The sequence below is a fragment of the Haloferax sp. AS1 genome (genome assembly GCF_014530665.1).
Classification (GTDB): domain Archaea; phylum Halobacteriota; class Halobacteria; order Halobacteriales; family Haloferacaceae; genus Haloferax; species Haloferax volcanii.
In genome coordinates, this window is record NZ_SPSA01000002.1 from 225015 (window position 1) to 282685 (window position 57671).

Here is a 57671-nt window from a genome sequence, read left to right on the forward strand (position 1 = left end):
GCCGCCCGTACACCCGGCGAGTGCCGCCGCGCCGGTCGTCGCCGCCGCCCCGAGGAAAGTGCGGCGGTCGAACCGACTGCGACGCGTGCCGTCGCCGGTGCTGTCGGAGGAGTCGCTCCCCTTGCCATTCTCTTGCATACAGACCCTCAAATCCGCTACTGTGTGATAAAAATTGTGGTTGTGTGAGTACAATCATCATATCGAGACGAGAGAGGTGTAACACCAGATACCATTTCGAGCGCCGGACGAGAGGGAACTGTGGAATGACCAATTCCACCCGGTCACGTCCGTGATTACTCCCAGAACGTCAACCCACCACCCCACAGGCGACGGTCCAAATCGACGACCCGACGACGGCCCGCAGGTCGGTCGCGAGCGACCGAGCCGTGCCGACGGACGTCTTCGAGCGACATGGTAGGGGCAGAGTCCGAGAACCCACATCCAGCGTACCGTGCCTGCTGATTTCGGAGAGTGCGCGACTGGCCGGTACTGTCATGCATGTGACCGAATTCCAAACAATAAAATAGGGTGAGTCCCGAATCCGGGAACCATGCGAGTCAATCAGCAGCGACTCCGCAGCGACATCGAGTCGAACGCGGAGTTCGGGGCCGTCCCGACGGACGAGGGTCGGGGGCGGACGGTCCTGACCGGCAGCGAGGCGGACCGGCGGGCGAGAGAGTTCTTCTGCGAGCGCCTCCGGGACGCCGGTCTCTCCATCACCATCGACGAGGTCGGCAACATCGTCGGCCGATGGGAACCCGAGAGCGCGGACCCCGACGCGGCCCCCGTCGCCACGGGGAGCCACCTCGATTCGGTCCCCGAGGGCGGCATCTTCGACGGCCCGCTCGGCGTCTACGCGGGGCTGGAGAGCGTCCGCGCGATGCAGGACGCCGGCGTCGAGCCGGTCCGCCCCGTCGAGGTCGTCAACTTCACCGAGGAGGAGGGCCAGCGGTTCGGCGGCGGCCTCATCGGGTCGGCGGTCGCCGTCGGGGAACTGGGCGTCGCGGAGGCGCTCGATATCGAGGACGACGACGGGATTCCGCTCGGTGACGCCCTCGCGGACATCGGCTACCGGGGCGACGGGCGCGTCGACGCCGCCGACTGGGACGCGTGGATAGAGCTCCACATCGAGCAGTCAGAGCGCCTCGAAGACGCGGCGGTCCCGGCCGGCGTCGTCACGAGCATCGTCGGCCTCTCGCGCTGTGCCGTCGAAATCACGGGTGAGGCCGACCACGCGGGGTCGACGCTCATGGGCGACCGCTCGGACGCGCTCGCCGCCGCCAGCGAGTTCGTCCTCGACGTGGAGCGCGCGACGAACGAGCGCGGCGAGGTCTCGGAGACCGCGGTCGGAACCGTCGGCAAACTCGAAGTCTCGCCGAACGCGCCCAACGTCATCGCCGGGCAGGTCGACCTGACCGTCGACATCCGCGACGTGGCGTACGACTCCATCGAGTACGTCATCGACGAGGCGGAAGCGAGCCTCGACCGCATCGAGGCCGAGCGCCCGGTCGAAACCGCGCTCTCGCACCCGTGGGACCGCAAGCCCGTCGAGATGAGCGAGCGCTGCCGCGCCGCGCTCCACGACGCCGGGGCCGACGCCGACCTCGACACCCTCGACCTCCACTCCGGGGCGGGCCACGACACCATGCACGTCGCGGCCGTCACCGACGCCGCGCTGCTCTTTGCCCCCTCCCGCGACGGCATCTCGCACAACCCCCGCGAGTGGACCGACTGGGAGGACTGCGCCGACGCGACCCGCGTACTCGCCGGCGCGCTCGCCGACCTCGCGACCGAGTGACGAGACCGCCCGCTCGACGACTATCGTGTTCGTTTCCGTGCTCCGATGAACCACCGCGACTGGTGAGTCCGAGTCGGCTGACTCCCGCATCTCCGCGACGGCCGCGTCGTCGAAACCGCTCGCTCGGGCGAAACACGAATCATCAAGTAGAGCCGCTGAAGACCCGCTATTCTCACAGTTCGAGGCGAATCGAGTCACGTAACACACCGCATCGTTTGTGGAATGAGAACAGAACGAATTAGCGGTCGGATTCGCTGTTTCAGCCCGTTAGAAGACCGAATTCAGTTTCGTTGGCCCCGAAATAGCGCTACGTTGCGGTAATCCGTGCGTTTTATCGGTTCTCTCGAAAGTGAACGTTCGTCAAATACAAACATCTATGGCTCGGGAGCTTCGAACTGGACTATGGCAGACGAACACACGACCGGTTCGCCGCGGACCCTGAAGACGGTGTCTCGTGCGTTCGATGTCGTTCGTGCGCTCGAAGAGCTAGACGGCGCGCGAGTGACCGAGTTGGCAAACCATCTGGACCTCTCGAAGAGCGTCGTCTACAACTACTTGAGCACGCTGCGGGCCGAGAAGTTCGTCGTGAAGGAGGAAGACACCTACCGGCTGTCGCTGCAGTTCCTGCTCGTGGGCGAGTACGTCCGCTACCAGAACATCCTCTACCGAATCGGCAAGCCCGAAATCGAGGAGCTCGCGGAGAAGACCGGCGAGTACGCCCACTTAGCGACCGAACAGCACGGGCTGGGCGTCAACCTCTACAAGGTGAGCGGCGAGAAGGCCGTCGGGAGCGACTATCAGGTGAACAAGCTCCAGCGCGCCGACTACCTCCACTTCTCGGCGACCGGAAAGGCGATTCTCGCCCACCTTCCCAAAGAGCGCGTCGAGTGGATTATCGACCAGTACGGCCTGCCGGGGAAGACCGAGGCGACCATCACGACCCGCGAGGAACTCTTCGAGGAGTTGGAGACGATTCGCGACCGGGGCTACTCGCTCAACGACGAGGAGGAAATCAAGGGCCTGCAAGCCATCGGCGCGCCGGTAACGAACCGCCACGGACGCGTCCTCGGCTCCATCAGCGTCTCCGGGCCCGTCCGCCGGATGAAACAGCCCGAGTACCACGAACAACTCATCGAGAGCGTCGTCAACACCGCCAACGTCATCGAGGTCAACGTCAACATGGAGGAGTCCGACGACGACTTCCCGACGTTCAGTTAGTCGGTCGCGTCCTCGCCGGACATCACGCCGGAGTCGTCTTCACGTCGACACCTCCCGTCCGGTTCACAAACGGAGAACCGGCGGTCTCGACCGCGTCGCGGTCGAGTCGGGGACCCCGAAACGGGACGAGCGGTGGGCCGAGGACTCCCCCCGCTCTCAAATCTCGGCGCCGCGGTGTCGAAGCAGCACTCGGACCGTCGACGCCGTCCGTCAGCCGAGAGTGACGTTTTCGACCATCGGACGGTCAACACGCCCCCAAAAGTTGCGAGAGCGGAACATCGAGGAGTCCAAAGACAACAACTGATAGCCCGCAGTATTGACTATATAAGAACGCGAATAGATAATCAGTCGACGAATATTCGACGAGGCACGAGATTCCAGCTAGTCTCCGAAATCGTCACCGCAACCGAGACGCCTCACCGAAGGGCGGACGACGACTATCACCCCGACGGACGAGCCGAATTCTATTACGAGGCTATGTGTGTAATGCAAGTGCGGTCAAGCGACACAGTTCCGAACGTCGAAGTTCGAATGTCGTCCGCGCACGACCGGGCCGACCGAGTTCGTCGTCGATAGACGAACACTTCGTACCGACCGGACGAGTCGAGACGCGGAAGAGCAGTCGAACACGGTCTTCTGGTCGCGATGATATTGAATACTATAAACAACAGTGCGGTGCCAGATAGGGTTTATCCGTCGCCTGAATGTCCAACTGTCTCGAACGGTAACGGCGATACGAGCGGACCGGCCCAGTGACATATACTAAATATACTAAATAGAATTTCTATAAATTGTAAAATTTTTGAAATGTTCGAAATTTCCAATTTGTTCTCATCAATCAACCCTCTCCAGTGGATATGTTTTGTTGTCGCAATACTATAACGAGAGCGTCAGAGAGAGACGAGGTGTCCCCTCACGCCGGGTCGGCGTTGTCGACGGGGTCGCCGGGGGCGTCAAACTCGTCGGGCTCGTCGGGCTCGTCGGATTCGGTGTCGAGCGGTCGCCGGACCACGAGCACCGGACCGACCGTCTGTTCGGCGACGCGGTCGGACGTTTCACCGAACAGCCGGCCGCGGAGCGTGGGTTTCTCCTCACCCATCACGACCACGTCGTGGTCGTCAGCGGCTTCGATGAGCGCCTGAAGCGGGTTCTGGGCGACGACGACGACGCGCGAGATGTGTTCGCGGCAGACCCCGAGGGCGGCCAGTTCGCCCGCGACCTCGCTGAGCAGGTCTTCGCCGTCCGAGACCGCGGCGTCCTCTTCGGCGGCGTGGAACAGCGTGAGTTCGATATCCTCGTGTCTCCCGACGGCCGCGGCGACCTTGGTAATCGTTTCGAGGTTGATGTCCTCTTTTATCGGGACGATAACGCGGTCGATAATCGGGGCGGGGTTCGAGAGCAACACCGCGTCGCAGTCCGCCTCCGTGGCGATGCGCTCCATCGTCTGGTCGGCGTCGTGAGTGAACACGAGCCGCGTCTCGACGGTCGCACCGGCGGCTTCGAACACCGAGACGAGCTCGCCGAGCTCCTCGCGAGCCTTCGGTTCGAACTGCTCTCTGGCCTGTTCGGGGGCCGTCTGCTCGGGAATCTCGTGATACGCGAGGATGACGACCGTCGTCCCCGAGAGCAGGCGGGTCAGTTGGTCAGGAATCACCTGTCCTTCGAGCACCGCGACGGGGACGAGCACGCGAACGTCGTCGGAATTACGCATCTGAGCTCACCCCCTTGAGGCGCACGTCTCTGGCGTAGACGAAGTACCACGCCAGCGCCGCGAGCGCGACGACGACGCCGACCGCCTGCGAGAGCGGTTGCATGAACGCGACGAGGCTGAAGCTCGCGAGCGCCCCGAGCACCGGAACGACCGGGTAGCCGGGGACGCGAAACGACGGGTCGTACCACGCGGGGTTCGACCGACGGAGCGCGATGAGCGCCACGCAGATGAGCCCGTAGGTGACGAGGTGCAGGAACGACGCGACCTCTGCGAGCACCTCCGTCCGGCCGACGGCGACGAGGACGACCGTCGGCCCGCCGACGAGCGCGAGCGCGACGTGGGGCGTCCCGTACCGGAGGTTGATTCGCGCGAGTTGCGGCGGGACCAGCGCGTCGCGGCTGAGCGCGTAGAGCGCGCGCGACGAACTGAGAATCGAGGCGTTCGCGCTCGACACCGTCGCGAAGAGCCCGGCGATGAGGATGGCGACCGCGCCGGGGAAGCCGAGGTACGAGCGGGCGACCTCGACGATGGCCGTCTCGCCGAAGGTGGCGAGTCGAGCGCTCCCGAACGCGCCGGTCGAGACGAGAATCGTCACGACGTACAGCACCCCGACGACGACCACGGACCCGACCATCGCCAGCGGGAGGTTCCGGCCGGGTTTCGTTATCTCGCCCGCGACCGTCGCCACCTGCGCGAACCCGAGGTAGGAAGTGAACACGAGCGCCGCCGTGGTGAAGATGCTGAGCGTCCCGTAGGGCATGAACTCCTCGGGGACGGTCTGCCGGCCGAACAGCCCGAGCGTGTCGAGCGAGCCGTAGACGAGGAACACGAGGAGGATGCCGAGAAGCAGGCTCACGATGCCGTTCTGGAGCTTCGTCGCGTTCTCGGTCCCGAACATGCTGAGCGCCGTCAGGACGATGCCGAAGCCGACGCCGAGCGTCGCCACGAGCGGCAGGTCCGAGACCATCGACGCCGCGCCCAACTCCGCCAAGACGGCGATGGCGTACTGCGCGAAGCCGACGAGGTAGAACGCCGAGGCGAACACCAGCCCCAACCAGAGACCGATGCCGACGACCGCGCCGAACGCCGACCCCATCCCGCGGGAGATGAAGTAGTACGCGCCGCCGCTTTTCGGCATCGCCGTCGCCAACTCGGAGGTCGGAAGCGCGACCAACAGCGCGATGACCGCCCCGAGCGCGAACGAGAGCGCGGCCGCGGGGCCCGCCTGCCCGGCGGCGAGACCGGGGAAGACGAAGATACCCGCGCCGACCATGGTCCCGATACCGATTGCCAACCCGCCGCGGAGGCCGATTGTTCGCTCCAACTCGGTCCCGCTTTCGAGGACCGTCACCTCGTCGGCCGCGGCCCCGACATCGACCGCGGGGTCCGCGTCACCGACCGGTTCCCCGCCGTCGGGCGGGTCCGCCCCGAGCACCGAACCGCCGTCGTTTCCATCGGACATTGTAACGTCCTGTTATCACGGCTCCCCAATATATCTACTACCCATCATATTGAGGGCAGTCGGTCGGCCGGTGGGTGCGACACCGCCGGCGGTGCGTCGTCGCCCCCGACGAGAGAAAGGGTTAATCCGTCCGCGGCACGCCCTGCATACAGAACGATGGCGCACGGAACGCAACGCGGCGGACGGGTCGGGCGGGGTGAGCCGCGGTGAACTGGTCGCGGAAGTCGCTCGACGAGCTCGAAGCGTTCTACTGGGAGACGATAGCGCCGGCGATGGACCGCGACGGGATGGACCCGACGCGGGACGTGCCGACCTACGCGTGGCTGACCGAACGCGGCTGGTCGGGCATCGCCTACGCGCTCCGCGAGAAACACGACCTCACCCCGCGGGAGTTCTTCGTCGAGGTCGTCGGTCTCGGCGACGATGAGGCCGACGAGGGCTACGACTGGGGCGTCGACGACGACCGCACCGTCGAGGCGTTCGAGTCCTACCTCGGCATGCTCGAATCGCGGCGCGGCCTCGCGGACTCGACGCTGCCGACCCGCCGCACCCACCTCGCGCGGTTCGCCCGAATCTACCGCGACCGGTACGGGTCGGCGGACCTGCTTTCCCGGCTCGACGACCGCGACGCCGAGCCCGACGAGATAGACCGCTGTCTCGCGGTCCTCGACGAGTTCGACGCCGAGCTCGCCACCGACGGAACGAAGCTCAAATACCTCCAGACGGTCCGGTCGTTCTACGAGTACCTCGTGGACTTCCGGCGCGCGCGGTACAACCCCGTCGAGAACGCCGCAAAGCAGTTCCGCTGGGAGCAGGGCCAACCCGACAACCGCACGATGACGGCCGACCAAGTGAGCGACGTGTACGCCGCCGCCGACGACCTCGAAGACCGGCTTCTCGTCCTCGGACTCGCCGGGTGGGGGCTGCGACCGAACGAACTCGCGTCGCTCCGCGCCTCCCAGTTCGTCCTCTCCGGCGACGACCCCCACATCGCGTTCGACGAGCGCAAAAACGGGCCGGGAACCGTCGCGCTCCTCTACGGCGTCGACGCCGTCGCCGCGCGCATCGACGCGCTCGCCGCGGACGACGACTGGAACGGCGCGCTGTTTCCCTCCTCGCGGGCCGCCTCGGGACACATCGCCCGCGAGACGGTCAACCGCCGGTTCAAGCGCCTCGCCGACGAGGCCGGCGTGACCGTCGACGGCGAGGTTCCGACCGCGAAACTCTGTCGGCGCTTCTGGTACACGGCATATCAGGAAGCGGTCGACGAGATGCTCGCCCAGTTGGAGGGCGTCGCCGCCGACCAAGGGTCGAAAAGCGCCGGCGTCGTCATGTCGAACTACCTCTCCGAGGAGCGCCGCCGGTCGTTCCGCCGGCAGGCGATGCGCGAGACGCTGGCCGACGTGTTCGAGTCCGCCGGCGAGTCTGCGACCGTCGAGACGCAGATGCCGTGACTGTCGCGTCGGTCGCTGCGCAAGACACGAGGTGGGTCGGCGGCCGGGTAAATCATATGTCGCGATATACAACTATCTCGTGGTGGGAGTGGTATGCAGACCGACAGCGACGCGACCGCATTTCTGTACTGAAAAGCCGCCAGCGTTCGGAACGGACCGGCGGTTCGACGGAAACGCTCTGCTCAGTCCAGAGAGACGTTCTTCCCATCGAATCGCTGGCAGACTACGCACCCGTCGGACACTCGTCCACCCCCGATAATGATGGCTCACCGACGTTTTTGTTACACGACTAACTTTGTAAAGTATAGTGACTCTCGTTCCGGGGAGTAAGACACTTGCGAGCGTCGAAGAGTGTCCGGCGCACACGTCGTCAGGCGTGGGCGACGCTCTCGGCACCGCGCAGACGGTCACCTGTGGCCGTTCGGAATCTATCCCGCAATCTCCTCGGCGGCGAACGCCTCACGGAGTCGGTCTTCGTCCTCGGGCGAGAGGTTCGTCTCGATTATCTCGAACTCGTCGTCCGACAGTTCCGCCTTGATTCGGTCCATCTGCGCGCCGCGGGACAACAGGAACAGCGCGGAGGTTCCGGGTTCGACCGTGTTCGCGACCTCTTTGATGAACGAGTCGTCGACGCCGATGTCGGTGAACTTCCCGCTGAGCGCGCCCGTCACCGCTCCGACCGCCATCCCGAGCCACGGCATCCAGAAGATGACGCCGATGAGAAGCCCCCAGAACGACCCCCCGAGCGCGCCCACGCCGACGAGGCTCTGTGCCTGTTTGACCTTCACCTGCCCGTTCCCTTTTCGAACGGCGATGGCGGCGTCCTCTATCGTAATCAGTTCGCGCTTCTGGAGGTGGTACAGTTTCTCCCGCATGTTCTCCGCGCCGTCCATCGTATCGAACGCGAGTACGACTAGTGAACTCATCTCATCAACTCACTCACACGTAAGCGGGAAACCATAATAAACTGCGTTTACCGCGTCGCTGACTGTCTCGAAGCCGGTAATTCGTCGCGTTCGAAACAGTCAGCCGTCCCTCGAACGAGTGTTTCCCGCGAAGTTCGAGGGATGGCCACCCGACCCGTCACGACCTGCGGCTCTATACTCGTCGCCCGCCAACGCTCCGGTATGACTAGTCGGAACTCGTTCACGCCCGCGGAGTGGCGGGCGCTCGCACAGACGCCGGTCGAGGTGATGTTCGGCGTCGTCGTCGCCTCGAACGGCGGCCTGCGGGAGAGCTGAAGACGATTCGTCGGACTCTCCGACACACCGACGAGTTCGGCCCGGAGTCGGAGCTCGTCACCCACGTCGCCGGGTTCGTCCGGGTGAACGCCGACCGGGTGCGACGCGACGCGGAGACGCGAGATTTCACTCGCCCGGTGGCAATCGCTCGTGCGGGCGACCACTGCCGGGAAGCGACGGCAATCGTCCGAGCGCGGGCGACCCCGACGGAGCGAGACGAGTACGGACGGTTCGTTCGCTGGTGCGCCGAACGGGTCGCGGACGCCGGGGTCGAAGGCGGGATACTCCGACTGGGCGGCCGGCGGGTCAGCCCGGCCGAGCGGGCGTTCATCGACGCCATCGGGGAGACGCTCGCCGTTGCCGATACGCCGAGCGAGACAAGCGGGTGAGCTATCCTATCAAAGCACTCATATTATTTAGTGCTTCGTGACGTTGTATCCCGTATGCGACTCGTTCAGGTGCTGATACCCCGGGGGAGCCGAGAGAGCGTGCTGGAGTCGCTCGACGGACAGGGAGTCGACTACGCCGTCTTCGAGGAGGTCGGCCGGGGCGACTTCGAGGCGATGGTGCAGTTTCCGGTCCCGCCCAGCGGCGTCGAGACGGTGATGGAAAAGCTGACGAACGCGGGCGTCCGAGACGACAGCTACACCATCGTGCTCCCGACGGAGACAGTCGTCTCGCAGCGGCTCTCGGCTCTGAAAGAGCGCTTTCCCGGGCTCAGAATCTCCCGCGAGGAACTCCACGCCAGGGCGGAGGACCTCGCGCCGGCGAACTCGACGTTTTTCAGTTTCCTGATACTCAGCACGGTCATCGCCGCGACGGGACTGCTTCTCGACTCCGCGGCGACGATTATCGGCGCGATGGTCGTGGCCCCGCTGATGGGACCGGCGGTTTCGGCGTCCGTCGGGGCGATACTGGCCGACCAACGGATGGCGACTCGCGGCGTCGTCCTCCAGGTGACGGGCCTCGCGGCGGCCATCGCGACGGCCGCGGTGCTCGGAGTGGTGCTCCAGCAGACGATTCTCATTCCGCCGGGCGTCGATATTCAGGCGATACCGCAGGTCGCAGAGCGAACCAGTCCGAACGTCCTGTCGCTGTTTCTCGCGTTGGGGTCGGGCATCGCGGGAGCGATAAGCATCATGCGCGGGTCCGGGTCGACGCTCGTCGGCGTCGCCATCGCTGTCGCGCTCGTCCCGCCGGCGGCGACATCTGGGCTGGGTATCGCGTTCGGACTCCCCGCGGTCGCCGTCGCGGGCGCGGTGCTCGTCGTCGTCAACCTCCTCGCCATCAACCTCTCGGCGCTGATTCTGTTCTACCTGTCGGGGTTCAAACCGCTCGACGCCGACGAGCGGGAGGGCGTCAGAACGTCGGTCGCCACCCGAATCGCCGTCATCGGTGTGGGTATCGCCGTGCTCTCGCTCGTCCTCGCCGGGGTGACGTACGCGTCGTTCCAGACCGCGTCGTTCGAGCAACAGACGCAGGCCGAACTCCAGCGGCAGTTCGACGAGGCGGACATCGAGGGCGTCGAACTCGTCAGCGTCACGGTCGACTACCGGCCCATCGATTACCTCCTCGGGAACCAGCCGCGAGTCGACGTGCTGGTCGGGATTCCGCGGGACCTGCAAGCGCCGCCCGACCTCGCACAGCGGTTCGACGACCAACTGACCGCGGAGTTGGGCCGGGACGTGGTCGTCAGAGTCGGCTTCGTGGAAGCGCAGGTCTCCGACGAGGACGCCGAGCTACTCATCAACGGCGACGCGTTCGGGCTGTGGGAGTTCACCGACGTCGACGGCCTCGACAAGTTCGACGCGCTCGTCGACCGCTATCCGGAGCTGTTCGACCAGTTCGAAGCGACCGGCGAGCGAGTCCCCATCACGCTCATCCCCGGGAATCACGACTACGAACGCGTGGCGAAGGACGCACCGAACGAGGAGACGTGGTTCCAACGGCTCGTCACACCAGCGCCGGGGCGGGGAGACGATATTCCGTCCCGGACGGTCGTCCGACCGACCACCGAATCAAGCGGCGCGGCCGCAACTAACCCGAGTGGCGGTGACGCGACGACCGAGGCTCCGAGGCGTCCGGTGCGCAGAGAGGTTTATCGAACGGGACGTGGTATCGAGGACGATGGACTCTGACGCGAACGCGCACGTTCTCGACGAGGGGGTGGCGAGGACCGATTCGGCGAGCGGGCTGGCGTACTGGGGGCCGGCCGTGGCGGTGAGTCTCGCGATGTTCATCGGGGTCATCGACTCGACACTGATGAACGTCGCGATTCCGTCTATCGTCACCGACCTCGACACGACCGTCACGGTCGTCCAGGGCGCGATTTCGTTCTACGCGATGGTCATGGCGGCGCTGATTCTCCCCGGCGGCAAGCTGTCGTCGATGTACGGGGTTCGACGGCTGATGACCGCGACGCTCCTCGTGTACGGCGTCGGGACGACGCTGGCGGCGCTGAGTTGGAACGTCGTCGTGCTCTACGTGGGCTGGTCGGTCATCGAGGGGGCCGCCGCCGCCGTGTTGCTCCCGCTGACGTTCACCGTCCTCCTCGTCAGCTACGAGGGCGCGGACCGGGCGAAAGCTCTCGGCATCCTCGCCGGCGTGAACGCGGCGGGTGCCGCCTTCGGGCCGCTTTTGGGCGGCGCGGTCACGACGTTTGCGAGTTGGCGCTGGGGGTTCGGCATCGAGGTGCTAATCGTCCTCGTCGCGCTCGCGTTCGTCAGGTATCTTCCGGAGGCGTCCCTGAACGAGACGCCGACGAAACTGGACATCGGCGGCACGCTCCTCTCGGTGGCGGGGACGACCGCCCTCGTCGCCGGCGTCCTCTTGGCCGGGCGGTACGGCTGGCTAGCGGCCCGCCGACCGTTCGTCGTCGGCGGCGTGCAACTGGACTCGTTCGGCGCGTCTCCGACCGTCTGGCTCGTCGGCATCGGCGTCGGCGTCTTCGCGGCCTTCGTCCAGTACGAGCGCCGCGTCGAGCGCGAGGGCGGGTCGCCGCTCGTCCCGGTCCGCCTCCTGTCGAACGGGGCGTTCACCGCCGGCATCGCCACGAACGCCGTTCGGTCGCTGGTCCTCGCGGGGTTCATCTTCGTCGTCCCGGTCTTCCTCCAGACCGGGGCCGGGTACACGGCATTCGAGACCGGCGTCGCGATGCTCCCGTTCTCGGTTGCGACGTTCGTCGCGTCCGTCTTCACGACCGGCTGGCGGCGGTTCGTCGCGCCGAAACTGCTGGTTCAGGCCGGCGTCGTCCTCATGGGAATCGGCGTGCTCGCGCTCGCGTCGCAGACGGCGCTGGACGCGACAGTCGCACAGCTCGCCGTGCCGATGGCGCTCGTCGGCCTCGGGCTCGGCCTCGTGATGGCACAGCTCATCGATATGACGCTCTCGGCGGTCGACCAGCGGGACTCGGCGGCGGCGTCCGGGCTGTTGAACGCGACGATGATGCTCGGCTACTCGTTCGGGACCGCTATCGTGGGCACGTACCTGCTCAGGCGGTTCTACGACGGCGTCGTCGACGGCGTGTTGGCCGCCGCGGGCGCGAGCGTGTCAGCGAGCGAGCGAGGGGCGCTCGTCGTCGCGCTGGAAACCGCCGCCGAGACGGCGACCGAAGGGACCCAACGGGCGTTTCTCGCCGGCCTCACGCCGGCGCAACGGGAGCTACTGGCCGAGGTGTTCGACGCCGCGATAGTGCAGGCACAGCGGGCGACGCTGTTCCTCCTCGCCCTGTTCGCGTTGCTCGTGCTCCTCGTTTCGACGCTGCTACCGGACGAAGGGACCAGCGGCGACCCGTGAGCCGTGAGTACGGCGTCGCTCGCTGCCGTCGCTCTCATCGCTGTCGTCGTCGTGACCAACAGTGCGTCGAATGAGCAGACTGGCGGGAGAGACCGCCATTCGAGATATCCGTTCTGATAATATTACTTCAAGTAATATAGTATATATTTAGCAATATTGAACTCTGAATTTCTGAGAGATACCACCTTAAATACCGTATATAACCTTCTAAATCATAAATTTTAGAATTTGTGAAATGTTTACCAGATATAGTCGTGTTACATTCAAACATAACCATATTGATTCAGAGACACTTTTGAAATAGTTATATTTGAAGAGTTGTGTTTATTCGATAGTATTATATGATATTCCAGACAGCCTGTATCGCCTAATTATCGGACGTGAATCCGTATTTGGTAGTAGTATGATATTTGAGGGAATCAGGGGCCACAGCAGGACGGACAGAGAGGCGAACACTCGATGACGAGGGGGGTCGGGATAACGCGACAGCGGGTGAGTACAGTCGTGTTGGCGTTGGTAACGGTGATGTCGCTCGTCGCGTGGGTACCGGTCGGCGCGGCGCTGACGATATCTGACCCGCCGTCACCGACGGCGACGAACGAGTGAGCGCGTCGGCGAGCGCGAACCCGAAACCGTTCCGAGTCAGGACGAGAAGATAGTCCGAGAGAGAATCCGGCGTCAGCGCTTCTCGCGCGCGGCTTCGACCGACGCGAAGAAGCCGAAGTACGCGACGACGCCCGCACCCATACAGAGGTAGAACGCCCACTGCGGTCCGTCGAGAACGTCGAACAGGACCGAAACGACCGTCACCCACGCCAGGGCGAACAGCAGGTCGGTTAGCATGCCCGAGCGGTGTTCGCGCACGTGGGTTCGAATCGTCTCCGCGAGGCTCATCGGCGGTCCCCTCCGTCGGGAGTCGCGGGCGACGTGCTCGTCGTCGCGCGGGTGGTGGCCGTTCTCGCGTGGGTCGCGTCGTACATCGGTTACGCGTCCGCTTCTGCTTCCGTTTCCGCGTCCTTTTCGTGGACGTCGACGACGAGCACCGGGAGCCGCGTCCGCCGGAGGACGCGTTCGGTCACGCTCCCGAGGACGACCCGGGAGAGACCGGAGCGGCCGTGCGAGCCCATCACGACGAGGTCGATGTCGTTGTCCTCGACGAACTTCCTGATGGCTCGCGCCGGTTCGCCCGGGACGACGTGTTCGCGGACGGCCAGCCCGTGTTCGGCGGCGGCGTCGGCGACGTAGCCCGTGGCCGCGTCGGCCGCGTCCTTCACTTCGGGCATGTCGTCGAGGTGGCCCTGCCGGATGCGGTCGACCTGCTCCGTTCCCAGCGAGTAGCTTGTGGCGTCGACGTCGACGACGTACAGCGCGTGGACCGTCGCGCCGTACTTCGAGGCGAGGTCGACCGCCTGTTCGACGGCGTACTCCGCCGCGTCGCTTCCGTCAGTCGGAACGAGGATGTGTTCGTACATTGGTTAATCGTCCGCGGGGGACTGGCCCCCGTCGGCGCTCATGACGACGTCTTCTGCGGACTGTTGCTGGCCCATCGGTTCGGGGCTGTGACACTGCCGGACCATCTTCTTGATTCGCTCGGGCGGTTCGTCAGTCGCCATCGAGACGGCGATGGTGACGACGAACACGAGCGGCGTGCCGACCAGCGCCGCGCCGATGGCCGGCACGAACTCGGCGAAGAGGTCGCTGAAGTGGAAGATGAGGTCGTTGACCACGGCGGCGACCCAGAGCGTGAGGCCGACGCTCATGCCCGCGAGCGCGCCCTGACGGTTGGTGTTCTCCCACCAGAGACCGAGGAAGAACATCGGGAACAGCACGATGGCCGCAAGGGAGAACGCGAGCGCGACCAGTTCGCCGACGAGCGCCGGCGGGTCGAACGCGGTTACCGTCACGATGATGCCGAGCGCGACGATGGTCGCGCGACCGACGAACACCTGCTGACGCTGGGTCGCGTCGGGGTTGATGATGTTCGTGTAGATGTCGTGAGAGACGGCGGACGAGGCGGTGATGAACAGCCCCGCCGTCGTGGCGATGGCGGCGGCGATGCCGCCGGCGGCGACGAGGCCGACGAACCACGTCGGCAGGTTCGAAAGCTGCGCCGCGAGCACCACGATGAGGTCGCCCTCACCGCCGCTCATGCCGCCGTTGGCCGCGAACGTCGGGCCGTACTGGGAGGCGTCGTAGAGGTCGACGCCGAACGCCGCCAGCGCCGGGGCGCTCCAGTACAGGAGCAGGATGAAAAACAGCCCCCAGACGGTCGACTGCCGCGCCGTCTTCTCGTTTTCGACGGTGTAGAACCGCACCAACACGTGCGGGAGCCCGCAGGTGCCGAAGATGAGCGAGAACGCCGTGGCAATCCAGAGGTAGAACCCGGCGTTGACGAACGGCTCGGAGAACTCCGCGGATAGCTCGCCGATGAGTTGGCCGTATTCGATGTGCGGGAGGACCGTCGAGTAGCCGCCGGTGAAGCCGACGACGTAAACGGCCGTCAGGAACGCGATGATGAGGATGACGTACTGGACGGCCATGTTCTTCGTCGCGCCCATCATGCCGGAGATGGTCAGATAGCCCACCGTAATCGCCATCATCACGATGACCATCGTGACGTAGTCGGTCCCGAAGACGTACAACCCGACGAGACCCATCCCGCGGGCCTGCCCGACCGAGTAGACGAACCCGATGAGGATGGTCGTCAGCGCGCCGATTGCCCGCGCCGTGTCGGAGTTGAATCGGTCGCCGACGAAGTCGGGTGCGGTGTACTTCCCGAACCGGCGCATCTGCGCGGCCAGGAAGATGAGCAGGACGAAGTAGCCGGCCGTCCAGCCGATGATGAACGCGAGCCCGTAGAAGCCCGAGAGGGCGACGAGCCCCGCTAACCCGAGGTACGACGCCGCAGACATCCAGTTCGCGCCGATGGCCATCCCGTTTTCGATGTTGCCAATCGACCGGCCGGCGACCCACATCCCCTCCGTGTCGGCGACTTTGAACACGTAGCCGATGGCGAGAAACAGAGCCAACATCCCGACGACCATGATGGCCGGCACGAGTTTGAACGAGATGTTGAGCGCCTCGGGGAGCAGGTCTCCCGACTGGAGGAACACGCTCGCGGTCATTCGACGCGCCCTCCGTCGGCGACGGCGGCCTCGCTCTCACTCTTCGAGCGCGTCTGCGAGGCCGTGTGGTCGATGCCGTACCGCTCGTCGAGCTGGTCGCGCTTGCGCGAGTAGATGAACGCGAGCACGAGCGAACTCGTCGGTGACAACACGGCGACGAGGAAGTAGTGCAGCGGGAAGCCGATGACCGGGAGCTGTGCGGTCATCGTCGCCGGTGCGAAGTAGGTGAGCACCGGCGGTCCGAACGTGAGCAGCGCCCACGCGATAAAGCCGGTCCAGATTACTTTCAGGTGGTCTCGCATGAACGGGGTGCTCGGCTTCAGCAGGTTCACCTCCCGCGACAGGTAGTCTATCTCGTCGTGTCTCGGAGCCGTACTCCGGTCGGTGCTCGCGTCGTGTGAGTCAATCTCTGACTCGGTTGATTCGCGTGACATAGATTGGTTGGTCGTCTCGTAGTTACGCACGATACGCCCGCCGAGTGGGGATTCAGTCGCCCCGCGCGCGGACCTTCGCCGCGATTTCCTCGACGATGTCGGGGTTCCGCAGCGTCGAGGTGTTCCCCAGTTCCGCGCCGTTCGCCACGTCTTCGAGCAGGCGACGCATGATTTTGCCCGAGCGCGTCTTCGGCAGTTCGGGCGTGAACACGACCTGTTCGGGGCGGGCGATGGGGCCGATGGCGTCCTCGACGCCCTCGACGATGCGCGCGCGGAGGTCCTCGCCCTCCTCGTACCCGTCTTCGGTGATGACGTAGGCGTAGACGGCCTCGCCTTTCACCTCGTGGTTCCCGCCGACGACCGCCGCCTCCGCGACGCCCTCGACGCCGACGATGGCCGACTCGATTTCCATCGTCCCGAGGCGGTGGCCCGAGACGTTGATGACGTCGTCGACGCGGCCGAGCACGGTGATGTAGCCGTCGTCGTCGACTTTCGCACCGTCTTCGGGGAAGTAGACCCAGTCGTCGGGGTCGTCGCTGTCGGTGTCGGAGTACTCCGCCCAGTATTCGGAGATGTAGCGCTCGTCGTTGTCGTAGAGCGTCCGAAGCATCCCCGGCCACGGCTTGTTCACCGTGAGATAACCCGCCCGACCGGGTTCGACTTCGTCGCCGTCGGTGTCGACGATTTGGGCGTCGATGCCCGGCAGCGGCGGCCCGGCGGAGCCGGGTTTCATGTTCTTGACGCCCGGGAGCGTCGTTATCATCATCCCGCCGGTCTCGGTCTGCCACCACGTGTCTACCACCGGGCAGTCCTCGTTGCCGATGTGCTCGTAGTACCACTTCCACGCGCGCGGGTTGATGGGTTCCCCGACGGTCCCGAGCAGGCGGAGACTCGACAGGTCGCGCGATTCGGGGTACTTGCTGCCCCACTTCATGAACGCGCGAATCGCCGTCGGAGCCGTGTAGAAGATATCGACGGCGTACTTCTCGACGAGTTCCCACATCCGGTCGCGGTTCGGGAAGTCGGGCGTGCCCTCGTACATCACCGTCGTCGAACCGAGCGCGAGCGGCCCGTAGACGATGTAGGAGTGACCCGTAATCCAGCCGATGTCGGCCGAACACCAGTAGGTGTCTTCCGTCTCGATGTCGAGGACGGCGTGGGAGGTCCACGTCGCGTAGGAGAGATAGCCGCCGGTGGTGTGTTTGACCCCCTTCGGCTGCCCCGTCGTGCCCGACGTGTACATGAGGAACAGCATATCCTCGGCGTCGCGTTCGACCGGCGCGACGCGCTCGCCGCCCTGTTCGTCGAGAAGAGTATCCCAGTCGTGCTGGTTGCCCTTCAGGTCGTGGTCGAAGCCGTCGTCACCCAGTCGGTCGACGACGACCGTGGCATCGACGCCGTGGTCGACGCTGTCGAGTCCCTCGTTGGTTTTGTCGAGGTGGTCGAGCGGGTCGCCGCGGCGGTAGTAGCCGTCGCAGGTGACGAGGAAGCGGGAGTCCGCGGCGTTCATCCGCGTCGCCAGCGCCTCGGCGGAAAAGCCGGCGAAGACGACGTTGTGGGGCGCGCCGATGCGGGCGCACGCGAGCATGGCGATGGGGAGTTCGGGAACCATCGGCATGTAGAGCGTGACTACGTCGTCCTCCTCGACGCCGAGGTCGCGCAGGGCCGCCGCGAACTCGTTCACCTCGCGGTAGAGGTCCTGATACGTGTACGTCCGCGTCTCGCCGTGTTCGCCCTCCCACTTGATGGCGACGCGGTTCTTGTCCCCGTTTTCGACGTGGCGGTCCACGCAGTTGTAACAGGCGTTCAGTTCGCCGCCGGTGAACCACTCGTAGAACGGCGGATTCGAATCGTCCAGCACCTCGTCGTACTCCTCGTCCCAGTCGAGCATCTCGGCGGCCCGCTCCCAGCAGTCGGGCCAGTTCTCCTCGAACTCGTCGTAGATGTCGGGGTCCGAGACGTTCGCCTGCGCGACGAACTCCTCGGTGGGTTCGAACTCGTCTTGTTCTGCCAGCCGTGCCTCCAGTTCAGCGTCACCCTGTGCCATAGTACGTGCTAACGAGTCTCGACAAAGGGCATAAGTAGGATAACTAATTATCGAAAGTTAACACCACGAATATACATAATAGTCTGTGAGCACGTGTATAGGCTTCAGAGCCACAGATGAACGGTTCATACTATTGTCCATAAATTTTGGTAATCTATCAATCAATAACGGACGTTCGTGTGCTAATTCGTCGCACGCCTAAGGGTCTAGGGTCGAAGCGCGTTCGTCGGTGTCGTCGTCGAAGAACGCGGTCATGAGTTTCTGCTGTGCGGTTCGGAGGTGCTGGTGGAGCGTCGGTGACGAGATATCTATCGAATCAGCGAGGTCTTCGGCGGTACTGCCGCGGGGCCACTCGAAATAGCCGGCGAGGTAGGCCGCCCGCAGGACGGACTCTTGCTTGTCGGTGAGTCGCGCCACGAGCGATGCCCGGAAGTCGGCGGTGTTTCGCGTGGGCCGTTCGACCTCCTGTTTCGCGACGAGTTCGGTGGCGGGATACGCGTCGGTCAGGTCGGACAGCACGTCTCGCAGCGACGTTTCGTTCGAGAACTCGCCGACGAAACGGGCGACGCCGTCCTCCGCGACGAACCGCGAGACGGTGCCGTCGTAGGAGGTGAGCGTCGTAATCGTCGACCCCGCCGAGAGCGCGACTTCGAGGAGGGACTCCGTCCCTCGGTCGCGAATGAGGCGGATGTGCTCGACGGCGTCCGTCGTTTGCAACTCGTCGAACACCGCGTCCGTCGTCGCCTCCCGGACGGTGAGGAAACACAGCAACGACCGCTCTTCGATGGGGACGACGCCGCGGAGCCGAATCGAACAGCCGAGGGCCGCGGAGAGTCGAACGAGCACGTCCCGCTCGTCCGAGGATTCGAACTCCAGTTGGACGACCGTGTCTGCCAGCAGTAGCTTCCGACGCTCGGCGGCGGCGATTGCCTGTCCGACGTGGCGACCCAGCGTCACCAGTACGTCCGCCTCGACGTCGGGAACCGCTTGGCCGTCGAGCGCGACGTAGAGCGCTCCATAGGCGGTGTCGCCGTGCGCCAGCGGAACGACCGCAATCGGCACGGGTTCCGAGTTCGGGAGCGAGTCGGGACGCACCGTCTGTACGTCGCGGGTGTCGCACGCGCGTCGAGTGAAGTCGGTGCCGCGACCGGCGAGCGACCCCCGGACCGCTTCGAGCGACGTCTCGTCGAGACCGGCGGCGGTGCGCGACGTTCGCGCGTCGGTTTCGCCCGATTCAATCCAAGCGAAACGGTAGCGGTCTGAATCGATGAGCCGGTCACAGACGGCCTGTTCGACCTCGCTTCGGGTGTTCACCGCCGAGAGCGCCGACCCGACGCTTCGCGCGGCTTCGATGACCTGACGCGTTCGGTCGGGGTCGCCGCTGACGGCGCGCCCGTCGCTGTCGGCAGGGGCCGGCGAAAGCGCATCGAGCACCTCGTCTTCGCTCGGTTCACCGAGGAGCGGCGCGAGGCTCTCGATGCGGTCCCAGCCGCCGATTCGCATGACGACGCTCGGCGGGATGCCGTCGGCGAGCATCGTTCGGGCGAAGTGCCGTCGCAGGTCGCGAGTCGAAACCTCCGCCAGTTCCTCGCGGCCGGTCTCCTCGGCGGCGCGCGTGCCGACCGACGCCACGAGCATCTGGAGACGCCGCGGCGTGACCGGAAGCACTCGCTCCGTCTCGTCGATGCCGGTCGCCGTGACGTACTTCCGAACGTCGTGTTCGACCTCGCTCGGCAGATACGCCTCTCGTCCGTCGGTCGGGACGGCGACGAAGTAGAGCTCCGTTCCCCCGTGTCGCCGCTGAGTCACGTGTGCGGGTTCGAACCGGCTCATCTCGGCCGGCGTGAGGCCGACTTCCGCGCCGAGGCGGAGCACGAGGTCCTCGCGGTACGTCTCGGTCGCCCGGCGCAGTCGCTCGTACCCGCCCGCCGACAGCGGCGTCGGTTCGGAGTTTTCGTCCCGCATCCGTTTCGCAACACTGTCGATAAGCGAACTAAAGCTTCCGATGAGAGCACAGAACCGACATGGTGAAAGCGACAATCGGCGTGGAAGTCGCTCCCGAACGATAGTAACTGCGTTTCGCTTAGAGAGAACTGTCCGAAACGTCGTCAGCCGTCACGGACGATGGATTCGAGTTCACCGACGATTTCCGGGTTCTGGAGCGCGGACGTGTCGCCGAACTCCTCGCCGTTGGTGATGTTTTCGAGGAACCGGCGCATAATCTTCCCGGAGCGCGTCTTCGGGAGGTCGGGCGTGAAGACGACGGCGTCCGGCGTGGCAATCGGCCCGATGCGCTCGCGGACGTGTGCGGCGATGCGCTCGCGGAGGTCGTCGTCCCCGGAGACGCCCGTCTCCAGCGTGACGTAGGCGTGGATGCCGCCCGCCTCGGCGTCGTCGACGCTGACGACGGCGGCTTCGACGACGCCCGCGACGCCGACGATGGCCGACTCGATTTCCATCGTCCCGAGGCGGTGGCCCGAGACGTTGATGACGTCGTCGACGCGGCCGAGCACGGTGATGTAGCCGTCGTCGTCCACTTTCGCGCCGTCGCCGGTGAAGTAGTGCCAGCCGTCCACGTCGAGTTTCGCCGCCTCCTCGCCCCAGCGGTGGCCGTGTCGCAGGGCGAGCGGCATCCCGGGCCACGGGCGCGTGAGAACGAGATAGCCGGCCTCGTTCACGGGAACCTCCTCGCCGCGGCCGTCGACGACCCGCGCGCCGACGCCCGGGAGCGGCGGTCCGGCTGAGCCGGGTTTCATCTTCTCGACGCCCGGCAGAGTCGTAATCATCATCCCGCCGGTCTCGGTCTGCCACCAGGTATCGACGATGGGACAGTTCCCGTTGCCGATGTGTTCGTAGTACCAGTGCCACGCCCGCGGGTCGATTGGTTCGCCGACGGTTCCGAGCAGGCGGAGGCTCGACAGGTCCCGCGACGCCGGGAGCGACGTGTCCCACTTCATGAACGAGCGAATCGCCGTCGGGGCCGTGTAGAACACGTCGACGGCGTTCTCCTCGATGAGGTCCCAGATGCGGTCGCGCTCCGGGTAGTTCGGCGTCCCCTCGTACATGACCGCCGTCGCCCCGAGCGCCAGCGGCCCGTAGACGACGTACGAGTGGCCGCTAATCCAGCCGATGTTCGCCGTACACAGATACGTGTCCTCGGGGTCGAGGTCCAACACCGTCTGCGACGTCCACGCGACGTGGGCGAGGTAGCCGCCGGTGACGTGTTCGACCCGCTTCGGTTCGCCCGTGGTTCCCGACGTGTGGATGAGAAACAGCACGTCGTCGGCCGCCCGCTCGACCGGGGCGACCTCCGCGCCGGCGTGGGCGTCGACCAGTTCGTCGTAGGTGTGCTGTCCCGCGCCGAGGTGTTCGGTCTCTCCGAGGTGCTCGACGACCACCATCTCTTCGAGGTCGTGGGCGGCCTTGAGACGGGCGTCGTCGGCCTTGCTCTTCAGGAAGATGGCGCTCCCTCTCCGGTAGTAGCCGTCGCAAGTGACGAGGTACGCCGAATCCGCGCTCTCCAGTCGCGTCGCGAGTGCGTCGGCCGACAGCCCCGCGAAGACGACGTTGTGGGGCGCGCCGATGCGGGCGCACGCGAGCATGGCGATGGGGAGTTCCGGAATCATCGGCATGTAGAGCGTGACCACGTCGTCGGCCTCGACGCCCTGCGCGCGGAGCGCGGCCGCGAACTCGTTGACCTCGCGGTAGAGGTCCTGATACGTGTACGTCCGCGTCTCGCCGAGGTGGCTCTCCCACTTGATGGCGACGCGGTTTTTCGCCCCGGCTTCGACGTGGCGGTCCACGCAGTTGTAGCAGGCGTTCAGCGTCCCGCCGGCGAACCACTCGAACGGGGGTTCGTCGTCCGGAAGGACCGACTCGTAGGGGTCGAACCAGTCGAGCGTCGCCGCCGCTCGGGCCCAGCAGTCGGGCCAGTTCTCCTCGAACTCGTCGGAGACCGAATCGTCGGTGACGGTGGCCTGTTCGACGAACTGCGGCGACGGCGGAATCTCCTCGTCTTCGGCCATCCTCGTTTCGAAGTCCGGCCCACGACGGTTCGACATACAGGTGGTACGTCGGCCTCATCGCATTAAAACGTTCGTCGGGGTGGGCGACCCGGCGCGTCGAGCGCGTCCGCCAAGCTTCTTGTGTCAGCCAGTCCCATCCCACGTATGCCGACACCGTCCCCCTTTTCTCGACGCATCGGGAGCGAGCGCGTCGCGGGAACCCGCGAGTCCGTCATCCGGGAGATGACCCGCGAGGCGCACGAACACGACGCCATCAACCTCTCGCAGGGGATTCCCGACGAGGACGAGACCCCCGCGAGCGTGAAGGAAGCCGCCAAAGCCGCAATCGACACGTCGAGCCAGTACACCATCACGTGGGGGCTGCCGGAACTCCGCGAGGCGGTCTCGGAACGCTACGCCGACTGGAAGGGCGTCCGCTACGACCCCGAAACGGAGGTCACCGTCACCACGGGCACGAGCGAGGCCGTCGTCTCGACGCTCCTCGCGCTCTGCGACCCCGGCGACGGCGTCATCTACTTCGAGCCGACCTACGAGAGCTACATCCCCGCCGTCCAGTTCGCCGGCGGCGAGCCGATGCCGCTCGACATCACAGACGGCCTCGAACTCGACGCCGACGCGCTGTGGGACGCCGCCGAGGACGCGTCCATGCTGATTCTCAACCACCCGCACAACCCGACGGGAAACGTCTTTTCGCCCGCCGAACTCGAACTCGTCGCGGAGGTCGCCGCCGAGGAGGACCTTATCGTCGTCACCGACGAGATATACGAGCACATCGTCTACGCCGACGACTACGTCAGCCCCGTCGAAGTCGACGGCCTCGCCGGGCGGACCGTCGTCTGCACGGGGCTGTCGAAGACGTACTCCGTGACGGGGTGGCGCGTCGGGTTCGCGCTCGCGCCCGAACCGCTTTCGGCCGAGTTGCGGAAGGTCCACGACTACACGAGCATCTGCGCGCCGACGCCGTTCCAGCGGGCGGGCGTCGAGGCGCTGTCGCTCCCGGCGGACTACTACGACGACCTCTCGGACGCCTACGAGCGCCGCGGCGAACTGCTGTACGACGGCCTCCGGGAGGTCGGCCTCGACCCCGTGAAACCGGACGGCGCGTACTACATGCTGACGCGCTATCCGGGCGACGCCGACGACACCGAGTTCGCCCACAGACTCGTCCGCGAGGCCGGCGTCGCGGTCGTCCCCGGGAGCAGTTTCTACACCGAGGGCACCGCCGACTGGGTCCGGTTTACGTTCTCCCGAAACGAGGCGACCATCGAGGAGGCGCTGCGGCGGCTCGACGAGAACCGCTTTTGGTAGCTCGGCGGCGGTCCAGTAGCGGCCTAGTCGGCCAGTGGCCCGCCGTCAAGCGTCGTCCGACGACGCCGGCCCCGACTCCTGCGCCGAGTCCCCGGCGCGCTCGACGCCGCGAATCACGAACCGCGCGCCGGCGTCCGCAACGTCCTCGTAGCCGACCGACCAGCCGTGAGCGTCCGCGATGGTGCGGACGATGGCGAGGCCGAAGCCGGTGCCGTCGTCGGCCGTCGTGAAGCCGGATTCGAAGAGCTTCGGGCGGTCCGCCGGCGGCACGCCGGGACCGTCGTCCTCGACGAAAAAGCCGTCGCGGGTCGCGCCGACCGTGACGGTCACGCCGTCGCCGACGTGTTCGACCGCGTCACCAGACGCAGTCTGGTTGCCCGTGGAACCATGTTCCACGGCGTCGTCGGGAGAATCCCGACTGCCCGTCGAGCCGTGCTCGACGGCGTTTCGAAACAGGTTCTCGAACAGCTGGAGGAGCCGGGTCCGGTCGGCGGCGAACGACGCGCTCGCTTCGATATCGAGCGTCGCGGCCCCGGTTTCGACGTTCGTCCACGCTTCGGCCGCGACGGCGTCGAGCGAGACCGTCTCGTGTTCGTCGACCGTCCCGCCGCGGGCGAGCGCGAGCACGTCGGCGATGATTTCGCCCATGCGCTCGTGAGCCGCCTCGATTCGCTCGACGTGGTCCGGGTCGGGGCGGTCGGCCTCCTTCACCAGTTCGAGGTAGCCCTCCGCCACGTTCAGCGGGTTCCGCAGGTCGTGGGAGACGATGTTGGCGAACGTTTCGAGCTGTTGTTCGTGCTTCCGTCGGTCGGTCACGTCCTGGGCGTTGACGACGACGCCGCCGACGACGGGGTCGTCGAGGAGGTTCCGACACCGGACGCCGAAGACGCGCCACCCGCGAGTCGAACTGCGGAACCGGAGTTCGGCGGTGGCGTCCTCGTCGGGGCGCTCCAACGCCTCCCGAAACGTCTCGATGGCGGCGTCCTCGTCGTCGGGGTGGAGGAACCGCCGCAGCGACCGCACCTCGCTCGGGTCCTCGTCGGTCCCGAGCGTCTGGGCGGCCGAGTCGCTCAGATAGGTGACCGAGCCGTCGGCGTCGAGGACGAAGATGAGGTCGGAGGCGTTCTCCGTGAGCGCGCGGAACCACCGCTCGCGGACGCGGCGCTCGGTGATGTCGTGGAGGATGTGCAGGTGGCCGCGAACCGCGTCTCGACCGTCGGTCACGGCCGACCGGTCGACCTCGAAGTGCCGCGCCTCGCCGTTGTCGTCGACGACCCGCAGTTCCCCGCCGGATTCGAGCGCCTCGACGGTCTCCGGGTCGAACGCGTCGGCGACGGGCGAGCCGAGCGGCGGGTGTGAAACGTCGAACAGCGCCCTCGCCGCCGGGTTGCTGTCGGCCAGTCTGCCCTTCCGGTCGACGACGAGGACGGGGTCGGCCATCCGCTCGATGACGAGGTCGCGCGCGATGGGGCTGATGTCGAGGATGCGGTACCGCGAGAGCCCGACGGCGAGCAGCGACGACGTGGCGGCGAACGAGATAGCGATGGGGTTCGCGGGCGAAAACGGTATCAGGAGATAGACCGCGCCGACGACGGCAGGGATGAGGGTTGCGACGAACAGGACCAGCGCCTGCTTCCGGTATATCTGTCGGCTCCGGAGACAGTGGACGCCGAGGACGACGAGCGCGGCTCCGATGGCGACGTAGCTGTAAACCACGTCGACCCAGAACAGCGGCCCGGGAACGACCTCGGTCGCGGTGATTCCGCCGACGGTCGCAAACGACAGCGACTCCCACAGAAGCGCGTGGACGCCGAGGGCGTTCGTCGCCACACCCGCGATGGCAAACGCGGGCCACACGGCGAGCAGCGCGGCGGTCCGCCGCGAGACCCACCGCTCGTAGCCCGCGATTTCGAGGGCGAAAAGCAGGGTGAAAAACACCGACGACTCCGCGGGAATCGGCTCCAGCGCGAACCACAGAAGCCGGGTGAACGGCGAGTCAGCGAGGAGGAGAAACGCCTCGAAAAGCGACCAACAGCCGGCGCTGACCGTGAGGGCGATGAACCACCGACCGCTCGGTTCGTCTCGGTATCGCCACCCGTAGCTCGCGACGCCGGCGGATATCACGGCCGCGAGGAAGAGCGCACCCACGTACGGTGACAACGAGAAGGTCACTACTACGTCGGTAGCCGACTCGGCTACTTAGAGACACCGGCAGTCGGACGGCTGTGGGATTCTCTGACGGGGAGATTCGCGGTCCAAAGCCTCTTAACTGACCGGTTAGTAAGCCCGACAGAAGATGGACGCAGAGACCAGAGCCGAGATACTCGAAGCGACCAATCGGGCGCTCTGCGAACACGGGTACGCCGGCCTCACGGTACAGCGAATCGCGGACGAGGCGTCGGTGACGAGCGCCGCGATTCACTACCATTTCGACACGAAAGAGGAGCTTTTGAACGCGTTTCTCGACGACTTAATCGGGCGGTTCGAGTCGGAGCTGTCGTGTGAGTCGGCCGACCCGCGGACGCGACTGAATACGGTTCTCGATGCGGTGTTCAGCCCGAAGAACCCCGGAGCGGACGGCTTTCCCGTGGCGGTCATGGAACTGAAGGCCCAAGCGCCCTACCACGAACTGTTCCGCGAGCGCTTCCTCGACTTCGACGGCGTGATGCGGGAGGTCGTCGCAGACATCGTCCGCGACGGCGTCGACGGCGGAGAGTTCGACGAGACCGACCCCGAGAAGATTGCGCGGCTCATCACGACCATGAGCAACGGCGCGCACGCCCGCGTCGTCGCGCTCGACGAACACCCCGCAGAGACCCGACGAATCGTCGAGGACGCGCTGGAACTCCACCTCGGCTGGCGGCCGGACGCGAGGGCGGACGAATGAGTCTGTTCAAGGGGCAAGACGAGCTCAACCTCACCGAGGGCGGCATCGTCAAGCCGCTTCTCTACCTGTCGCTACCCATCGTCGTCACGAACCTCCTCCAGACGGCGTACAACCTCGCGGACACGTTCTGGCTCGGCCAGTACTCGACGGAGGCGCTGGCCGCCATCTCGTTCGCCTTCCCGATGGTGTTTCTCCTCATCTCGCTCGGGATGGGGCTGTCCGTCGCCGGAAGCGTCCTCGTCGCCCAGCACACCGGGGCCGAGGAGACGGACAAAGCCGAGTACGCGGCCTCACAGACCGTCACGTTCGCGTTCCTCGGCTCCGCGATGCTCGGCGCGTTCGGCTACCCGCTCGTCCGACCGTTCCTCGATTTCCTCGGGGCCTCGCCGGACGTGTTGCCGGGCGCGACGGCCTACATGCAGGTCATCGCGCTCGGCCTGCCGTTCATGTTCGGCTTCTTCGTGTTCATCTCGCTGATGCGCGGGGCGGGCGACACCATCACGCCGATGCTCGTGATGTTCGGGACCGTCGTCCTCAACGTCGTCCTCGACCCGTTTTTCATCAACGGATGGGCACTCGGGCCGGTACAGTTCCCCCGACTCGGGATTCAGGGCGCGGCCATCGCCACCGTCATCTCGCGAGTCCTCGCGATGGTCGTCGGCATCGCCATCATGGTGTCGGGGTCCAGAGGCATCCAAATCCACCTCACTGACATGCGACCCGACTTCCGATATCTGCGGAAGATTCTCCGCATCGGCATCCCCGCCAGTGTCGAGGGGACGGGTCGCGCGCTCTCTATCAACGCGCTTCTCATCGTCGTCGGGCTGTTTTCGACCTCCGTCGTCGCGGCGTTCGGTATCGGGACCCGCGTGTTCTCGGTCATCTTCCTCCCCGCTATCGCCGTCGCCCGCGGCGTCGAGACGATGTCCGGCCAGAACATCGGCGCGGGGAAGTACGACCGCGCGGAGCAGGCGAACTACGTCGCCGCCAAGGGGCTGTTTTTCGTCCTCGGCCTGCTCGGCGTCGCCATCTTCTTCGTTCCCGAACCCATCGTCTCGGTGTTCACCACCAACGCCGAGGTGCTCGACGTGGGCGCGGAGTTCCTGCGATACGTCTCGCTGTCGTTCGGCTTCATCGGCATCATGCGGGCGTTCACCGGCGGCTTCCGGGGCGCGGGCAAGACCCTCATCGCCGCGGTGATATCGGTCGTCACGCTCGCCGGCATCCGGCTTCCGGTCGCCTTCGTCGCGTCGCAGGGGCTCCTGCCGACCGACGTCTGGTTCCTCGGGAGCACCGACGTTCGGGGCATCTGGATCGCCTTTTTCGTCTCGAACGTCGTGGGCGCGGCCATCGCGTGGCTCTGGTTCCGCCGGGGGACCTGGCGCGAGGGCGACGTCCGCGGGACGCCGGCCGGCGGCGAGTTGGAGAACGACGACGTGGAGCTATCGAGCGGGATGGACTGAAAGGCGGGTCGCTGTCGCGGACCCGCCGGGTATCGACCACCGAGAACCGGGCGACCACGGCCGCAAATCGGGTCGGCGGGCGAACACCACCGTGTCCGGAGTAAATCGAAGCTCCAGTTGTCGTCGGAGATAACGGGAGGCGACGAACTGTCGACCGGTGACCGCGAACGACCCGTTCGAAGGTGTGTGCCGCAGCAGAGACGATACTATCTGTGTCGCGTTGTTACCGATAGCTCTATCATGTTCGCGTCTCAAATTTGAGAGGGCAGAGTCGAGGCGGCCGTGACGGCTCGCGAGACTCCCCCAGCGGGCCAGCGCCGGCACGGTCGGTTCCGGCGGAGGGAAGCGTTGATAACGACCGCTCGAATAGGGGCGAGTGAATGCCCGCAGACTCTTTAGAGACGTTACTGGACAATCCGGCGATGCGGGAGGCGGTCTCGGTCGTCGTCGAACGGTCGAAACGGGGGACCGAAGAACTCCGCTGGTGCGACGTGAACGACGCGCTGTCGAGCGGTCAGTGGGGCCGCCTCATCGAGCGCGGCGTCCTGACCGACGCTGCCGCCGGCGGCTTCGTCCTGTCCGACCCGGGCCGAATCGCCTCGAAACTGCAATCGCGCGACCCCGGCGTCGAGGGCGGGAGCGACGACGCCGACTCGTCGTGGTCTCGGTGGGACAGACTCGGCGCGCTCGGCGTCGTCGTCCTGTTCGCCGGCTACTGGAACGCCGGCGTTCGAAACGCGGTCGCCGGCATCGACAACGTCGTACTCGGGGCGCTGGCGCACTCGATACCGTTCTACGCCGTGGTCATCGTCCTCGCCGCGGCGACCGGCCTCTACTCGACCGTGATGCAGGACCGACTGAAGGACACGGAACTCCTCGAACGCCACCAAGCCCGGATGGACGACCTGAAGTCGCGCCGGGAGGCGGCGAAAGAGCGCGGCGACGACGACGCGCTCGAACGCATCGAGGCGGAGCAGATGGAGGCGATGGGCGACCAGTGGAGCGTCATGAAAGCGCAGTTCAAGCCGATGGTCTGGATAATGCTCGTCACCATCCCGGCGTTTCTCTGGATGCGCTGGAAGGTCCGCGGCGGCCACGTCGCCGCCGACTCCGCGCACGTGATTCTCCCGCTCGTCGGCCGGGTGGGCTGGCAGGACGCCGTCTTCGGCCCCATGCCCGCGTGGATTGTCTGGTACTTCCTCTGTTCGTTCGCCGCCAGACAGCTCTGTCAGAAGTTCCTCGGTATCGACCCCTCCGGGACCGTTCGCTCGGACTCGGAGTCCACGACCTCGTCCTGAGCGACGCGAACTGCCCCTCGAAACTCGCATCGAGGGAGTTGTGACAACCCCTGAGTGATTTTCAAATCGGTTCGTATAAACCGACGCCGCGACGAGAGTTCGACATGGACCGCGAGGAATCCGAGCGGCGAGAGTCGAGCGGCTCGCCCGCGACGACGCCCGAACTCGTCGAAAGCGAAATCGAGGCGCTCGTCGAGTACGTCGAAAACGGTCGGGCACGCGGAGCGCCGAGCGGACGCCGCAACAGGGGCGAGAACCGCGACGGCGACGGGGACGGTGGAGGCGGAGACGGGGGCGAAGGCGAAGGCGACGACCCCGGCGACCGAAACGGCGACGCGCTCGACCGTGAGGCGGCGATAGAGCGCTTCCGCGGGCCGGACGAGGTGCTCACGCGAGTCGTGCCGCACGCGGGCTACCTCGAAATCCACAAGCGCGCGCCGTGCGCCGAGGGCTGTCCGTCGTGCCCGCACGGGCCGGCCGTCTACCACGTCCGGTGGGAGCGCCACCCCGGCGGAGAGGACCGGCTCCATTGGATTCTCATCGGCCCCGAGGTCGGCGCGAACTGAGTTTCCGTCGCCGGCTCCGGGGTCGGCTCAGCTGTCGCCCGCCGCGGTTGAGCGCCACCCGCGAGTCGGACTGCACCCGCGCACCAGTGCACCAGCGCTCGCAGGGGAGACGCATCGCTCGCGTTGTGGAGCATTCGAGTCACTCTTGCGCGGGAAGGCGTGTCTGTGTCGCGTCGAACAGCCGGGCGACGAGCGGCCGCGAAGCGGGTCAGGGGGTGGCCACGCGCGAGCGCGACGTGCGTCGTGACGACGCAGCCGCCCGCGACGACGCCGACCCACATCAGGAGGTGACCCGCGCCGGGGTCGAACGACACGCCGACGAGCCACGGTCCGACGAAGGTGCACGCGGACTTCGTGGCGTCGGAGAGGCCGCCACGCGCCGCGAGCGTAACGGGCCGGGACAGGCGACGCCCAACAGGAGGGCGCTGACGACGGCGTCGGCGTCGTCCGCCGGGGCCGCGGAACACGACGGCCGCGACGGCGAGCGCCGCCGCCGACGCGAGGTCGGCGCCGAGCGTCGTTCGCGCGAGCGAGCGTTCGACCGGCAATCGCGGCTGCGGACTCGTCATGGCTGTCGACCGCGCACCCGCCGACGCGATGCCGAAACAAGGGGGAGTGCGCCGGATGGGGTGTCGCGTGTCGAAGCGGTCAACGGTGGCGACACCGGGCAGGCTAAACCACCGAAGGGGCTGTCAGATCGAAGACGACGGATAGCAGTTGGCCGCTTCGTGGCCGTGAAACACGGCAATCGGTGGTTTGGCGTGGACGCTTATAGTCTTTTTCAAGGACTAATCTTTCGGAACAGCCGACAACCACTTAGTGATTGCCAAACCGAAAACGACACCGCGGCTGCCCGACCACACCACACCGATGAACCGCGCTTCCGTCGCCCGTTTCACTCGTCTCGTCACCGCAGTCGGGGCCGCCTTCGTCCTCGCCGGACTCGCCGTGCAGGTCACGACGCTTCGACTCGGAGTTCCGCACTTCCAGTGGGGGCTCCGAGCCGCGAGCGACGCCGAGGTGCTGGGCGTCGGCCTCTGGTGGGTCGCCGTCGCCACCCGCCTCGTCGGGCCGCGGCGCACCCAACGACGTGTCGGCCGGGAACGCGACCCGACGCGGCAGGCGGTCTACGTCACTCGCGGGCTGCTCGACGCGCTGTTGGACCGGGCCGCGAGGGCCGAACCGAGCCGCGAATCGCTGTCGCTCGGCACGACCGCCGCGGGCGAGTTAGACGGGGCGGAGTCGCTCGACGCGACCCGACCGGTGTTCAGCCATTTCGTCCACCCGAGCGCCGGCGCGGCGGTCCGGGGCGTCTTCGGCGTCGACCTCTCGACCGCGCCGGGGCGGACGCCGGGGCAGTTCGTCTCGCACCCGTGGGGACCGCTGGCGGCGACGAAGCGCGACACGCTCCGCGAGGTCGTCCTCGTCGCGGTCCCGCCGTGGGACGACGACTGCGTGGCCGCGTTCGACCGTGCGGGGCGGCGGCGTCCGCTCCGCGTCGTCGACGCCGAGCCGTGCGAGTCGTTCGACGAGGCGATTTCGGCGGCCGGTCCCGCGGCGTCTCCGCCGACCTCCTCGGCGGCGGACGGATAGTCACCGCATCGATACAGTTATACACGACGGCTGGCCACGACTGACTGAACCGCCGATTCGCGAGCACAGCGACGGCGTCCGGTGTGGCCCCCGTGCGGCCCCCCGTTCTGACGCCGCTCGCGTAGTGACGACGCCGGTCGGCGCGACAGACCATGCAATCGCCAACAGCCACTCGCAATCGACCATGAGTTGGAAAGACACCGCAGCGCCAGTGCTGAGTCGGATGCCCGCCGTGGCCCGCCCGGAGGGTCACGTCCCGTTCCGCCGAAAGCTCGGCTGGACCGCCGGGATTCTCGTCCTGTACTTCTTCCTGACGAACGTCACGCTGTTCGGCGTCGGGACCGGGAGCCAGGACGTCTTCGGACAGTTCCGCTCCATCCTCGGCGGGGGACAGGGAACCGTCCTCCAGTTGGGTATCGGTCCCATCGTCACCGCGAGCATCGTCCTCCAACTGCTGCAAGGCGGGGACTTGCTCGGCCTCGACACGGACGACCCGGGCGACCAAATCCTCTATCAGGGCCTCCAGAAACTGCTCGTCTTCGGGATGATTGCCCTCCAAGGCCTCCCCATCGTCTTCGCCGGGGGCTACCTCCCGGCCGACCCCGCGGTCGCGAGCGCTCTCGGCGTCGGCGCGGTCGGCGTGAAGTGGCTCATCTTCGCGCAGATATTCGCCGGCGGCGCGCTCGTGTTGTTCATGGACGAGGTCGTCAGCAAGTGGGGCGTCGGCTCCGGCGTCGGCCTGTTCATCATCGCCGGCGTCAGCCAGCGTCTCGTCGGCGGCCTCTTTGCCGACCCCGCCATCGGCGCGTCGACGACCGGCATCGTCTCCGAGTGGGCCCACGTCCTCGCCGGAACCGAGACGGTCCCGTCGCTCGCGACGGCGAGCGGGGTACAGGCGCTCCTGTTCGGCGTGGGGGGCGTCGTCCCGCTCGTCACGACGCTGCTCATCTTCGGTATCGTCGTCTACGCCGAGAGCGTCCGCGTCGAAATTCCGCTCTCGCACGCCCGCGTCAAGGGCGCTCGCGGTCGCTTCCCGGTGAAGCTCATCTACGCGAGCGTCCTGCCGATGATTTTCGTCCGCGCTCTGCAAGCGAACGTCCAGTTCGTCGGGCGCATCCTCAACAGCCAGTGGGCCGGCATGCCCGCGTGGCTCGGTCAGTACACGAGCGGGCAGGTCACCGGCGGCCTGTTCTACTACCTGAACCCGATTCACGCGCCCAGCCAGTGGATGTGGTGGCTCGGGTCGGCGTCCCAGGAGCCGTGGCAGATTCTCGTCCGCGTCGCCATCGACCTGACGCTGATGCTCGTCGGCGGGGCTATCTTCTCCATCTTCTGGGTCGAGACCGCCGACATGGGCCCGGAAGCGACCGCGCGGCAGATTCAGAACTCCGGGATGCAGATTCCCGGCTTCCGCCGCAACCCGCAGGTGATAGAGCGGGTCATGGAGCGGTACATCCCGCAGGTGACGGTCGTCGGCGGCGTCCTCGTCGGCCTGCTCGCCGTCATGGCGAACATGCTCGGCACCATCGGCGGCGTCTCGGGGACCTCGCTCCTCCTCACGGTCTCCATCACGTACAAGCTGTACGAGGAAATCGCGGAGGAACAGCTCATGGAGATGCACCCGATGATGCGGACGATGTTCGGCGGGTAGCGCGCCGGAACGCACCCGGTCGAAAAACACCCGCATGCTGCGGGTGAGAACCCGGCGACGGCGGCTCGAACGCGGCCCGTCGCCCATCGGGCTTTTTCTATCCGGCCTTCGAGGGTTCACCTGATGGCCGACACGCAATCGACCGCGGGGAGCGGCGACGCTCCCCCTGAGGAGTCGGTGGAAACGGAGCTCTCGCGCGACATGAGTCTCGCCGACATCACGTTCATCGGCGTCGGCGCGATGATTGGCGCGGGCGTCTTCGCGCTGACCGGGTTCGCGGCTGGGCTGGCCGGCCCGGCGCTCACGGTGGCGTTCGTACTCAACGGGCTGGTGGCGATGTTCACCGCCGTCTCCTACGCCGAACTCGGGGCGGCGTTCCCCGAGGCGGGCGGCGGCTACCTCTGGGTGAAAGAGGCGCTGGCCGACCCCAACGGCTTCTACGCCGGGTGGATGAGCTGGTTCGCCCACGCCGTCGCGTGCGCGCTCTACGCCGTGACGTTCGGCGTCTTCCTCACCGAGTTCTTCGTGGTGTTCGCCGGCCTGCCGGACGGGTTCGTCCTGTTCGGACTCGTCGACCGCCTGCTCGTCGAGAAACTGCTCGCGGTCGTGATGGTGCTCGCGTTCGCCTACATCAACTACCGCGGGGCCGAGGAGACGGGGAAGGCGGGCGTCGTCGTCACGACCATCAAGATTCTCATCCTCGGCGTCTTCGTGGCCTTCGGCATCCTCGCGACGGTGCGCGAGCCGAACTGGACGGCGACGTTCCTCGATAGTCCGTCGTTCGCGCCCAACGGCCTCGTCGGCGTCATCGGCGCGATGGGCTTCACGTACATCGCCTTCGAGGGCTACGAGATAATCGTCCAGTCGGGCGAGGAGGTCGTCGACCCCGGCACCAACGTCCCGAAGGCGGTGTTCTACTCGATGGCAATCGTGGTCCCCATCTACGTCCTCGTCGCCTTCGCGGCCATCGGCGGCATCGACGTGACCGCCGAGCTCGCGGGGCGCGCGGGGCTCACGACCGCCGCGCCGACGTGGCAGGTCCTCGGGAACCTCGGTGAACTCGGCATCATCGAGGCCGCCGGACAGTTCGTCCCGTACGGCGTCCCGCTCCTCCTGTTCGCCGGGCTCGCGGCGACGATGAGCGCGCTCAACGCGACCATCTACTCCTCGTCGCGGGTGTCGTTCGCCATGGGCCGCGACCGCGTCCTTCCGGGCTTCTTCGGGCGCATCCACGACGACAAGCGGACGCCCCACTGGGCAATCGGGCTCTCGGCGGTCCTCATCGGGCTCATGGCCGTGTTGCTCCCCATCGAGAGCGTCGCGGCCGCCGCCGACATCATGTTCATCTTCCTTTTCATCCAGGTGAACTGGACCGTCGTCAAGATGCGGGCGACCCACCCCGACCTCCCGCGGACGTACGAGATACCGTACATGCCGTGGCCCCCGCTCGTCGGCATCGTCCTCCAGTTCATCCTGACGCCGTTTTTGCTCCTCGAACTCGGGCTGACGCCGGGACTCGGCGCGGGCTCCGAGGGCTTCGTCGCGCTCGTGACCACGGCCGTCTGGATGGCGCTCGGACTCGTCGTGTACTACGGCTACTCCGAGGGCAAGGAGGCCGAAAAGCTCGAAGCAGAGACCCCGACCGTCGTGACCGAGCGCGCCCCCGAGCGGCGCGAGTCGCAGGTGCTCGTCCCGATTGCCAACCCGGAGAACGCGGCGCAGTTGATGCGGACCGCCATCGACGTGGCGCGCGACCGCGACGCCGAGATTCTCGTGATGAGCGCCGTCGAAGTGCCGTCGCAGACGCCGATTTCGGAGGGGCGGCGGTTCGTCGACGAGAAGCGCGAGACCATCGCCGCCGTGATGGAGCTGGCGACCGACGCCGGCGTACCCGTCGGCGGGACCGTCAGACTGGGCCACGACGCCGGAACGGCCATCCTCAACACAATCGAGGAACACGACAGCGACGCGGTGTTGATGGGCTGGCGCGGCCGGGGTCGCCGCCGCGACTACATCCTCGGGAGCAACGTCGACGAGGTCGTGACCAAGGCCCCCTGCGACGTGCTCGTCGAGCGCATCGGCCCGACGGACGGCGAGGTGGATTCGATTCTCCTGCCGACCGCGGGCGGCCCGCACGCCGAACTCGCCGCCGAGGTGTGCCGCGCCATCGCGCGGACCAACGACGCCACGGTGCACGTCATGAACGTCGTCGCGGCCGACGCCGGCGAGCGCGACCGCGAGGACGCCCAGCGCCGGGTGAATTCGACGGCCGCGGCGCTCGGTGACGACGAGTTGGTGACGACCTCGGTCCGCGAGGGCGACGACGTGGCGGCGACCATCGTCGCCGCGACCGAGGCGTTCGACCTGACGGTCATCGGGGCGACCAGAGAGGGCCTGCTCCAACAGCTCGTCTTCGGCGCGATTCCGGAGACGGTCGGCCGCGACGCCGCGAGCACGGTCATCATGGCGAAGCGCGACCTCGGCATCATCTCGTGGGTGACGCGGTGGTTCAAGCGCCGCCGCGACGACGACCACGTCCCGAACAGTGGCGGCGAGTGAGCGGCCTCACTCACGCCACGGAAGCAGTCGCGCCGAGAGCGCGAACAGCGCGACGGTGAAGCCACAGAGGACAGCGAGGTCAAAGACGGCGGTCAGGAGTTCGCCGCCGGCGACCGCGGCGCGAACGCCGCGCGCGAAGTAGGTGAGCGGGAGCGCGTCGATAACCGGGCGGAGCGCCGCTGGGAGTCTGGACGCGGGGACGAACGTGTCCGCGAGGAGGACCATCGGGATGCCGACGGCGTTGCTGGCGGCGATGACGCCGTCTTCGGAGTCCGCGAGCGAGCCGACGAGGGAGCCGAGCCCGCAGAACAGGGCGATGCCGACGACGAGAAAGGCGACGACCAGCGCGTCGCCGCCGAGCGAGGGGGCCGCGCCGAGGTCGCCGACGGCGGCGAGGACGCCGACGAGCAGGACGCCCGCGAGGCCGATGAGCGCGACGTTCACGGCCGCGTGCGCGGAGAGCCACTCCAGACGCGAAAGCGGCGTCGTCGCCAGCTTCTCGAAGCGGCGGGACGCCCGGTTTCGCGCGACGGTGCTTCCGACCCGCGACAGTGGCGTCAACACGACGACGACGCCGAGATACGCGGGCAGATAGTAGGTGTCCGAGCGGGAGAACAGACCGCCGGTCGCGCCGGTCTTGACGAGGACGCCGAAGATGAGGACGATGAAGACGGGAAAGAAGAACGTGAAGAAGACGGCCGTCCGCCGCCGGAGAAACGCGCGCGTCTCGGCGACGGCCTCCGCGCGGACCCGGCGGGTCGCCCCGGCGAGAGCGCGCGACCGACCGCCGTCGCCCGTCTGTTTCGTCTCGGCCGCCGGGGACGCCTCGTCCGTTCCGCCCGCCTCCGTCGCGCTCATCGCGTCACCCCCGCGTCGCCAGCGACGCCCGCCGGACCGGCGCTCGCGATGCAGTCGTGGCCGCGCTCGCTGGCGAGGTTGAGATACACGTCCTCCAGCGTCGGGTGGACGAGACTCACTTCCTCGTAGGCGATATCGGCCGCGTCGAGATGGTCGAGCATCGCGGTCAGGTCATCGGGACCGGCGTCGAAAAAGCGGTACTCGTAGTCGCCGTACCGGCGGCCGTCGAGGGGCGTCGCGTCGAGGTCGAGCGCGCGCGGGCACTCGGTCCGGACCGCGAGTCGGGTCTCGCCGCCGAAGCGCTCGACGAGGTCCCGGGGCGGACCGACGCGGACGAGTTCGCCGTCGGTGAGAAGCCCGACGCGGTCGGCGAGGCGCTCGGCTTCGGCCATGTAGTGCGTCGTGAGCACGACGGCGGTCCCGTCGTCGGCCAGCGAGTCGACGAGGTCCCACACGTCGCGGCGACCAGCGGGGTCGATGCCGGTGGTCGGCTCGTCCAGAAACAGGAGTTCGGGGTCGTTGACGAGCGCCGCGCCGACGCAGACGCGGCGCTGTTGACCCCCCGAGAGGTCGGTGTAGGCCGTCGCCGCGTCCTCGTCGTCGAGGCCGACTCGGTCGAGCACCTCGTCGACCGGTCGCGGGTCGGGGTAGAGCCCGGCGTAGTAGGAGACGAGTTCGCGGCCCGTGAGTCGCCGGTGGGGTGAGAACTCCTGGGGGAGCACGCTCAGCCGCGAGCGGTCGACCGCGGTCGGGGACTCACCGAACACCCGAATCGAGCCCTCGGTCGGGGTTCGCGTCCCCGTCAGCAGACCGATGAGCGTCGATTTCCCGGCTCCGTTCGGACCGATGAGCCCGAACACCTCCCCGTTGCGAACGTCGAGCGACACGTCCCGAACCGCGACAGTGTCGCCGTACTGTTTCCGCACGGCCGTCGCCGTGACCGCCGGGCGCGTCGACTCGGCGGCCGCGTGTCTGGACATACTCGTGTTCGAGTCGATGTTGACAACTGCTTAGTCCTTGTCAAATAGGCCGGGTACGTGTCGGTGACACAACTATATCAACCGTCGGGACGACCGTACCGTAGACAATGCCAAACCGGCGACACCGGCGGACGGCCCCGACGCACCGCGAGTTGCTCTCGGTGACCGACGAGTTAGCGCTCGCGCGGAAGGGAGAACGCATCCTCGAACGCCGACGCGACAGTCTCGTCTTCGTCCTCCTCGACCTCTTGGACCGGTGGACGGAACTGCGCCGCGAGACCGACGAGGCGTTCCGCGAGGCGACGGACCTCCACGTCTGGGGCGCAGAGCGGGAGGGCGAAATCGCGCTTCGCACGCTCTCGGAGGCGCGGAGTTCTCACACGGAGCTCATCATCTCCGAGACGAAGCTCGTCGGGCTGACCGTCCCGTTCTTTCTGAGCACGTCGGCGCGGCGGTCGCTCGACGGGCGAGGGTACGGCGTCCTCGGTACGAGCGCGCTCGACGACGAACTCGTCGGCTCCTACGAGTCGGTCGTGGAGGACGTCGTCAGGCTGGCGGAGATGCGGGCGGTTCTCCTGCGCCTCCTCGCGGAGATTCGGCGGCTCCGGCTCCGCGTCAACTACCTCACCCAGCGGCTCATCCCGGAGTTGGAGGTGGAAAAACGGTATATCCGCCGATACCTCGACGAGCGCGAACAGGAAGAGCGCTTCCGACAGTTCCGGACCAAACAGCGCAACGAACGACGGCAAGCGGAGCGACGGGAAGCGGAACGGCGGAAAGCAGAACAGCAAGAAAACGAGCGACGGGAAGCCGAGCAACAAGAAAACGAGCGGGGGGTGGAGACGCGACGAGCCGACGGCGGCGACCGCGACTGAGACGAGGTCACCCGCCAAGCGTAGTCTTATTACCGTCGCGCCACCAGTTCCGTGCAACGAGACAATGTGCAAGGTCGACGTGGCAATCGAACGGTACGGACTCGCCGCGCCGACCGGCAGGTACGACTCCGTCGACGACTATCTGCTGGCGCGGTGGACCGGGGCCGACGGCGGCGAAAGCGAGGGGTACAAGTCGCTCACGACGTGGTTCAACAAGCGACTGCTCGCGCGCGTCTACGAGCGGAACGGTCGCGACGTGACCGACGTGCGCCTCGACGCGGAGTACGAGGCCCTCGTCGGTGACGACGAACTCGACTACGGCGACGTGGCCGCGGACCTCGCCACCGACGACATCGACGCCGACGAGGTGACGGGCGCGATGGCGTCGTGGAGCACGATGCGACGCCACCTCAACGACTGCCTCGACGGCGAGAAACCGACCGTCGAGGCGTCCTCGGACTGGGAGCGAAACAGCGTCGACATCGCGCGCGAGACGGTCGTAGAGAAGGCCGAATCGGCGCTCGCGTCGCTGGGGAAGAAAGGGCGACTCGCCGGGGCCGAGGACGCCGGCGTCGACGTGCAGGTGAAGGTGTCCTGCGCGGAGTGCCCGACGCGGGTCCCGCTCGAAGACGCGCTCGACCGCGGGTTCGTCTGTCAGGAGCACCACGCCGGTGCCGACGAGATGGCCGAGGAGGCCGTCCGCGAGACCGGCGTCGCGCCCGACGGCGGGGCCGACTCGGGCGGGCGGCTCCGGGCAGTGCTCCCCATCGGCGCGCTCTCCAGCGCCGGCCTCGCGCTCAGCGAGTACACCGGGACGGCGCTCGAACTCGTCGCGGCCGCCGGAATGGCATGAGCTGGTACCTCGACGTGGAGCACGTCGCCGGGATTCGACGCGGGAGCGCGACGCTCGAACCGGGGTTGAACGCCGTCCGCGCGAGCAACTGGCAGGGGAAATCGAGCTTTCTCGCCGCGATAGCGACCGTCCTCGGGACGGCGTCGCCGCTGACCGAAGGCGCGACCGAGGGGCGCGTCTCGCTTTCGACCGACGACGGGGAGTACGCGGTCGAGTTGACCCGAGACGGGAGGAACGTCCGGACGACCGGCGAGCCGTATCTGTCCGCCGAGGCCGACCGCGTCTGCGCCGACCTGTTCGCGTTCCTCGGCGAGGAAAACGAGATTCGGCGGGCCGTCCGCGAGGGAGACGACCTCGAACCCCTCCTCACGCGACCGCTCGATTTCGAGGATATCGACGCGAACATCGCCGAGGCGCGCCGCGAGCGCGACCGCGTGGACGAGGCGCTCTCGGAGGCCGAAGACGCGGCCGACCGCCTGCCGACGCTGGCCGGGCGGGTGTCGGAACTCGAAGCCGAGGTCGAGGAGTTAGAGGCGAAGCGCGCGGCGGCCGACGCCGCCGGCGGAGACGAGACGCGCGAGGCGCTCAGCGACGCCCGCGCGGAGCGCTCCCGCGTCCAGAGCCGCATCGACCGACTCGAATCGACCGCCGAGCGGGTCCGAGAACAACTCGACGCGCGCGAGGAGGAACTCGACGGACTCGACGTGGAAGACGACGAGGAACTGGCGCGCGAACTCGACGCGGCGAAGCGGGAACTCGACCGGCAGGAACGCGATATCGAGCTTCTTCGGGGCGTCTACGACGCGAACCGCCGCGTCGTGGCCGAAGACCGGACCGAACTGCTGACCGACGTGACCCACGGCGTCGTCGACGACGAACTCGCGTGTTGGGTCTGCGGTGCCGAGACGGACGCCTCGTCGGTGACCGAGCGACTCGACGACCTCGCCGAGCGTATCGAACGCCGAACCACGGCGGCCGAAGCCAGCCGAGAGCGCGTCGAGGAACTCACCGAGCGCGTCGAGTCGCGCGAGAAGCGACGCCGACGCGAACGGGAACTTCAGACCGAACTCCGAGAGCTCCGCGAGCGCCGGTCGGACCTCGAACGCCGCCTCGACGACGCGCGCGAACGCGACGCCGAACTCGCCGAGCGTATCGACGACCTCCGCGAGCAAATCGAATCAGATTCCGAACATGTGACCGATATCGAAAGCGAACTGAAGTACGCGAACGCGCGTCTCGACGACGCGAAGTCGGAACTCGAATCGGCTGAATCGGAGGCCGAAAAGCTCGAATCACTGCGTTCACAGCGACAGTCGCTGACCGAGGAGATAACCCGTCTCCGGCGGCGAAAACAAGAGATAAAGAAAGAGACACGAGACGCGTTCGACGACGCGATTCGCGAAATCGTCCCGCTGTTCGAGACGGGGTTCGAGAGCGCGCGGTTGACGAGCGAGTTCGACCTCGTCGTCGCCCGCGACGGCCGCGAGGCGTCGCTGGGCGCGCTCAGCGAGGGCGAGGTCGAACTCCTCGGGCTGGCGACGGCGCTCGCGGGGTACCAGGCGTTCGACGTGGCCGAGCGCGTGCCGGTCATGCTCGTGGACCGCCTCGGCGGCATCGCCGACGAGAACCTCGGTCGGCTGACCGAGTATCTCTCCGGGACGGCGACGTATCTCGTGATGACGGCGTATCCAGAGCACAGCGCCGTCGAGGGGAACGATATCGACCCCTCGGAGTGGTCTGTCGTCTCGGACTCGGCCGCCGCACGGGGAGCCGAATAAAGCCCGCGACGGGTCAGCGGTCGTATTCGGAACCCGTGTGTCTCACTCCAGCGTGAGCGAAAAGCCCCACGCCGCCTCCTGTCTCCCGCCGTCGGACCCCGAGAGCCCGCCAGTAGCGAAGTCGGCCTCGAAGCGGAACTCCCCGACCGGGAGACAACTCGCTTCTTCGCCCTCGGACTGGGCGACGCCGTAGAGGTCCACCAGTGCCGACTGTGATTCGCCGGGGTCAAGCGAGAGAATCCGATACTCCTCGGTCACGGCGATGTTGTCTTCGAGCCGCCAACAGCCCGCCTCGACGGGGTACTCACCGCCCGCGGGGAGGAAGATGAGGTCGTTCGTCGTGTCCGAGACGTACTGGAAGAAGACCGTTCTTCCCTCACCGACCTCGACGACCTCGTCGCCGGTGTTCGTCAGCGTGATGCGGACCTGCGGCGGGTGCTCGTCGGTCGCGAGGTCCTCCGTTATCTCGATGTCGTGTTCGACGGGCACGTCGGGCGCGTCGTCGACGCTGACCAGTGAGATGCCGGGACCGCCGGACGGGCGGGTGCCGCCGGCTCCGTCGTCGGTGCCGTTTCCGTCCGGAAGGTCGTCCGTCGTGTCCGTCGGCTCGTCGGTCGTGAGGTCGTCAGTCGGCGTGTCCGTCCGTTCGTCGTCAGTCGGCGCGCCGTCGTCCGACCCGCCGTTGCCGACACAGCCGGCGAGGAGGCCAAACGAGAGGAGGGCGGTCGAACCGAGGACGGTGCGTCGTGTCAGGGACATACCCAGTAGTCGTCGCGGACGGGAATAACCCTACGCGAGAGTCAAATCGCGATTTGAGTCACGGGGCGGCGTCGCGGTGGCGGCGGTAGTGCTCCCACTCCGCGTCGGTGCCGTAGTGGACGACCAAGTCGGTCGCGGTCTGCTCGGCGACACCGGACGCCCGCGTGAGCGCGGCGGTGTTCCGTTCGAGCACCGCGGCCGCGACGGCGTCCGCGCTCCCGAAGTGGTCGAAGAGCGCCCGCGAGACGCGGTCGCCGGCGTTCGGGACCGGCGCGCAGGCCGTCCGGATGCGCGCCCGCTCGGCCCGGTCGTCCACGCGCTCGACCCACGTCTGCGTCCACGCGGCGACCGCCCCGCGCTCGGCGTCGGACGCCGGCGGGTCGAACTCTCGGACCGAGTCGTCGACGACGCCACCGAACCGGGCCGAGACGGAGAGACCGCCGGGGTGCGGGAGGACGTGGACGCCCGGCGAGTCGCCGGAGTCGACACCGACGAGCACCGCGGGGACGGCCTTCTCGAAGCGGAGCGCGAAGTTCGCCGGCCGCGGCTCGCCGGGCGGGTAGATGACCCACTCGTCGCTCGGCAGTTCGACGCGCTCCGGAAGCCAGCCGAGCGCGTCGCTCTCGGCCGGGGTGGCGTCGTCAGTCGCCGGGTCTGTGTCGCGTGTCACGTCGGTCCCTCGGTCCGGGGCGTCGGCAATCGACGCCTCGACGTTCGTCGGGTTGAGGGTCCGACGGAGAACTGATAAGACACGCGGTTGTGACTGACGCGCGACGCGGAGTGTCGCTCCCGACGACAGCTCACGACCCGACCCAGACCGCGATTACTCACACCCGGTCGCTCAAGTATGTCGAGCACGAACGCGTCTCTATGCCCGTCGTAGAAGTCAATCTCCCGGACGAACTGCTCGTCGAGTTCGAACAGCTCGTCGACGAAGAGTTCATCAGCGAAGAACAGGCCGTCGAGGAACTCCTCTCGATGGGAATGGACGCCTACGGTGCCCCCGTCGACGACGAGGACGGCGTCCAGTCCGACTTCGTCCAGAGCGCCCAGAACAACCTCTTCGACACCGCCGGCGACCCCGGCGGCCTCGACGACGACGTGCTCTGAGGCGGCGGTCAGCCCGCGCCATCTGAGTCGTCGCCTCGCGCGGCACCGCGCCGAACTGCTAACTGTTCTTTGTCTTTCGGTCGAGAGCGACTGCCTCGCCACCTCGGTCGGTTCGTCCCGGGGCGACAGTTTCGCCAGTCCCCCGGTATGCTGTGGATAACCGACCCGAAACCGTCGGATTGCTCGACTTTCACGAATCGAATCCGGTTCGTCGCGTCCGAATCCACAGTTCGGTCGCAGGTGCGGCGCTCGCGCAGCGGCGCGATCCGACCCCGTCGCGGACGGCCGCCCGCGTTCCGACCACCGAGTCGACCGGGGCGAATCGGCTCCCGTCTCCCACCCCGAATCCGTTAGCCGACCCATACTAATTCCGTCACCGCGCGACGGTTCAGGCATGTCCAAACGCGCGCACGCCCGGGAATCGGTACTCGTTCCATCGGGCAACTACACCTGCGTCCGGTCGCTCGGCGAGCGGGGCGTCCACACGGTCATGGCCTCCGAACACGACGACACGCCGGCGGCCTCGTCTCGCTTCTGCGACGAACTCGTCCGCATCCCCGCGCCGAAAGACGACCTCGTGGCCTACAAAGACGCCCTCGTCGGCATCGCCGCCCGGCCGGACGTGAAGACCGTCATCCCGACGCGGCCGGAAGACGGCTACGTCTTCTCGAAGTACCGCGACGAGTTCGAGCAGTACGTGGACCTCGTCGTCCCCGACTTCGAGACGCTCCGCCGGGTCCACGACCGAAAGCTCCTCTACGAGGCCGCCGTCGAGGCCGGCGTCCCCATGCCGCGGACCCGCCTGTTCAGCGAGGTCGCGGCGTTCGACGAGCCCTCGATTATCAAGCCGCGGTACAACGTCGTCGCCGGCGAGTACGTCGAGGGCTACGACCCCCACGAGTACGACATCGTCAAGAGCGTCCGCCACGTCCGGCCCGGCGACCGACCCGACGCCGACGAGATATACGCCGAGATGAAACACGACCCCATCGTACAGGACTACGTCCCGGCCGAGGACAAGTACATGTTCGCGGCGCTGTACGACCACGGCGAGCCACTCGCAACGTTCCAGCACCTCCAGATTCGCGGGAACTCCTACACCGGCGGCGGCGGCGTCTACCGGACCTCGGTGTACGACCCCGAACTCGAATCCGTCGCGCGAAAGCTCCTCGGCCACATCGACTGGCACGGCCTCGCGTGCATCGAGTACCTCAAGGACGCCGAGACGGGCGAGTTCAAACTCATCGAAATCAACCCCCGGATGTGGCAGTCGCTCCCCTCGACCGTCCGCGCCGGGGCCGACTTCCCGTACTACTACTGGTTGCAGGCGACCGGGCAGAAACACCGCATCGAACCGGGCTACGAACTCGGCGTCGGCACCCACTACCTCTGGGGCGAACTCGGCTACGTGATGAGCGTCCGCCGCGACGACTCGCCGCTCGTCGAGCGCCCGTCGTTCGTCAAGACCGTCTGGGAGGTCGCCGCCTCAATCTACCGCGAACCGAGATTCGACCTCGCGCGCCTCGACGACCCGGTCCCCTTCGCCCGCTACGTGCACCACGCGCTGTTCAACCGGGGCGGCGACGAAGCCGACGAGGAATCGACCGCCGACCACGACCGCGGGGGCGACGAATCGGAAGAGCCGAGGACCGGTATCACGCTGACGCCGGGACTCAACTTCAGAGGTCGCTGAGTCGGCCGGGCGTCGTGGCGTCGCCGCTCGCCGTGGCGCTGTGGAACGCCGCGGAGCGCGGTTAGCGGTCGGACCTCGTCAGGAGCGCGCCTTCGCACGCTCGTGATACCATCCGCCGAACGCGCCGAGCGGAACGACCAACCAACCGGCAGCGATAACGGCGAAAACCACGCTCACTGGTAGCAGGAGCGCGGTGAAGACGACGGCCTCCCGTAGAACCATCTCACCGCGGGTGACGTTCGAGACGCCGGCGAGGAACGCAGGCCCGAACCCGCCCGTGACAAGACTTCCGAGTGCAGTCAGCCCGCCGAAAAGCGCACCGTAGCGTTGGCGGTCGTCGTCGGGTCGCAACCGTCGCCAGAGTAGCGTGCCCACGATAAACGAGGTCGGTATCGCTACCGGGACGGCCAGCAGTCCGAGGCCGAAGACGAACCCGAGCGTCCCGTTCATCGCGCCGACGAGGGTCAGCAGCCCCGCAGCACCGAACCAGAGGGTGATTGCCAACAGCCCGGTGGCAGCCATCGCTATCCCGCCGCCGATGTCGTTTCGTCCGGCGTACGGGAGCCGTCCGGGACCGTACCGATGACAGAGCCGAACCATAGGTCGAACTGCGTCGCGCGTCCGGATAAATGGTAGTTTAGACACAGTTGTCGGTTTGCAGCGGAACCGAGCCGGAGTTGCTCTGTCGGCGCTCCCCGTGGCGCTGTTAAACCGACCGGTACCCCGGTTCGATGCGGTCGACGAGTCCGTCGAAATCCGTGTCGAAACTCAACACGGCGTCGATGCCACGCGACTCACACAGCGAGGCGATGGTCGCATCGGTGAAACTGAGGTCGTGGTCCTCGTATCGACGGAGCGTCTCCAGCGACGCCCGGACGTCGTCCGGTTCGACGTGAATCATCCGGAACACGTTCGGGAACGGCTCCTCACCGAGAATGCGACCGGCGACGGTGTCCGCCGCCTCGAACGAATCCGTTCGGGCGCGCGTGAGCGTCACCGTCTCGTCGAGAACGTAGTCGTTCGTGTACGGCTGTCCGAACTCCCCGTCGAACAGGTCGTCGAACGCGCTGACGGCTTGGTCGTGCCGGTCGGCATCCGTATCGTGGTGCGCGAAGAACACGCCGGTGTCGACGAAGACGCTCATCCGTACAGCACGTCGTCGATGTCTTCTTCCGTCGTCGTGACGCCGGACGAAACCATCCCGTCGTGGAACCGCTCGCGCTCGGATGCCGAAAGCGGGACGCGCTCCTCGCGGAACGAGTCGATGAGGTCCGCCTTGGACTCGACGGCGTTCTCGACGAGCCGCGCCAAGACCTCCTGCTGCGTCACTCGCGTCCCGGTTTTCAGCCGAATCTCGGCCTGTAACCGTTCGAGACGGGATTTCGTCTCGTCGTCCATCTTCACCGACGTGGCCATGCTCGCCGGTAGAACATACTACTGGGTAAGGTTTGCTACTGTGCTGACCAGTGTGGGACGGACCGGGCCACATGCGATAGCCAGTATCCAGCGCGTTCACGGCCGGCAGCCGACAACTGAGGACGCAGGCAGTGCCTTCTCAGCGCCCGACGCTCACTCGTCGCGGAACGCGCAGGTCGCGGTGTAGGTCACGTCGTCGAGCGCGAGTTCGACGCCGCGGGTCCGCGTCGGCGGGCCGCTGACGTTGATGCTGGAGTTCTGGATAGCACAGTCAGACGCGCGGTTGACGAGCACGCCGCCGACCCGGCCGTTCGGCAGGTAGATACAGCTATCGACGATGCGGGAGCCGTTTCGGTTCTCGTCGACGACGACCGCAGAGCCGTAGGGCTGGCTCTCGCACGCCCCCGAGATGGTGATGTTTTCGAGGACCATCCCCCACGGCTCTCGCGCGATGTCGGTGTCAACCGGGCCCGCGTAGATGGTCTGGACGCCGGTGTCGTTGACGATGCGGCAGTTACGCATCGTGAAGCCGCCGTGGCTCCCGTAGGTCGGGACGGTGATGATACCCGGCGAGGACGGACTCGACCGATAGACGAAGTCGCAGTCCTCGATGAGGACGCCCGTGTAACCGTGGCCCGTCGAGTCGATGCGGAGCCCTTCGGGGCTGTCGAGTCGGTCCCCTTCGCGGGCGTGTTCGTTGAGGTTATCGGCGTCAACGATGACGGTCGCGCCCTTAATCCACGAGGTCTTGGTCGGATGGTCGCCCGCGGAGATGCGCATGTTGGTGTTGTCGTTGTTCTTGAACAGGCCGCCTTCGACGCGGAGGACGCCGCGGGTGTGGGTCGCGCGGAACGACGACGACCCGCGCTGTTCGATGTGGCAGTCTATCATTTTGACCTCGCCGACCGACCGCTCTGTGATGCGAATCCCGGCGACGCCGTTCGGGTAGCCGGGGAGCGCCGCGCCCTCGCGCATGTAGACGCGCCGGATGACGTTGACGCCCTCGACGGAGGTGCAGTCGAACAACAATAGTTGGTCGCGCGCGTGGCTGTCGGTGGGGGTGCGGCCGAGCCACTCGACGTCCTCGATGAGCGCGCCGTCGTCGTTGGCGAGCCAGATGTCGGCGCTCGTGGTGTCGTCGTCGGTCTGCTGGATGGAGAAGTTCTTCAGGACGTGGTCCGTCCCGCTCGTGATGCGGAGCATCCGGAACCGCTCGCCGGGGTCCGCCGGCGGGAAGACGAACTGGACGTCCGTGTGCGAGTCGCCGAGGCCGACGAGTTGGAAGTTCGAGACGCCGCGGTCCCAGTCGTGCTCGCGGGTGATGAGGTAGTCGCCCGGCGGGAACTCGATGGCCGTGTCTTCACCGTACGTCTCGTCGAGGATGTCATCGACCGGCTCTTGGCCCGTCGGGTCCATCCCGAGGTCGTCAACCGCGTTGAGAACGGTGAGTTCCGGTTCCGGCGTGGGCGTCTCCTCGGTCGGTATCGGCGTCTCGGTCGGCGTCTCCTCGTCCGGCGTGTTACAGCCGGCGAGCGCGGCCCCGACGCCGACCGCGCCGAGCGTCCGCAGATAGGTTCTGCGCTTCACCGGCGGAGAACCTCCGTGCGCTCGCGGCGTTCCGGGCGACTATCCGGCGTCCGTGCAGCGGCGTCGAGTCGTCTCGAAGGGCGAGATGAAAGCGGGAGAGAGAGGGACCAACATCGGTTGCACATGTTTCCCGTCAGTTGGACGGGGAAGGTGATTGGTAAACGGTGTGTAACCGCGGCTGACGGCGCGAGGGGCGCGGAATCAAGGCTCGTCGGTGGCGGCGAATCCGGTGAAGGAGACGCACGAAAACACGGGACAGAACCGGCGTCGCCGCAGTGTTCGACGCGTTCAGTCCGGTGCGACCGAGATTACGAGTCGCATTACTATCCACTCGTGGCGACAGTTATCCGTATGAATCTGTCACGGCGTTCATACCTCGGACTGGGCGCCGCCGTGCTCAGCGGCTGTGTCGCGAGGGGTGGAGAACCGGCCGGAACGCCCGAGGCGACCGCGACCAGCGTGCCGCCAGTTCCGACCCCACGCTTCAGCTACGACGACCCGAGCGTCGACGCGCCGGGGGACCCGCTTGCGGTCGCGTTCAACAGCCGCGAGCGGTTCAGAGACGCCGGATGGCTCGTCGACGACTTCGAGGACGAGCGCCGGTGGGAGACGTTCGCGGGGCGGTTCGCCGTCGAGGAGGACGTCGTCTACTGCGGGTCTCAGTCGCTCCGGCTCGAGGCGACGCCGGCCGACGAACGGGTGTGGATTTACCGGACGTTCGACGGCGGTATCGACCTCTCCGGGGCGGACCTCTCGCTGGCGGTCAACCTCGAAACGCCCGACACCGAGGGCATCACGGTTCGCCTCGCCGCGCCCGACTACGACAACACGCTGCTTCTCGGCCGGCACATCTGGCGGGCGGGCTGGCAGCGCCTCGACCTCGGGCCGCGGCGCGTCACCGGGTCGCCGGACCTGACGGACGTCACCGAGATAAGCATCCAACTGTACACCGGCGGCGGCACGGCGGCGCGGTTCTACGTCGACTCGCTCCGGGCCAAACCCCGGGCCGACGCGGGTAAGGTGATGATTACGTTCGACGACAACACCCGGAGCCAGTACGACACGGCGTACCCGATACTGGAGTCCCACGGCTTTCCCGGCGTCGTCGGCGTCATCCCGTGGACCGTGGGGTCGAGCCACCGCATCCCCCGGGACGGGATGGACGAGATGGTCGACGCCGGTTGGGACATGGTGAGCCACCCCCAGCGGTCGGACTCGTTCCGCGACCTCTCGCCGGTCGACCAGCGCGCGAGCATCAGGGAGTCGAAGGCGTGGCTCGTCGAAAACGGGTTCGAGCGCGGGGCCGACTTCATCATCTGGCCGTACGGCCGGTACGACGAGTCGGCGCTCGACGCCGCGAGCGACTACCACTACCTCGGTTTCGTGACGGTCGGCGGGCCGACCGGCGCGATATCCGACCCGCAAATCGTCGGCCGGACCGACGGCGACGACGTGAAGAAGGCGAAGCAGGCGCTCGATTTCGCCGCCCAGTACGACCAACTCGCGGTGCTCATGTACCACGACGTGACCGGGAAGGGGCGCTCCGTCAGCCCGGCGGCGTTCGCCGAGACGATGGACTACGTGGACGAACTCGGGCTGGACGTGGTCACGGCGTCGAGCTACTGGGAGTCGGTCCGAGACGCCGTCTGACGCGGCGACTCGCTCGGAACGGAACCCCGCCCGGCACGCCGGCCCTGCGGGCGACATACCGATTTTCATGACAGTCTCGAATAACTTGATTCGAAGGTGGTCAGTCACGTTTCAAAGAACGTTGACACCCGCACAAACCGTCTGAAACGCCTGAAATTCGCGTTTACGTACGTGTTGCTGACGACTAACAAAGACCCGAACCGCCCAATCTGCGGGTCGAAGTATCGATGTTCCTACGCACTCTCCAGCTCGATTCGTCGCCGCGGGGACGACGCCCCCGACGCGGTGGGCCGGCGGCCGCGCGGCGTTCACCACAGCGGACCCACGCGAGGGACGATGTATCGCGGTAACGCCGTGGGCGTCGTCGTCCCCGCGTACGACGAGGCGCGGTTCGTCGGCGGCGTCATCGACACGCTCCCCGCGTTCGTCGACCGCGCCTACGTCGTCGACGACCGCTCGACCGACGGGACGTGGGAGGTGATTCGGCGGCACGCCGCGCGCGCGAACGAACGGGAGGCCGCGCCCGTCGTCGCCGCGGCCGACGGCGGCGCGCCTCTCGACCGGCGCGTCGTCCCGATTCGACACGCGGTCAACCGCGGGCGCGGCGCGGCCGTCAAGACCGGCTACGAGCGCGCGCTCGCCGACGGCATGGACGTTATCGTCGTGATGGACGGCGACGGCCAGATGGACCCGGACATCATGCCCGCCATCATCGACCCCGTCGTCGACGGGGACGCCGACTACGCCGTCGGTGACCGGCTCGCGGCTCGGGACACCCGCCGGGGGATGCCCCCGTGGCGGCTGTTCGGCAACCTCCTGTTGTCCGGGCTGACCCGCATCGCCAGCGGCTACTGGCACATCCGCGACCCGCAGAACGGCTACACGGCCGTCTCGGCGGACGCGCTCTCGGAGTTGGAGTTCGACCGGCTGTACGACCAGTACGGCTTCCTGAACGACCTGCTCGTGAACCTGAACGTCGCGGGAAAACGCGTCGCGACCGTGCCGATGCGCGCCCGCTACGGCGACGAGGAAAGCGGCATCAGGTACTCGACGTTCGTCCCCGGACTGTCGTTCCTCCTGCTCAGAGACTTCCTCTGGCGGCTCCGGGTTCGGTACCTCGACGGCGGCGTTCACCCGGTGGCGGTCCTCTACGCGCTCGGCGTCGTGGGCGTCCTCGCCGGCGTGCTCCGACTGGTCGGCGGCGTCGCGTCGAAGGACCGCGACGGTGCGGGGCGAGCGACCCTCGCCGGGGTCATCGGGGGGGTTGCGTCCCTGGGCGGCGCGATGCTCCTCGACAGCCGCGCGAACGAACCGCTTCGAATCGCGGCGGCACCGTCCGCGTCGTTCGAGCGGGACGAGCCGAGCGACTCGCAGTCGTCTCGCGTCGGCGGCGACGACGAGAGCGACCGACGAGGAGACAGCGAGAGCGAGACCGACGGTGTCGCAGACCGCGAGGTAATCGGGGGTTAGTCACCTCGTACCGCCGAAATCGGAGGCGTGAGGCGCTCAATAACAACAGCCTAGTCGCGTCATCTATCCAGTAATGGGGTCCACATCACACAGCAAAGGACGGTTAAACCGGGCGCTCGGCGAACTCTCGCTGGACGTGCCCTTCGCGCTGGTCATCGTCGTTGCGAGTAGCCTCGTCGCGGCGCTCGGCGTCGTTCCGACCGTCCAAGCCCTCGTCGGGCTCCCCGTACTGCTGTTTCTCCCCGGATACGCGCTGTTGCTCGCGCTGTTCCCCGCCGGGTCGTCGGACGCGCCCACCGAGGGACCGTCGTTCGGTCGGTTCGAGTGGCAGCCCAACCTCAGCCTCGCGGAGCGCCTCGCGCTCGCCTTCGGAATGAGCGTCGCGCTGCTGCCGGTCGTCGGGCTGACGCTCCTCTGGACCGGCGTCGGGTTGGACACCGCGCCCGTCCTCCTCGCTCTGGCGGCGGTCATCGTCGTCGGTCTCGCGGTCGGTGAAGCCCGGCGGCAGCGACTCCCCGAAGCAGAGCGGTTCCGCGTTCCGATTCGCCGCTGGTACGCCGACGTGGTTCGGTCGTTCGACCAGCCCTCGCGGGTGGACTCGCTTCTGAACGTCGCGCTCGCTTTCGCGGTCATCGTGGCCGGCGCGAGTCTGGGCTACGCGCTCGTCGCGCCGGGGACGGGCGAGTCGTATTCGAGCCTGTCGCTTCTCACGCAGGACGCCGGGGGCGAGTTCGTCGCCGCCGACTACCCCGAAGCGCTGACGGTCGGCGAGCAGACCTCCCTGTTCGTCTCCGTCGAGAACGTCGAGGGCGAGGCGACGAGCTACACGCTCGTGGCCGAACTCCAGCGAGTCGAGCGAGCGAACGGCGAGGTGACGGTCGTCGAGCGGCAAGTCCTCGGGTCGCGGACGGAGACCGTCGAAGACGGCGAGACGTGGCGGACCCGCCACAACTTCGCCCCGGCGCTGACCGGCGAGGACCTCCGGCTCACCTACTTCCTGTACGAGGGCGACGCGCCGGCGGAGCCGAGCACCGAGACGGCGTACCGCTCGGCGTACGTCTGGGTCACCGTGACCGAAGAGCCGACCGCCGGCGGCGCGGACGACGCGGGCGACGACGCGTAACGCGAGCTCGCCCGCGGCGCGTCGGCCCCGGCGAAGCTGGCGGTCGTTCGGTCGTCGAGTAGAGCATCGAAAAAACCGCGTCGGAATGCGAACGTGGGTGCCTCTGTCGTCTGCGGCGTCACCGCGCGAGCGGCGCGCCGCGCGTAGTTTCTGTGTCCGTGCTGTGCCGTCGTGTCGTTTTCCTGCGTCGCCTCAGCCGTCGTTGTCTTCGAACGTCAGCGCCGCGTCGCCGGCCAGGTTCATCTTCGTGATGTCGCCCGAGAACCGGAAGGCGTCGATACCGTCCGTGACCGACCCCTTCGCCTTGCCGTTGGTGAGGCTGTCGTCGCTCTCCGTCGGCCCGACGAGCGGGTCGTTCAGGATGTCGCCGGAGACCATGAAGTCGTACGTCGTCTCCGTGCCGTCGCCCTCGACGACGAGGGTGTTCGGCAGGGAGAACACGGCGGGGTCGACCCGCGTGCCGTTGACGTAGACCTCGGCCTCGCCTTCGAGGAACGACAGCGACGTAATCGTACCCGTGAAGGCGTACACGTCCTGGACGCCCTCGGTGGTCACCCAGCCCGTCGCGGAGCTTTCGGACACGTCGTCCCACTGTTCGATGGTGTCGCCAGAGGCTTCGAGCGTGCCGCTGACGGTGACCTCGTACTGCGTCTCGGCACCGGTGCCGACGAGGCGCAGTTCGTTCTGACTGTCGGTGGTGTCGTCGGTCGAATCCGTCGACCCGTCCGTGCCCGAGTCGGTCGAACCGTCAGTGCCCGAGTCCGTCACGGCGTCCGTGACGGTACTCTCGGTCACCTGCTCGCCGTCGACGTAAATCTCGGCCTCGCCCTCGACGAAGCCGAAGGAGGTGACGCTTCCAGCGAAGTTGAACGTGTCCTCGACGCCCGCGGTCGTAATCCACCCGCTGGCGGAGGTGCCGTCGATGGTGTCCCACTGTTCGATGGTGTCGCCCGAGGCTTCGAGCGCGTCGCTGACGGTGAACTCGTACTGGGTCTGCGTGCCCGTACCGACGAGGCGCAGTTCGTGCGAGAGGTCGGGGGAATCGGTCGTGGAGTCGTCGGTCGAATCCGTCGACCCGTCCGTGTTCGAATCGGTGGAGTCGTCCGTCGTCGCGCCCGTGACGGTACTCTCGGACACCTGCTCGCCGTTGACGTAAATCTCGGACTCGCCTTCGAGGAACGAAAACGAGTCGATGTCGCCGGAGAACGTGTAGGCGTCCTCGACGCCGTCGGTCGTAATCCAGCCGGTCGCGGTGCCGCTTTCGATGTCGTCCCACTCCTCGATGGTGTCGCCCGACGCCTGGAGCGAGTCCGTCACCGTGAACTCGTACTGGGTCGTCGTGCCCGTGCCGACGAGTCGAATCTCGTTCGGGAGGGGCTCGGCCGTGCTGTCGTCCGTCGTCGAATCCGTCGAGTCGTCCGTCGTCGACGAGTCGCCGCCGGTACTGCCATCGGCGCTCGGGAGCGGACAGGAATCGCCGCTCGTGATGTTGCTCGTGTCCACGTCGGCCCCGCTGAACACCGTCGCCTGCCCGGAGACGTTGATGTTCGAGTCCACGATTTCGCAGTTCGTGGCGTCGTTGACGAGGACGCCGTCCACGTCGCCGTTCGGGAAGTGGATACAGCTGTTCTGGACGGTCGAGCCGTTGCGGTCGTTGTCGATGCAGACCGCCGCGCCGGCGGGCTGAGACCGCGTGCTGCCCGTGATGGAGACGTTTTCGAGGTTCACGCCCCACGGTTTGTCCGCGGTGTCGGTGTCGACGGAGTCGGCGTGAATCGTCTGGACCGACGTGTCGTTCTGGATGCGGCAGGTGCGCAGGGTGAAGCCGCCGTGGCCGGCCCACGTCGGCGACGAGACGATGCCGCGCGAGGTGGGGCAAGACTTGAAGATGAAGTCGCAGTCCTCGATGAGAACGCCCGCGTACCCGTTGCCGGTGGAGTCGATGCGGAGCCCCTCGGGGCTGTCGAGGCTGTCGCCGTCGTGGGCGTGCTCGTTGAGGTTGTCCGCGTCCATGATGACGGTCGCGCCCTTGATCCACGAGGTCTTTTCGGGGTGGTCGCCCGCGGAGATGCGCATGTTGGTGTTGTCGTTGTTCTTGAACAGGCCGCCCTCGACGCGGAGGACGCCGCGGGTGTGGGTCGCGCGGAACGACGACGACCCGCGCTGTTCGATGTGGCAGTCCACGAGGCGAATTTCGCCGACAGAGCCGCCCTGCACGCGGATGCCCGCGACGCCGTCGGGGTAGCCCGGAAGCTCGGCACCCTCGCGCATGTAGACGCGGCGGGCGACGTTGACGCCGTCGACGGAGGAACAATCGTACGCGAGGAGCTGGCGGCGAGCGTTGTTGTCGGTGGGGGTGCGGCCGAGCCACTCGACGTCTTCGATGAGGCCGCCGTCGTCGTTTATCATCCAGATGTCCGCCGTGGTGGTGTCGTCGTCGGTCTGCTGGATGGAGAAGTTCTTCAGGACGTGGTGGTCCCCGCTCGTGATTTCGAGGAACCGGTACTTCTCGCCGTTGTTGCCCGACGGGAAGACGAACTGCACGTCCTTGTGAGAGCTACCGGTGCCGACCATCCCGAAGCGTGAGACGTCGTCGTTCCAGTACTGCGTCTCGGTGGCGAGATACTCACCCGGAGGGAATTCGATGAGCGTCCCGCTCTCGTACGCGGAATCGAGTTGGTCGTCTATCGGTTCGTTTCCGTTGGGGTCCATTCCAAGGTCGTCCACCGCGTTGACGACGCGGTCCCATTGGATACCGAAGCGCTCCTCTGGTCCAGACGCAGCCGACGCGACGCCGGCAGAGAGGGCAGTCGATGCGGCCATCGCACCGAGTTTGAGGTAGTTCCGCCTGTTGAGTTGCGATTCGAGGATGGAGTCCGAATCCGCGGCGGATTCGTCGTCGTCTCCATCGGTTAGTCGTACCATATCTCAGGAAAGCCCTCGTTAAGGTGATAATCATTATTGCAGGGTATAATCTGATTAGCTACGATTACTTGCGGGATTGCTTCGGATGGAGGCCAGTTAGTTACCAGTTGTATATCAAAGACACACCTTATATTCATCCAGATAAGAATCAACTAAATACTAATATCGCGGCGATTTGAGCCCGTGAAACAACCGCTTAATCGGGACAATACGGGGCGAATCGGTAGCCTGTGTCGAGTCCGCTTTGGCCCGTGAAACGTCTCTACCCGTCGGATAATCAATCTATGAACTGGTAATTACGCTCCCACCGAACCTTGCGAGGGCGTTCGTTTCACCGCACCCACATTTTCTGACTGTGTTCTGATAGGTTTGATTCACGTCGAAGCTTCAGCTAGCAATGAGAGTCAGTCGAATCGACCACTCGCCGGGGCGTCAAATCGGCCGAACGCCTCCCTCACTTCGACATCACGGAGACGAGTTCCCGGAGGTTCTGTTTGACCCGCCAGTCGAAGAGCGTCATGAGCGACGCGGCGCTGACGACGTAGGCGACGACGCCGATGGCGACGAGGAGCGCGAACTCGACGAGCGGCGACCCGACGCGGTTCTGCGCCGCGAGGACCGCCAGCGCCATCGCGCCGCTGGCCGCGACGGGATACGAAAGCTCCCGGAGGAACCGTCGGTAGGTCGTGTCGAGGGTGCGTTTCATCTCGCGCGCGTAGAGGGGGACCATCGGGAACGCGAGGATGCCCGTGACCGCGAGGGCGGTCCCCTCGATGCCGTAGGCGCTCGTCGCGGGAACGATGGCGACGGCGAGCAGGGCGACCCTGAGGAAGCCGAGTTTGGTCTGTACGTCGGGGCGGCCGACGGCGCGCCAGACGGGGTTGAACGTCGCGAAGAGCGTCCGAAAGAGCCCGTAGGCGACGAGAATCTGCATGGCGAGCACCATCGGCAGCCAGTCCGCACCGAGGAACGCGCCGACGAAGGCGGGCGCGACGAGGTAGATGCCGACCGACATCGGCAGGGCGACGAACGCCGTGAGTCGGAAGGTGCTGAAGAACGCCTCGCGGAGGGCGCGCTGGTCCTCTTGGAGCTTCGAGTACGTCGAGAACATCACGCTGGAGACGACGACGGCGATTTCGGTCGCCGGCGCGTTGGAGATGCGGTAGGCGAGCTGGTAGTAACCGAGCGAGGTCGCGGTCAGGAGCCAGCCGACGACCGCGTCGTCGCCCTGCCCGTAGAGGAACTCGACGATGGACGACCCCGTGACCCACTTCCCGTAGCCGATGAGCTCGGCGGCGTACGCGCGGTTCAGCGCGGGACGCGGGCGGTAGGGGTGCAGGAAGTAGGTCGCGACCGACCGGACGCCCGCGTCCGCGAGGTAGCCGAAGATGAGCGCCCAGACCGTCGGGCTGACCGCGGCGTAACCGAGCGCGACCACGACGTAGGCGGTCGTGCCGCTGACCCGGTAGGCGAACTCCTTGTGAAACGCGAGGTCCTTCTTGAAGTAGACCATCGCGGGGTTCCGCAGCGCGAGGAAAATCGGGACCAGCGCGATGGCGCGGATGAGGTCCCGCGCCGCGGGTTCGCCGAACAGCGAGGCGAGCGACGGCGCGGCGAGGTAGAGAATCGAACTCATCAGCAGGCCGCGGAGGAGTTCGAGCGTGAACGTCGTGTTCAGGTAGTCGTCCACGTCGTCGTCGACGCGCTGGATGAGCGCGGCGTCGATGCCGAGGTTCGTCAGGCTCAGAAGCGCCGAGATGGTGAGCAGCGCGATGCCCATCAGCCCGATGGCCTCGGGGCCGAGCAGTCGCGCGAGGACGATGAACATCACGACCTTCAGCACCCGGTCGAGGACGTTCATCGCCGACACCCACATCCCGCTTTTTACCGTCCGCTCTGCGAGGTCGCCGTCGTCGTCGCCGGGAACGAACCGGCGGCGAATCGTCCGGACGACCGAGCGTATCCTATCTCTCATCGAAGGCACCTCTCGGGCCGCCGCTTCGACGACGACCCGGCGTATTCACGAACGGTAACACTCGGCTACACATCGGCTCACGAGGCGATTAATTATTGACTCGCTACTGGACTCCGCGGGGGCCGGGGCTCCCGCGGCCGCGGGAATTAGGCGCTGTTTGACGGGACGACGGACCCGACGGCCCGACGGCGAGTGACGGCGACCGAGGGAATCGAGATGGTGGGCGACCGGACGACAACGCCCACGGACGCCGACGAGTGTGGGGGCTCCCGGAGTCGAAGCGGAAGTCGAAAGTCGCGGAGTTTTAGGCCACGCGAAAAATGATAAGAATCAGATTATAGAAGGTTCGTGTCGCCTAAAACTGCGCTGTAAGCCCTATATCCCCCGAATTTAGGCACCCCTAATAGACCAGATTTATTACAAATAAAGCCGTACGTTCACCTGTAATATGAGCGCGCAATCACTCGAGCGACGAACCCGGAACTACCTGAGCAACAACGTCCCGCAGATTCAGGAACACGGCGGGCACTTCGAAATCGAAGACGTGGACGACGAGACGGGCGAGGTCACCATCGCAATCGGCGGGGCGTGCTCCGGATGCGGCATCGCGCCGATGACGATGAAGGCCATCAAACAGCGCATCGCCACCGAGGTCGACGACGTCTCCGAAGTGACCGTGCGACAGGCCAGCGGCCCGCGGGCCGCCGTGATGCCGTCGAAGACCGACGAGATGGACCAGATGGAGGAGTACGAGGACTACAACCCGCCGTTCTGAGCCGGTGGGGCGTCGACACCTCCCCTCGTTTTTCTGACCCGCGGGTCGAAGCGGGCGAGCAACCGAACGGAAGAGACAGCGGCGGCACCGGCCGGAGCGGCGAAATCGACGGCAGCAGCTACGGCGGCGAAAAACGAAAACTCGGACTCGGTGTCGCTACCCGGACACGTAGTAGAGGTCGGCCGCGCCGTTCGACATGACGCGGTTCA

The 57671-nt window shown here is 66.7% G+C and carries 46 protein-coding genes (2 of these 46 cut by a window edge); 23 read left to right on the forward strand and 23 right to left on the reverse strand.

Annotation, left to right across the window (positions count from 1 at the left end; genetic code table 11):
• Positions 1 to 138, reverse strand: the 5' end (the start) of a protein-coding gene (locus tag E4P24_RS15900) for an ABC transporter substrate-binding protein (protein ID WP_115803862.1). Its footprint begins 1536 nt before the window's first position; 138 of the gene's 1674 nt are visible here — the first part of the coding sequence; it begins with the start codon at positions 136 to 138; the stop codon falls past the left edge of the window.
• 412 nt (positions 139 to 550) lie between these two features.
• Here E4P24_RS15900 and E4P24_RS15905 point away from each other — a divergent pair, with 412 nt between their 5' ends.
• Both E4P24_RS15905 and E4P24_RS15910 read left to right on the forward strand, forming a co-directional pair.
• Positions 551 to 1798 (forward strand): Zn-dependent hydrolase, encoded by a 1248-nt coding sequence (locus tag E4P24_RS15905; RefSeq protein WP_004064586.1) that lies wholly within the window; start codon positions 551 to 553, stop codon positions 1796 to 1798.
• Between the two features lie 402 nt (positions 1799 to 2200).
• Complete coding sequence (locus E4P24_RS15910; RefSeq protein ID WP_004043255.1) at positions 2201 to 3016, forward strand: IclR family transcriptional regulator; 816 nt, start codon at positions 2201 to 2203, stop codon at positions 3014 to 3016.
• A 913-nt stretch (positions 3017 to 3929) separates the two neighbouring features.
• On the opposite strand, the gene E4P24_RS15915 is transcribed toward E4P24_RS15910, so the two are convergent.
• Both E4P24_RS15915 and E4P24_RS15920 read right to left on the reverse strand, forming a co-directional pair.
• Positions 3930 to 4727, reverse strand: coding sequence for a universal stress protein (locus tag E4P24_RS15915; protein WP_115803861.1), 798 nt, complete (start codon positions 4725 to 4727; stop codon positions 3930 to 3932).
• Positions 4720 to 6189, reverse strand: a complete 1470-nt coding sequence (locus E4P24_RS15920) for an APC family permease (protein ID WP_115861962.1) — start codon at positions 6187 to 6189, stop codon at positions 4720 to 4722. The genes E4P24_RS15915 and E4P24_RS15920 overlap by 8 nt, the downstream gene beginning before the upstream one ends.
• A gap of 206 nt (positions 6190 to 6395) precedes the next feature.
• On the opposite strand from E4P24_RS15920, the gene E4P24_RS15925 reads away from it, so the two are divergent.
• Positions 6396 to 7643, forward strand: coding sequence for a tyrosine-type recombinase/integrase (locus E4P24_RS15925; RefSeq protein WP_004064593.1), 1248 nt, complete (start codon positions 6396 to 6398; stop codon positions 7641 to 7643).
• Positions 7644 to 8071: 428 nt separating this feature from the next.
• On the opposite strand, the gene E4P24_RS15930 is transcribed toward E4P24_RS15925, so the two are convergent.
• Positions 8072 to 8536 (reverse strand): DUF1269 domain-containing protein, encoded by a 465-nt coding sequence (locus E4P24_RS15930; RefSeq protein ID WP_188148899.1) that lies wholly within the window; start codon positions 8534 to 8536, stop codon positions 8072 to 8074.
• A 485-nt stretch (positions 8537 to 9021) separates the two neighbouring features.
• Between E4P24_RS15930 and E4P24_RS19065 the strand changes: the two genes are divergently transcribed.
• Genes E4P24_RS19065 through E4P24_RS15945 form a run of 3 tightly spaced genes read left to right on the forward strand, consistent with a single transcriptional unit; the run spans position 9022 to position 12679 of the window.
• Complete coding sequence (locus E4P24_RS19065; protein ID WP_223174065.1) at positions 9022 to 9273, forward strand: hypothetical protein; 252 nt, start codon at positions 9022 to 9024, stop codon at positions 9271 to 9273.
• Positions 9274 to 9327: 54 nt separating this feature from the next.
• Positions 9328 to 11022: a TIGR00341 family protein gene (locus E4P24_RS15940; protein ID WP_115803857.1), complete on the forward strand. Its 1695-nt coding sequence runs from the start codon at positions 9328 to 9330 to the stop codon at positions 11020 to 11022.
• The gene (locus tag E4P24_RS15945; protein WP_115891620.1) at positions 11012 to 12679 is read left to right on the forward strand and encodes an MFS transporter; all 1668 of its coding nucleotides are present in this window, start codon (positions 11012 to 11014) and stop codon (positions 12677 to 12679) included. Before E4P24_RS15940 ends, E4P24_RS15945 begins: the two co-directional genes overlap by 11 nt.
• A gap of 678 nt (positions 12680 to 13357) precedes the next feature.
• On the opposite strand, the gene E4P24_RS15950 is transcribed toward E4P24_RS15945, so the two are convergent.
• From E4P24_RS15950 to acs (E4P24_RS15980), 7 genes are all read right to left on the reverse strand, one after another.
• Positions 13358 to 13573 (reverse strand): hypothetical protein, encoded by a 216-nt coding sequence (locus E4P24_RS15950; RefSeq protein ID WP_004064598.1) that lies wholly within the window; start codon positions 13571 to 13573, stop codon positions 13358 to 13360.
• 89 nt (positions 13574 to 13662) lie between these two features.
• On the reverse strand, positions 13663 to 14151 hold the full coding sequence (locus E4P24_RS15955; protein WP_004064599.1) for a universal stress protein: 489 nt from the start codon (positions 14149 to 14151) through the stop codon (positions 13663 to 13665).
• Between the two features lie 3 nt (positions 14152 to 14154).
• On the reverse strand, positions 14155 to 15804 hold the full coding sequence (locus E4P24_RS15960) for a VC_2705 family sodium/solute symporter (protein ID WP_188148759.1): 1650 nt from the start codon (positions 15802 to 15804) through the stop codon (positions 14155 to 14157).
• Complete coding sequence (locus tag E4P24_RS15965; RefSeq protein WP_004064601.1) at positions 15801 to 16238, reverse strand: DUF4212 domain-containing protein; 438 nt, start codon at positions 16236 to 16238, stop codon at positions 15801 to 15803. Before E4P24_RS15965 ends, E4P24_RS15960 begins: the two co-directional genes overlap by 4 nt.
• 52 nt (positions 16239 to 16290) lie before the next feature.
• Positions 16291 to 18285: an acetate--CoA ligase gene (gene acs / locus E4P24_RS15970; RefSeq protein ID WP_188148760.1), complete on the reverse strand. Its 1995-nt coding sequence runs from the start codon at positions 18283 to 18285 to the stop codon at positions 16291 to 16293.
• A 198-nt stretch (positions 18286 to 18483) separates the two neighbouring features.
• A complete protein-coding gene (locus E4P24_RS15975; RefSeq protein ID WP_188148761.1) occupies positions 18484 to 20250 on the reverse strand; it encodes a bacterio-opsin activator domain-containing protein in 1767 nt (588 codons plus the stop codon).
• Positions 20251 to 20393: 143 nt separating this feature from the next.
• Complete coding sequence (gene acs, locus E4P24_RS15980) at positions 20394 to 22310, reverse strand: acetate--CoA ligase (protein ID WP_115803886.1); 1917 nt, start codon at positions 22308 to 22310, stop codon at positions 20394 to 20396.
• A 144-nt stretch (positions 22311 to 22454) separates the two neighbouring features.
• On the opposite strand from acs (E4P24_RS15980), the gene E4P24_RS15985 reads away from it, so the two are divergent.
• Positions 22455 to 23618: a pyridoxal phosphate-dependent aminotransferase gene (locus E4P24_RS15985; protein WP_188148762.1), complete on the forward strand. Its 1164-nt coding sequence runs from the start codon at positions 22455 to 22457 to the stop codon at positions 23616 to 23618.
• Between the two features lie 45 nt (positions 23619 to 23663).
• On the opposite strand, the gene E4P24_RS15990 is transcribed toward E4P24_RS15985, so the two are convergent.
• On the reverse strand, positions 23664 to 25766 hold the full coding sequence (locus E4P24_RS15990; RefSeq protein ID WP_115803853.1) for a histidine kinase N-terminal 7TM domain-containing protein: 2103 nt from the start codon (positions 25764 to 25766) through the stop codon (positions 23664 to 23666).
• A gap of 148 nt (positions 25767 to 25914) precedes the next feature.
• On the opposite strand from E4P24_RS15990, the gene E4P24_RS15995 reads away from it, so the two are divergent.
• The 7 genes from E4P24_RS15995 to E4P24_RS16025 all read left to right on the forward strand — a co-directional run bounded on the left by E4P24_RS15995 (position 25915) and on the right by E4P24_RS16025 (position 35635).
• Positions 25915 to 26505 (forward strand): TetR/AcrR family transcriptional regulator, encoded by a 591-nt coding sequence (locus tag E4P24_RS15995; RefSeq protein WP_006600907.1) that lies wholly within the window; start codon positions 25915 to 25917, stop codon positions 26503 to 26505.
• Positions 26502 to 27968, forward strand: a complete 1467-nt coding sequence (locus E4P24_RS16000) for an MATE family efflux transporter (RefSeq protein WP_004064615.1) — start codon at positions 26502 to 26504, stop codon at positions 27966 to 27968. Before E4P24_RS15995 ends, E4P24_RS16000 begins: the two co-directional genes overlap by 4 nt.
• Before the next feature lie 380 nt (positions 27969 to 28348).
• A complete protein-coding gene (locus E4P24_RS16005) occupies positions 28349 to 29266 on the forward strand; it encodes a DUF106 domain-containing protein (RefSeq protein WP_188148763.1) in 918 nt (305 codons plus the stop codon).
• A 104-nt stretch (positions 29267 to 29370) separates the two neighbouring features.
• Positions 29371 to 29832 carry a hypothetical protein gene (locus E4P24_RS16010; RefSeq protein ID WP_115803851.1) on the forward strand — a complete coding sequence of 154 codons (462 nt, stop codon included), beginning with the start codon at positions 29371 to 29373 and terminating at the stop codon, positions 29830 to 29832.
• Positions 29833 to 30702: 870 nt separating this feature from the next.
• Complete coding sequence (locus E4P24_RS16015; RefSeq protein WP_188148764.1) at positions 30703 to 31425, forward strand: hypothetical protein; 723 nt, start codon at positions 30703 to 30705, stop codon at positions 31423 to 31425.
• A gap of 184 nt (positions 31426 to 31609) precedes the next feature.
• Entirely contained in the window at positions 31610 to 33076 is a 1467-nt protein-coding gene (secY, locus tag E4P24_RS16020; RefSeq protein ID WP_004064623.1) for a preprotein translocase subunit SecY, read from the forward strand.
• Positions 33077 to 33199: 123 nt separating this feature from the next.
• Positions 33200 to 35635 carry an amino acid permease gene (locus E4P24_RS16025; protein WP_115861982.1) on the forward strand — a complete coding sequence of 812 codons (2436 nt, stop codon included), beginning with the start codon at positions 33200 to 33202 and terminating at the stop codon, positions 35633 to 35635.
• Positions 35636 to 35641: 6 nt separating this feature from the next.
• Here the strand turns inward: E4P24_RS16025 and E4P24_RS16030 are convergent, their stop codons facing one another.
• Together E4P24_RS16030 and E4P24_RS16035 are read right to left on the reverse strand one after the other, a co-directional pair.
• The gene (locus tag E4P24_RS16030; protein WP_188148765.1) at positions 35642 to 36493 is read right to left on the reverse strand and encodes an ABC transporter permease; all 852 of its coding nucleotides are present in this window, start codon (positions 36491 to 36493) and stop codon (positions 35642 to 35644) included.
• A complete protein-coding gene (locus tag E4P24_RS16035) occupies positions 36490 to 37473 on the reverse strand; it encodes an ABC transporter ATP-binding protein (protein ID WP_115803848.1) in 984 nt (327 codons plus the stop codon). Before E4P24_RS16035 ends, E4P24_RS16030 begins: the two co-directional genes overlap by 4 nt.
• A gap of 107 nt (positions 37474 to 37580) precedes the next feature.
• On the opposite strand from E4P24_RS16035, the gene E4P24_RS16040 reads away from it, so the two are divergent.
• From E4P24_RS16040 to E4P24_RS16050, 3 genes are all read left to right on the forward strand, one after another.
• Positions 37581 to 38348, forward strand: a complete 768-nt coding sequence (locus E4P24_RS16040) for a V-type ATP synthase subunit D (protein ID WP_004064627.1) — start codon at positions 37581 to 37583, stop codon at positions 38346 to 38348.
• A gap of 64 nt (positions 38349 to 38412) precedes the next feature.
• Entirely contained in the window at positions 38413 to 39201 is a 789-nt protein-coding gene (gene rdfA / locus E4P24_RS16045; RefSeq protein ID WP_115861988.1) for a rod-determining factor RdfA, read from the forward strand.
• Positions 39198 to 40979 (forward strand): archaea-specific SMC-related protein, encoded by a 1782-nt coding sequence (locus E4P24_RS16050; RefSeq protein ID WP_188148766.1) that lies wholly within the window; start codon positions 39198 to 39200, stop codon positions 40977 to 40979. The genes rdfA and E4P24_RS16050 overlap by 4 nt, the downstream gene beginning before the upstream one ends.
• Positions 40980 to 41021: 42 nt before the next feature.
• On the opposite strand, the gene E4P24_RS16055 is transcribed toward E4P24_RS16050, so the two are convergent.
• Complete coding sequence (locus E4P24_RS16055; RefSeq protein ID WP_188148767.1) at positions 41022 to 41738, reverse strand: hypothetical protein; 717 nt, start codon at positions 41736 to 41738, stop codon at positions 41022 to 41024.
• Positions 41739 to 41796: 58 nt separating this feature from the next.
• The gene (locus E4P24_RS16060) at positions 41797 to 42408 is read right to left on the reverse strand and encodes a hypothetical protein (protein WP_115861992.1); all 612 of its coding nucleotides are present in this window, start codon (positions 42406 to 42408) and stop codon (positions 41797 to 41799) included.
• A 200-nt stretch (positions 42409 to 42608) separates the two neighbouring features.
• Here E4P24_RS16060 and E4P24_RS16065 point away from each other — a divergent pair, with 200 nt between their 5' ends.
• On the forward strand, positions 42609 to 42848 hold the full coding sequence (locus tag E4P24_RS16065; protein ID WP_004978002.1) for a hypothetical protein: 240 nt from the start codon (positions 42609 to 42611) through the stop codon (positions 42846 to 42848).
• 394 nt (positions 42849 to 43242) lie between these two features.
• Positions 43243 to 44541, forward strand: coding sequence for a carboxylate--amine ligase (locus E4P24_RS16070; RefSeq protein WP_188148768.1), 1299 nt, complete (start codon positions 43243 to 43245; stop codon positions 44539 to 44541).
• Between the two features lie 78 nt (positions 44542 to 44619).
• On the opposite strand, the gene E4P24_RS16075 is transcribed toward E4P24_RS16070, so the two are convergent.
• The 4 genes from E4P24_RS16075 to E4P24_RS16090 form a co-directional block, all read right to left on the reverse strand.
• On the reverse strand, positions 44620 to 45063 hold the full coding sequence (locus E4P24_RS16075) for a hypothetical protein (RefSeq protein ID WP_004064645.1): 444 nt from the start codon (positions 45061 to 45063) through the stop codon (positions 44620 to 44622).
• Positions 45064 to 45247: 184 nt separating this feature from the next.
• Positions 45248 to 45685, reverse strand: coding sequence for a type II toxin-antitoxin system VapC family toxin (locus tag E4P24_RS16080; protein WP_115803839.1), 438 nt, complete (start codon positions 45683 to 45685; stop codon positions 45248 to 45250).
• Positions 45682 to 45957 (reverse strand): hypothetical protein, encoded by a 276-nt coding sequence (locus E4P24_RS16085; RefSeq protein WP_004043114.1) that lies wholly within the window; start codon positions 45955 to 45957, stop codon positions 45682 to 45684. The genes E4P24_RS16080 and E4P24_RS16085 overlap by 4 nt, the downstream gene beginning before the upstream one ends.
• Before the next feature lie 153 nt (positions 45958 to 46110).
• A complete protein-coding gene (locus E4P24_RS16090; protein WP_188148769.1) occupies positions 46111 to 47544 on the reverse strand; it encodes a twin-arginine translocation signal domain-containing protein in 1434 nt (477 codons plus the stop codon).
• A gap of 393 nt (positions 47545 to 47937) precedes the next feature.
• Here E4P24_RS16090 and E4P24_RS16095 point away from each other — a divergent pair, with 393 nt between their 5' ends.
• The 3 genes from E4P24_RS16095 (at position 47938) to E4P24_RS16105 (ending at position 51787) form a co-directional block, all read left to right on the forward strand.
• Complete coding sequence (locus E4P24_RS16095; protein WP_115803837.1) at positions 47938 to 49194, forward strand: polysaccharide deacetylase family protein; 1257 nt, start codon at positions 47938 to 47940, stop codon at positions 49192 to 49194.
• A gap of 336 nt (positions 49195 to 49530) precedes the next feature.
• Entirely contained in the window at positions 49531 to 50664 is a 1134-nt protein-coding gene (locus E4P24_RS16100) for a glycosyltransferase family 2 protein (RefSeq protein ID WP_188148770.1), read from the forward strand.
• A 73-nt stretch (positions 50665 to 50737) separates the two neighbouring features.
• Positions 50738 to 51787, forward strand: a complete 1050-nt coding sequence (locus E4P24_RS16105) for a DUF1616 domain-containing protein (protein WP_223174068.1) — start codon at positions 50738 to 50740, stop codon at positions 51785 to 51787.
• Between the two features lie 192 nt (positions 51788 to 51979).
• Here E4P24_RS16105 and E4P24_RS16110 read toward each other — a convergent pair whose 3' ends face one another.
• On the reverse strand, positions 51980 to 54712 hold the full coding sequence (locus E4P24_RS16110) for a hypothetical protein (protein ID WP_188148771.1): 2733 nt from the start codon (positions 54710 to 54712) through the stop codon (positions 51980 to 51982).
• A 454-nt stretch (positions 54713 to 55166) separates the two neighbouring features.
• Positions 55167 to 56687 (reverse strand): lipopolysaccharide biosynthesis protein, encoded by a 1521-nt coding sequence (locus E4P24_RS16115; RefSeq protein ID WP_004064657.1) that lies wholly within the window; start codon positions 56685 to 56687, stop codon positions 55167 to 55169.
• A gap of 448 nt (positions 56688 to 57135) precedes the next feature.
• Here E4P24_RS16115 and E4P24_RS16120 point away from each other — a divergent pair, with 448 nt between their 5' ends.
• The gene (locus E4P24_RS16120) at positions 57136 to 57462 is read left to right on the forward strand and encodes a NifU family protein (RefSeq protein WP_004064658.1); all 327 of its coding nucleotides are present in this window, start codon (positions 57136 to 57138) and stop codon (positions 57460 to 57462) included.
• Between the two features lie 156 nt (positions 57463 to 57618).
• On the opposite strand, the gene E4P24_RS16125 is transcribed toward E4P24_RS16120, so the two are convergent.
• On the reverse strand, positions 57619 to 57671 hold the 3' portion of the coding sequence (locus E4P24_RS16125; protein ID WP_115803833.1) for a hypothetical protein. 1750 nt of this gene lie beyond the right edge of the window; the window shows 53 of its 1803 coding nt (coding positions 1751–1803); its start codon lies beyond the right edge, outside the window; its stop codon occupies positions 57619 to 57621.

Excerpts from the sequence above, each read along its gene's own strand:
- secY (WP_004064623.1), top strand. The coding sequence starts at position 31,610 with ATGAGTTGGAAAGACACCGCAGCGCCAGTGCTGAGTCGGATGCCCGCC.
- E4P24_RS15905 (WP_004064586.1), top strand. The coding sequence starts at position 551 with ATGCGAGTCAATCAGCAGCGACTCCGCAGCGACATCGAGTCGAACGCG.
- E4P24_RS16120 (WP_004064658.1), top strand. The coding sequence starts at position 57,136 with ATGAGCGCGCAATCACTCGAGCGACGAACCCGGAACTACCTGAGCAAC.
- E4P24_RS16055 (WP_188148767.1), bottom strand. The coding sequence starts at position 41,738 with ATGTCCCTGACACGACGCACCGTCCTCGGTTCGACCGCCCTCCTCTCG.
- E4P24_RS16075 (WP_004064645.1), bottom strand. The coding sequence starts at position 45,063 with ATGGCTGCCACCGGGCTGTTGGCAATCACCCTCTGGTTCGGTGCTGCG.
- E4P24_RS16070 (WP_188148768.1), top strand. The coding sequence starts at position 43,243 with ATGTCCAAACGCGCGCACGCCCGGGAATCGGTACTCGTTCCATCGGGC.
- E4P24_RS16050 (WP_188148766.1), top strand. The coding sequence starts at position 39,198 with ATGAGCTGGTACCTCGACGTGGAGCACGTCGCCGGGATTCGACGCGGG.
- E4P24_RS15930 (WP_188148899.1), bottom strand. The coding sequence starts at position 8,536 with ATGGACGGCGCGGAGAACATGCGGGAGAAACTGTACCACCTCCAGAAG.
- E4P24_RS16040 (WP_004064627.1), top strand. The coding sequence starts at position 37,581 with ATGCCAAACCGGCGACACCGGCGGACGGCCCCGACGCACCGCGAGTTG.
- E4P24_RS16010 (WP_115803851.1), top strand. The coding sequence starts at position 29,371 with ATGGACCGCGAGGAATCCGAGCGGCGAGAGTCGAGCGGCTCGCCCGCG.
- E4P24_RS16105 (WP_223174068.1), top strand. The coding sequence starts at position 50,738 with ATGGGGTCCACATCACACAGCAAAGGACGGTTAAACCGGGCGCTCGGC.
- E4P24_RS16100 (WP_188148770.1), top strand. The coding sequence starts at position 49,531 with ATGTATCGCGGTAACGCCGTGGGCGTCGTCGTCCCCGCGTACGACGAG.
- E4P24_RS16065 (WP_004978002.1), top strand. The coding sequence starts at position 42,609 with ATGCCCGTCGTAGAAGTCAATCTCCCGGACGAACTGCTCGTCGAGTTC.
- E4P24_RS16115 (WP_004064657.1), bottom strand. The coding sequence starts at position 56,687 with ATGAGAGATAGGATACGCTCGGTCGTCCGGACGATTCGCCGCCGGTTC.
- E4P24_RS15995 (WP_006600907.1), top strand. The coding sequence starts at position 25,915 with ATGGACGCAGAGACCAGAGCCGAGATACTCGAAGCGACCAATCGGGCG.
- E4P24_RS15910 (WP_004043255.1), top strand. The coding sequence starts at position 2,201 with ATGGCAGACGAACACACGACCGGTTCGCCGCGGACCCTGAAGACGGTG.
- E4P24_RS16110 (WP_188148771.1), bottom strand. The coding sequence starts at position 54,712 with ATGGTACGACTAACCGATGGAGACGACGACGAATCCGCCGCGGATTCG.
- E4P24_RS15915 (WP_115803861.1), bottom strand. The coding sequence starts at position 4,727 with ATGCGTAATTCCGACGACGTTCGCGTGCTCGTCCCCGTCGCGGTGCTC.
- E4P24_RS15985 (WP_188148762.1), top strand. The coding sequence starts at position 22,455 with ATGCCGACACCGTCCCCCTTTTCTCGACGCATCGGGAGCGAGCGCGTC.
- E4P24_RS15940 (WP_115803857.1), top strand. The coding sequence starts at position 9,328 with ATGCGACTCGTTCAGGTGCTGATACCCCGGGGGAGCCGAGAGAGCGTG.
- E4P24_RS16030 (WP_188148765.1), bottom strand. The coding sequence starts at position 36,493 with ATGAGCGCGACGGAGGCGGGCGGAACGGACGAGGCGTCCCCGGCGGCC.
- E4P24_RS16025 (WP_115861982.1), top strand. The coding sequence starts at position 33,200 with ATGGCCGACACGCAATCGACCGCGGGGAGCGGCGACGCTCCCCCTGAG.
- acs (WP_115803886.1), bottom strand. The coding sequence starts at position 22,310 with ATGGCCGAAGACGAGGAGATTCCGCCGTCGCCGCAGTTCGTCGAACAG.
- E4P24_RS15975 (WP_188148761.1), bottom strand. The coding sequence starts at position 20,250 with ATGCGGGACGAAAACTCCGAACCGACGCCGCTGTCGGCGGGCGGGTAC.
- E4P24_RS15920 (WP_115861962.1), bottom strand. The coding sequence starts at position 6,189 with ATGTCCGATGGAAACGACGGCGGTTCGGTGCTCGGGGCGGACCCGCCC.
- E4P24_RS16035 (WP_115803848.1), bottom strand. The coding sequence starts at position 37,473 with ATGTCCAGACACGCGGCCGCCGAGTCGACGCGCCCGGCGGTCACGGCG.
- E4P24_RS15960 (WP_188148759.1), bottom strand. The coding sequence starts at position 15,804 with ATGACCGCGAGCGTGTTCCTCCAGTCGGGAGACCTGCTCCCCGAGGCG.
- acs (WP_188148760.1), bottom strand. The coding sequence starts at position 18,285 with ATGGCACAGGGTGACGCTGAACTGGAGGCACGGCTGGCAGAACAAGAC.
- rdfA (WP_115861988.1), top strand. The coding sequence starts at position 38,413 with ATGTGCAAGGTCGACGTGGCAATCGAACGGTACGGACTCGCCGCGCCG.
- E4P24_RS16005 (WP_188148763.1), top strand. The coding sequence starts at position 28,349 with ATGCCCGCAGACTCTTTAGAGACGTTACTGGACAATCCGGCGATGCGG.
- E4P24_RS15950 (WP_004064598.1), bottom strand. The coding sequence starts at position 13,573 with ATGAGCCTCGCGGAGACGATTCGAACCCACGTGCGCGAACACCGCTCG.
- E4P24_RS15965 (WP_004064601.1), bottom strand. The coding sequence starts at position 16,238 with ATGTCACGCGAATCAACCGAGTCAGAGATTGACTCACACGACGCGAGC.
- E4P24_RS16000 (WP_004064615.1), top strand. The coding sequence starts at position 26,502 with ATGAGTCTGTTCAAGGGGCAAGACGAGCTCAACCTCACCGAGGGCGGC.
- E4P24_RS16085 (WP_004043114.1), bottom strand. The coding sequence starts at position 45,957 with ATGGCCACGTCGGTGAAGATGGACGACGAGACGAAATCCCGTCTCGAA.
- E4P24_RS16015 (WP_188148764.1), top strand. The coding sequence starts at position 30,703 with ATGAACCGCGCTTCCGTCGCCCGTTTCACTCGTCTCGTCACCGCAGTC.
- E4P24_RS15945 (WP_115891620.1), top strand. The coding sequence starts at position 11,012 with ATGGACTCTGACGCGAACGCGCACGTTCTCGACGAGGGGGTGGCGAGG.
- E4P24_RS15955 (WP_004064599.1), bottom strand. The coding sequence starts at position 14,151 with ATGTACGAACACATCCTCGTTCCGACTGACGGAAGCGACGCGGCGGAG.
- E4P24_RS16080 (WP_115803839.1), bottom strand. The coding sequence starts at position 45,685 with ATGAGCGTCTTCGTCGACACCGGCGTGTTCTTCGCGCACCACGATACG.